The 57671-nt window shown below is 27.4% G+C and carries 52 protein-coding genes, 1 pseudogene and 1 riboswitch (1 of these 54 running past the window's edge); of the genes and pseudogenes, 10 read left to right on the top strand and 43 right to left on the bottom strand.

Annotation, left to right across the window (positions count from 1 at the left end):
• Nucleotides 1–11 precede the first annotated feature (11 nt).
• Complete coding sequence (locus NG901_RS09485; RefSeq protein ID WP_252213930.1) at nt 12–554, top strand: recombinase family protein; 543 nt, start codon at nt 12–14, stop codon at nt 552–554.
• 196 nt (nt 555–750) lie between these two features.
• Here the strand turns inward: NG901_RS09485 and NG901_RS09490 are convergent, their stop codons facing one another.
• From NG901_RS09490 to NG901_RS09515, 6 genes are all read right to left on the bottom strand, one after another.
• Nucleotides 751–948, bottom strand: a complete 198-nt coding sequence (locus tag NG901_RS09490; protein ID WP_252213931.1) for a DUF4177 domain-containing protein — start codon at nt 946–948, stop codon at nt 751–753.
• 164 nt (nt 949–1112) lie between these two features.
• On the bottom strand, nt 1113–2162 hold the full coding sequence (gene arsB, locus NG901_RS09495) for an ACR3 family arsenite efflux transporter (RefSeq protein WP_252213932.1): 1050 nt from the start codon (nt 2160–2162) through the stop codon (nt 1113–1115).
• A 12-nt stretch (nt 2163–2174) separates the two neighbouring features.
• Nucleotides 2175–3830, bottom strand: coding sequence for an FAD-dependent oxidoreductase (locus tag NG901_RS09500; protein ID WP_252213934.1), 1656 nt, complete (start codon nt 3828–3830; stop codon nt 2175–2177).
• Nucleotides 3831–3933: 103 nt separating this feature from the next.
• Nucleotides 3934–5682 (bottom strand): arsenical pump-driving ATPase, encoded by a 1749-nt coding sequence (gene arsA / locus NG901_RS09505; protein WP_252213935.1) that lies wholly within the window; start codon nt 5680–5682, stop codon nt 3934–3936.
• 64 nt (nt 5683–5746) lie between these two features.
• Nucleotides 5747–6115, bottom strand: coding sequence for an arsenite efflux transporter metallochaperone ArsD (gene arsD / locus NG901_RS09510; protein WP_252213937.1), 369 nt, complete (start codon nt 6113–6115; stop codon nt 5747–5749).
• A 14-nt stretch (nt 6116–6129) separates the two neighbouring features.
• Nucleotides 6130–6447 (bottom strand): ArsR/SmtB family transcription factor, encoded by a 318-nt coding sequence (locus NG901_RS09515; protein ID WP_252213938.1) that lies wholly within the window; start codon nt 6445–6447, stop codon nt 6130–6132.
• A gap of 652 nt (nt 6448–7099) precedes the next feature.
• Here NG901_RS09515 and NG901_RS09520 point away from each other — a divergent pair.
• Nucleotides 7100–7594 (top strand): flavodoxin family protein, encoded by a 495-nt coding sequence (locus NG901_RS09520; protein WP_252213939.1) that lies wholly within the window; start codon nt 7100–7102, stop codon nt 7592–7594.
• Between the two features lie 151 nt (nt 7595–7745).
• Here NG901_RS09520 and NG901_RS09525 read toward each other — a convergent pair whose 3' ends face one another.
• The 8 genes from NG901_RS09525 to NG901_RS09560 all read right to left on the bottom strand — a co-directional run bounded on the left by NG901_RS09525 (nt 7746) and on the right by NG901_RS09560 (nt 18260).
• Complete coding sequence (locus tag NG901_RS09525) at nt 7746–8213, bottom strand: chemotaxis protein CheX (RefSeq protein ID WP_252213941.1); 468 nt, start codon at nt 8211–8213, stop codon at nt 7746–7748.
• Nucleotides 8195–9070, bottom strand: a complete 876-nt coding sequence (locus NG901_RS09530; RefSeq protein ID WP_252213943.1) for a response regulator — start codon at nt 9068–9070, stop codon at nt 8195–8197. Before NG901_RS09530 ends, NG901_RS09525 begins: the two co-directional genes overlap by 19 nt.
• 374 nt (nt 9071–9444) lie before the next feature.
• Nucleotides 9445–10707: a uracil-xanthine permease family protein gene (locus NG901_RS09535; RefSeq protein ID WP_252213945.1), complete on the bottom strand. Its 1263-nt coding sequence runs from the start codon at nt 10705–10707 to the stop codon at nt 9445–9447.
• Between the two features lie 314 nt (nt 10708–11021).
• Nucleotides 11022–11804 carry a lysozyme gene (locus NG901_RS09540; protein ID WP_252213947.1) on the bottom strand — a complete coding sequence of 261 codons (783 nt, stop codon included), beginning with the start codon at nt 11802–11804 and terminating at the stop codon, nt 11022–11024.
• A gap of 286 nt (nt 11805–12090) precedes the next feature.
• Nucleotides 12091–12954 (bottom strand): MBL fold metallo-hydrolase, encoded by an 864-nt coding sequence (locus NG901_RS09545; protein WP_252213949.1) that lies wholly within the window; start codon nt 12952–12954, stop codon nt 12091–12093.
• Between the two features lie 15 nt (nt 12955–12969).
• Nucleotides 12970–13803: a methyl-accepting chemotaxis protein gene (locus tag NG901_RS09550; protein ID WP_252213951.1), complete on the bottom strand. Its 834-nt coding sequence runs from the start codon at nt 13801–13803 to the stop codon at nt 12970–12972.
• Nucleotides 13804–14200: 397 nt separating this feature from the next.
• Nucleotides 14201–16036, bottom strand: a complete 1836-nt coding sequence (locus tag NG901_RS09555; RefSeq protein WP_252213953.1) for an ABC transporter ATP-binding protein — start codon at nt 16034–16036, stop codon at nt 14201–14203.
• On the bottom strand, nt 16029–18260 hold the full coding sequence (locus tag NG901_RS09560) for an ABC transporter ATP-binding protein (RefSeq protein WP_252213955.1): 2232 nt from the start codon (nt 18258–18260) through the stop codon (nt 16029–16031). Before NG901_RS09560 ends, NG901_RS09555 begins: the two co-directional genes overlap by 8 nt.
• A 384-nt stretch (nt 18261–18644) precedes the next feature.
• Between NG901_RS09560 and NG901_RS09565 the strand changes: the two genes are divergently transcribed.
• Nucleotides 18645–19004: a MarR family winged helix-turn-helix transcriptional regulator gene (locus NG901_RS09565; RefSeq protein ID WP_252213957.1), complete on the top strand. Its 360-nt coding sequence runs from the start codon at nt 18645–18647 to the stop codon at nt 19002–19004.
• A gap of 159 nt (nt 19005–19163) precedes the next feature.
• Here the strand turns inward: NG901_RS09565 and hypE are convergent, their stop codons facing one another.
• From hypE to NG901_RS09605, 8 genes are all read right to left on the bottom strand, one after another.
• Entirely contained in the window at nt 19164–20171 is a 1008-nt protein-coding gene (gene hypE, locus NG901_RS09570; protein WP_252213959.1) for a hydrogenase expression/formation protein HypE, read from the bottom strand.
• Nucleotides 20172–20206: 35 nt separating this feature from the next.
• Nucleotides 20207–21298, bottom strand: a complete 1092-nt coding sequence (gene hypD, locus NG901_RS09575; RefSeq protein WP_252213961.1) for a hydrogenase formation protein HypD — start codon at nt 21296–21298, stop codon at nt 20207–20209.
• Between the two features lie 292 nt (nt 21299–21590).
• Nucleotides 21591–21803, bottom strand: a complete 213-nt coding sequence (locus NG901_RS09580; protein ID WP_252213963.1) for a HypC/HybG/HupF family hydrogenase formation chaperone — start codon at nt 21801–21803, stop codon at nt 21591–21593.
• Between the two features lie 4 nt (nt 21804–21807).
• On the bottom strand, nt 21808–24222 hold the full coding sequence (hypF, locus tag NG901_RS09585) for a carbamoyltransferase HypF (RefSeq protein ID WP_252213965.1): 2415 nt from the start codon (nt 24220–24222) through the stop codon (nt 21808–21810).
• A gap of 24 nt (nt 24223–24246) precedes the next feature.
• Nucleotides 24247–24588 (bottom strand): hydrogenase maturation nickel metallochaperone HypA, encoded by a 342-nt coding sequence (gene hypA, locus NG901_RS09590; RefSeq protein ID WP_252213967.1) that lies wholly within the window; start codon nt 24586–24588, stop codon nt 24247–24249.
• Nucleotides 24581–25054 (bottom strand): hydrogenase maturation protease, encoded by a 474-nt coding sequence (locus NG901_RS09595; protein ID WP_252213969.1) that lies wholly within the window; start codon nt 25052–25054, stop codon nt 24581–24583. The genes hypA and NG901_RS09595 overlap by 8 nt, the downstream gene beginning before the upstream one ends.
• Complete coding sequence (locus NG901_RS09600) at nt 25051–26466, bottom strand: nickel-dependent hydrogenase large subunit (protein ID WP_252213971.1); 1416 nt, start codon at nt 26464–26466, stop codon at nt 25051–25053. Before NG901_RS09600 ends, NG901_RS09595 begins: the two co-directional genes overlap by 4 nt.
• Nucleotides 26467–26470: 4 nt before the next feature.
• Entirely contained in the window at nt 26471–27346 is an 876-nt protein-coding gene (locus tag NG901_RS09605) for a hydrogenase small subunit (RefSeq protein WP_502800130.1), read from the bottom strand.
• A gap of 398 nt (nt 27347–27744) precedes the next feature.
• On the opposite strand from NG901_RS09605, the gene NG901_RS09610 reads away from it, so the two are divergent.
• Nucleotides 27745–28275, top strand: a complete 531-nt coding sequence (locus NG901_RS09610; RefSeq protein ID WP_252213975.1) for an ECF transporter S component — start codon at nt 27745–27747, stop codon at nt 28273–28275.
• Complete coding sequence (locus NG901_RS09615) at nt 28268–28837, top strand: class I SAM-dependent methyltransferase (protein ID WP_252213977.1); 570 nt, start codon at nt 28268–28270, stop codon at nt 28835–28837. Before NG901_RS09610 ends, NG901_RS09615 begins: the two co-directional genes overlap by 8 nt.
• A 59-nt stretch (nt 28838–28896) precedes the next feature.
• On the opposite strand, the gene NG901_RS09620 is transcribed toward NG901_RS09615, so the two are convergent.
• Nucleotides 28897–30567 (bottom strand): ribulokinase, encoded by a 1671-nt coding sequence (locus tag NG901_RS09620; protein ID WP_252213979.1) that lies wholly within the window; start codon nt 30565–30567, stop codon nt 28897–28899.
• A 192-nt stretch (nt 30568–30759) separates the two neighbouring features.
• Nucleotides 30760–32955 (bottom strand): iron-containing alcohol dehydrogenase, encoded by a 2196-nt coding sequence (locus NG901_RS09625; protein WP_252213981.1) that lies wholly within the window; start codon nt 32953–32955, stop codon nt 30760–30762.
• Between the two features lie 487 nt (nt 32956–33442).
• On the opposite strand from NG901_RS09625, the gene NG901_RS09630 reads away from it, so the two are divergent.
• Nucleotides 33443–34546 (top strand): LacI family DNA-binding transcriptional regulator, encoded by a 1104-nt coding sequence (locus NG901_RS09630; protein ID WP_350339624.1) that lies wholly within the window; start codon nt 33443–33445, stop codon nt 34544–34546.
• A gap of 118 nt (nt 34547–34664) precedes the next feature.
• On the opposite strand, the pseudogene NG901_RS09635 reads toward NG901_RS09630, so the two are convergent.
• The 6 genes and pseudogenes from NG901_RS09635 to NG901_RS09660 all read right to left on the bottom strand — a co-directional run.
• Nucleotides 34665–34949 (bottom strand): annotated as a pseudogene (locus NG901_RS09635) (MBL fold metallo-hydrolase); the annotation flags it as partial.
• Nucleotides 34950–35116: 167 nt separating this feature from the next.
• Nucleotides 35117–36985, bottom strand: coding sequence for a heavy metal translocating P-type ATPase (locus NG901_RS09640; protein WP_252213984.1), 1869 nt, complete (start codon nt 36983–36985; stop codon nt 35117–35119).
• Nucleotides 36986–36994: 9 nt separating this feature from the next.
• A complete protein-coding gene (locus NG901_RS09645) occupies nt 36995–37216 on the bottom strand; it encodes a cation transporter (protein WP_252213985.1) in 222 nt (73 codons plus the stop codon).
• 396 nt (nt 37217–37612) lie between these two features.
• A complete protein-coding gene (locus NG901_RS09650; protein WP_309556810.1) occupies nt 37613–38584 on the bottom strand; it encodes a helix-turn-helix domain-containing protein in 972 nt (323 codons plus the stop codon).
• Between the two features lie 200 nt (nt 38585–38784).
• Nucleotides 38785–40155, bottom strand: a complete 1371-nt coding sequence (locus tag NG901_RS09655) for an MATE family efflux transporter (protein WP_252213986.1) — start codon at nt 40153–40155, stop codon at nt 38785–38787.
• 286 nt (nt 40156–40441) lie between these two features.
• The gene (locus NG901_RS09660; protein WP_252213987.1) at nt 40442–40660 is read right to left on the bottom strand and encodes a FeoB-associated Cys-rich membrane protein; all 219 of its coding nucleotides are present in this window, start codon (nt 40658–40660) and stop codon (nt 40442–40444) included.
• A 933-nt stretch (nt 40661–41593) separates the two neighbouring features.
• On the opposite strand from NG901_RS09660, the gene zupT reads away from it, so the two are divergent.
• A complete protein-coding gene (gene zupT / locus NG901_RS09665; RefSeq protein WP_252213988.1) occupies nt 41594–42376 on the top strand; it encodes a zinc transporter ZupT in 783 nt (260 codons plus the stop codon).
• A 170-nt stretch (nt 42377–42546) separates the two neighbouring features.
• Here zupT and NG901_RS09670 read toward each other — a convergent pair whose 3' ends face one another.
• Nucleotides 42547–43323 carry a DUF4931 domain-containing protein gene (locus tag NG901_RS09670; protein WP_252213989.1) on the bottom strand — a complete coding sequence of 259 codons (777 nt, stop codon included), beginning with the start codon at nt 43321–43323 and terminating at the stop codon, nt 42547–42549.
• Between the two features lie 315 nt (nt 43324–43638).
• Between NG901_RS09670 and NG901_RS09675 the strand changes: the two genes are divergently transcribed.
• Nucleotides 43639–44646 (top strand): DUF1002 domain-containing protein, encoded by a 1008-nt coding sequence (locus tag NG901_RS09675; RefSeq protein ID WP_252213990.1) that lies wholly within the window; start codon nt 43639–43641, stop codon nt 44644–44646.
• A gap of 114 nt (nt 44647–44760) precedes the next feature.
• Nucleotides 44761–45231 carry a coiled-coil domain-containing protein gene (locus NG901_RS09680; protein ID WP_252213992.1) on the top strand — a complete coding sequence of 157 codons (471 nt, stop codon included), beginning with the start codon at nt 44761–44763 and terminating at the stop codon, nt 45229–45231.
• Between the two features lie 72 nt (nt 45232–45303).
• On the opposite strand, the gene NG901_RS09685 is transcribed toward NG901_RS09680, so the two are convergent.
• The 5 genes from NG901_RS09685 to NG901_RS09705 all read right to left on the bottom strand — a co-directional run bounded on the left by NG901_RS09685 (nt 45304) and on the right by NG901_RS09705 (nt 49746).
• Entirely contained in the window at nt 45304–45978 is a 675-nt protein-coding gene (locus NG901_RS09685) for a ferredoxin-like domain-containing protein (protein ID WP_252213994.1), read from the bottom strand.
• A 277-nt stretch (nt 45979–46255) separates the two neighbouring features.
• Nucleotides 46256–46801 carry a folate family ECF transporter S component gene (locus tag NG901_RS09690; protein WP_252213995.1) on the bottom strand — a complete coding sequence of 182 codons (546 nt, stop codon included), beginning with the start codon at nt 46799–46801 and terminating at the stop codon, nt 46256–46258.
• 59 nt (nt 46802–46860) lie between these two features.
• Nucleotides 46861–46959: riboswitch (THF riboswitch) on the bottom strand.
• Between the two features lie 69 nt (nt 46960–47028).
• Entirely contained in the window at nt 47029–48096 is a 1068-nt protein-coding gene (locus NG901_RS09695; protein ID WP_252213996.1) for an HD-GYP domain-containing protein, read from the bottom strand.
• A gap of 159 nt (nt 48097–48255) precedes the next feature.
• Entirely contained in the window at nt 48256–49146 is an 891-nt protein-coding gene (locus tag NG901_RS09700) for a DUF368 domain-containing protein (RefSeq protein ID WP_252213997.1), read from the bottom strand.
• A gap of 441 nt (nt 49147–49587) precedes the next feature.
• Nucleotides 49588–49746 carry a hypothetical protein gene (locus tag NG901_RS09705; RefSeq protein WP_192875381.1) on the bottom strand — a complete coding sequence of 53 codons (159 nt, stop codon included), beginning with the start codon at nt 49744–49746 and terminating at the stop codon, nt 49588–49590.
• Between the two features lie 298 nt (nt 49747–50044).
• On the opposite strand from NG901_RS09705, the gene NG901_RS09710 reads away from it, so the two are divergent.
• Complete coding sequence (locus NG901_RS09710; protein WP_252213998.1) at nt 50045–50890, top strand: DegV family protein; 846 nt, start codon at nt 50045–50047, stop codon at nt 50888–50890.
• Between the two features lie 165 nt (nt 50891–51055).
• Here NG901_RS09710 and deoD read toward each other — a convergent pair whose 3' ends face one another.
• From deoD to NG901_RS09745, 7 genes are all read right to left on the bottom strand, one after another.
• A complete protein-coding gene (gene deoD, locus NG901_RS09715) occupies nt 51056–51766 on the bottom strand; it encodes a purine-nucleoside phosphorylase (protein ID WP_252213999.1) in 711 nt (236 codons plus the stop codon).
• A gap of 83 nt (nt 51767–51849) precedes the next feature.
• Entirely contained in the window at nt 51850–52257 is a 408-nt protein-coding gene (locus tag NG901_RS09720; RefSeq protein ID WP_252214000.1) for a cytidine deaminase, read from the bottom strand.
• 198 nt (nt 52258–52455) lie between these two features.
• A complete protein-coding gene (locus NG901_RS09725; protein WP_252214002.1) occupies nt 52456–53409 on the bottom strand; it encodes an ABC transporter permease in 954 nt (317 codons plus the stop codon).
• Nucleotide 53410: 1 nt separating this feature from the next.
• Nucleotides 53411–54565, bottom strand: a complete 1155-nt coding sequence (locus tag NG901_RS09730) for an ABC transporter permease (protein ID WP_252214004.1) — start codon at nt 54563–54565, stop codon at nt 53411–53413.
• A complete protein-coding gene (locus NG901_RS09735; protein ID WP_252214006.1) occupies nt 54562–56085 on the bottom strand; it encodes an ABC transporter ATP-binding protein in 1524 nt (507 codons plus the stop codon). Before NG901_RS09735 ends, NG901_RS09730 begins: the two co-directional genes overlap by 4 nt.
• Nucleotides 56086–56335: 250 nt before the next feature.
• Nucleotides 56336–57442 carry a BMP family lipoprotein gene (locus NG901_RS09740; RefSeq protein ID WP_252214008.1) on the bottom strand — a complete coding sequence of 369 codons (1107 nt, stop codon included), beginning with the start codon at nt 57440–57442 and terminating at the stop codon, nt 56336–56338.
• Nucleotides 57443–57613: 171 nt separating this feature from the next.
• Nucleotides 57614–57671 carry the final stretch of a LacI family DNA-binding transcriptional regulator gene (locus NG901_RS09745; RefSeq protein ID WP_252214010.1) on the bottom strand. 962 nt of this gene lie beyond the right edge of the window, so the window shows 58 of its 1020 coding nt (coding positions 963–1020); its start codon lies beyond the right edge, outside the window; its stop codon occupies nt 57614–57616.

The raw sequence follows: 57671 nt of genomic DNA on the forward strand, positions 1-57671 counted from the left end.
GGAGAATAAATATGTTAATTGGATACATGAGACCCTATGAAGAAGATTCAAACTGTGAGATTCAGTTAAATAACTTAAAAAAAGCAGATTGTGAAATTATTATTGAGGAAGATCATTCCTCACCAAAGAAAAGATCAAAACTAAAAGATACAATAAATACTCTAAATAAAGGTGATAAAATAATAGTCACAAAACTTTTTAGCTTAGCTGATTCAACTCGTCATTTAGTTGAACTATTAGAGATAATAGATAAAAAAGAAGCGTTTTTTCAATCTATTAATGAAAAAATTGATACAAGTAATAAGAATGGATATAATTTTACTGAAATTATAAAACATCTTGTTAAATTTCAAAGTGATGTTATAAGTGAAAAAACAAAAAAAGGATTATATGAAGCAAAGCAAAAAGGAGTAACTCCAGGAAGACCAAAGAAACCTGATGAGAATGTAAAACGTGCTATTGTTATGTATGAAAGTAAAAAATATAGTTTAAGTGAAATAAAGAAAGAAACTGGAATTAGTAAATCTACATTATACAGATATTTAGAACATTAATTACCTAAAATTATACAATTAAAGAATAGCTATACTTATGAGGAAATATCGCCAATCACAAAATAATTGGCGATATCAAAACATTTTTATTTTTTTGAATGTGCCTTAATTATTTTTACATTAATACTAATTCTGTTATGTAATATATTCGTTTTATATTTACTCTATACTGCATACTCCATATCTAACCAGAATATTATTGTACTTTTCTTTTAAAAGTTATTACATCATCATATAATTTTGGCATCCATCCTTTCCCTTCTTGTTCTTTATGTAAAATACCTACAAGTTCCCACCCTTTTGATCCATAATTATCAAGTTCTTGCTTTAATTTTTCTGGATCCTCTAAACTTTTAAAATCTGTAATACTTATAACATTATATTCCCATTCCATCTTTAAAACCTCCTTTTATTATTTATAAAATATTTTTAATATTAGTATTTCATATTTTCCTTGTTATTATTCTTTTATTAATTACAATCCCTAATAAATTCATACTATTATCTTTCAGTAAAATACATTTAAGTTTATTAATTATTCTAAAAATTTTATACTATCTAATTATTTTTAAACCACCCCTTAGTATTGTTAGCTATTTTAACAAGAGCAAGCATTACTGGAACTTCAACAAGTACTCCAACTACAGTTGCAAGAGCTGCTCCACTTTGTAAACCAAATAATGATATCGCTACTGCTACTGAAAGTTCAAAGAAATTACTTGCACCTATCATTCCTGCTGGTGCTGCAATGTTATGAGGAAGTTTAAGTAATTTTGCTCCAACATAAGCAATAGTAAAAATAAAGAAAGTCTGAATTGTAAGTGGTACTGCTATTAATAAAATATGCAACGGATTATTTAAGATAATATCTCCTTGGAAGGAAAACAATATTATAAGTGTTAAAAGTAATCCTATTATTGTTACATTGTCAAACTTCTTTAAAAATATATTATTAAAATAATCTTCACCTTTTTTCTTTATTAATACAGTTCTTGTTGTATATCCTAAAGCTAGCGGAATAACAACAAATAGTACTGTTGAAAGAAGTAATGTTCCCATTGGTACAGTTACATTACCAACTCCAAGTAAAAATGCTACTATTGGTGCAAATGCAATTAAAATTATTAAATCATTAACTGCAACTTGAACTAAAGTATAGGCTGCATCACCTTTTGTTAAATGACTCCATACAAATACCATTGCTGTACATGGCGCTGCTCCAAGTAATACTGCTCCTGCTAAATATTCTTTAGCAAGATTTACTGGTATAAAACTTTTAAATACAATGTAAAAAAAGAACCATGAAATTGCATACATTGTAAATGGTTTTATAAGCCAATTTGTTACACAAGTTAATATAAGTCCCTTTGGTTTTTTACTAGCATTAACTATACTTGTAAAATCTATTTTTAACATCATTGGATATATCATAAGCCAAATTAATATTGCAACTGGAATTGATACGTTATAATATTCAAATTTATTTAATGTATCTGGTATTATAGGCAAAAATTTTCCTATAAAAATTCCAACAACAATACATGCTGCTACCCATAATGTTAAATATTTTTCAAATACACCTAACCCTTTTCCTTTATTTTCTGACATATATCTTTCCCCCTATTTATTATTTACTTTTTTTATTTTTGATTCCTTATAAAATTTGTTACCACCTGATAAATTATATACTTTTTTAAATCCATGATTAATTAAAATGTTCTGTGCTGCATTTCCTGTAACACCTTTATTGCAATAAGTTACAGTAGTAATTTCTTTATCTAACTTATCTAAATCATCTCTTAAAGTACTATGAGGCATATTTTCTGCCATATAAACATGAGCTTCATCATATTGCTTAGGTACTCTCGCATCTATTATTTGAAATTTTTCTGTATTTTCAGTTAAATTTTTAAGTTCATTACTAGTTATAATTGGTCTGCTATTGTTTATTGCGTTATCTAAAATCATTCCTGTATAATGAACTGGATCTTTTGTAGTAGAAAATGGTGGTGCATATGCTAAGTCAAGATGGAATAATTCATCTACCTTTGCACCATAAGTAATCAATGTTGCAAATACATCAATTCTCTTATCCACCCCTTCATAACCTATTATTTGCACACCTAAAATTTTCTCAGTTTTCTTATCTGCAATTGCTTTTATAACCATCTCTTTTCCATGAAAATATGATGGCTTATCTGGTTTTATATTGTGACATATTTGAATTTCATAGCCTTCTTCTAATGCTTCTTTTTCAGATAACCCAGTATTTGCAATAGTCATATCAAACAATTTAAATATTCCTGTGCCTAAGTTGCCTTTATATCTTAAATTTCCTTTAGTTAAAGCATCACCTGCAATTCTACCAGTTTTATTTGCAGTAGATCCTAGTGGTCTATATATTGATTTTCCTGTTATTAAAGAAAAAGTTTCTATACAATCCCCACACGCATAAATATCTTTAATATTTGTTTCCATTCTATTATCTACTTTTATTGCCCCTGTAATGCCTATTTCTATTTTGCATTCTCTAGCTAAGTCTACATTAGGTCTAACCCCTGTAGCCATAATAACCATATCACTATCTAAAACAGTTTTATCTGCAAGTATTACTTGCTTTTCTGAAATTTCACTAATATCAGTATTTTTAATAATTTTTACATCTTTCTTTTTTAATTCATTCTCTAAATACTGTGCCATATCTTCATCTAAATTTGGTGTTATTTTATTTGCTTTTTCAAGTATGGTCACATTTATCTTTTCTTCAATTAAATTTTCAAGCATTTCGAATCCAATAAACCCTGTACCAACTATTACTGCATTTTTAGGCTTATTATTAATAATAAAATTCTTAATATTTCTAGCACTTTGTACATTTCTTAAGAAAAACACATTTTTATTTTCTATACCTTTTATATTAGGCATAAATGGTGATGCACCAGTTGCTAATACTAATTTATCATAAGTATCCTTAAACACTTCATTAGTATGTAGATTCTTAACAGTAATATTTTTTTCTAAACTATTAATATTTAATACTTCATAACCTGTAAAAACATCAATATTGTATTTCTTTTTAAAAAATGAAGGATTCCTTGGAGTAAGTTCATCAAGTTCTTTAATTTCTCCACCAATATAATATGGCAAGCCACAACCTGAATAAGAAATATCTTTATCTCTTTCGTATATTACTATTTCAGCAAAATCATCATTTCTACGTGCTTTAGCAGCTGCAGATGTTCCTGCTGCTACTGCTCCTATAACTATTATTCTCATTTTTTCCTCCTTACTTTTAAAACAAACTTATTGCTTTATCATCTCTATTAATATTATTTATCCCACCACAAAATTTCATTCATTAATGTAGTGGGATAATACTTTAATCTAATAATTCTTTAAGTTTATCTCCTTTTACTTCTTCTGCTTTCCACTGAATTACTGCAAAATTTCCATTTGATATTTTATCTACTTTATTTATCCACTTTATCTCATTGCTAGCCTTACCTTTTAATATGTCATTACTAGTATTTGTAGCATAAAGACTTGAATTTATAACCCACCATTTACTATAAATTTCTGCTCTATTTAAATCTTTTTGAAGTCTCATAGCTTCATAAACTGGTGTTGTTTCTGCTAAGGTTACAATTATAACTTCAGTTTCTTTATCATTTTTTAATTTTGGTAAAAGTTTTATAACTGATTCTGGAATATCTCCTTCTGATCTAACAATTTCCCTATTATAACTTTCAGTTGATTCTAATAGTAATAAAGTATGCCCTGTTGGAGCTGTATCAATAACAACAACCTCATTTTCTGATCTTTCAACTATTTCAGCAAAAGCCCTAAACACAGCTATTTCTTGAGTACATGGTGATCTTAAATCCTCTTCAACATAAGCTATATCCTCTTCACTCATATTGTTTTCTCTTGCTTTAGCTAACACTTCTTCTTTATATTTTTCAAGTTCTTCCTTTTCATCAATATTACTTAATGAAATTCCATAACTTTCATCTAATACAAATTTTAAATGTCCAGCAGGATCAGTTGTTGTCAAATGTACTTTCTTACCCTTTTTTGATAATCCAAGTGCAATTGCAGCAGCTATAGTAGTTTTTCCTACTCCACCCTTTCCCATTGTAAATATTACCTTTTTATCATTTTTATATAGATCTTCAATTATACTATTTAGTTTTGGTATTTCAGTTACATTTAAAATTTCATTGTCTATTACAATAGAATTATCTTTTAACAATGATCTTACGTTTTCTAATCCTGTTATATTATAAGGCCTTAGAGGAATCTCAAAAGTTTTAATATCCTTTAATCCTTCTGGAATATCTTTTAGTGCATTTTGTTGTTTCTCATAAATGGATTTAGACAAATAATCATCACACTGTTGAAGTACTCCATTTACAATTAAAACTTGATTTTCAACTCCAATATCTTGAAGTTCCTTGGATGCTCTTTCTGCTTCCTTTAAAGGAGTTATCTCTGGTCTTGAAACAAGTATAAGTGTAGTTTTTTCTTTATCAGCTAAAGTATTAACTGCTTTTTTATACATCTCTTTTTTATCTTCTAATCCTGCAAGTTGACCAAGACATGATGCCCCATGAGTACTTTCGCTAATAAAATTACTCCACGCTGAAGGTAATTGAAGCATTCTTAATGTATGCCCTGTTGGAGCTGTATCAAAAATAATGTGATCATATTCATTACTTACACTCTTATCTGTTATCATTAATGAAAATTCATTAAAAGCTGCAATTTCAACTGTACATGAACCTGAAAGTTGTTCTTCCATATTATTTAAAACAGCTTCTGGTAACTTTCCTCTATAAGGAGCTATAACACTTTCTCTATATTCAGCAGCAGCATCTTCCGGACTAAAATTTGCAACTTTTAAATTAGGAACATCTTTTATTTTAACTCCCTTGTTATTTAATTCTGTATCAAATACATCCTGAAGATTTGAAGCTGGATCTGTACTAACAAGCATTATTTTCTTTCCTAAATCCGCTAAATTAACTGCTACTGCACAAGCAGTTGAAGTCTTTCCTACTCCACCTTTACCTGTAAAAAACAAATATTTTGTTAAGTTTAATTTTTCTAAATCAAATAATTTAAACATTTTTATCTTCCTTCCTTTATATATTGTAAAATATGATACATAAACTCATTATTTTTATTTATAATTAACAACATCCACCTTTACAGTTACATTTAGTAGGTCTCTTTATATTTGCTTTTAAATAATCCTCTGGTATATTTAATAATTGACAAAATTCTTTATTACTAGGATAACTGCCCATTTTAACAATCTTACCATTTACCATAATAATAGGAAGAGCCTCTAAGCCCTTTGTCATTAGCATCTCATTTATAATCTTATTAGTTACAAATATTTGAGGATTACTTGTAAGGTTATGCCTTTCAACTATTATCCCTTTGTTTTTTAAAGTGTTTAATACTGTTGCAACTCTTAATAATTCTGGATTAACAGATGGACCACAAACTCCTGTTGAGCAACACATAGCTGGATCAAAAATAATCATTTTTTTCATATTAATTCACTCCTTTATTTGCATTCATATTTTGTTTTATCATTGCAAATACAATCCTCTGTATTTGCAATGATGTTCATCAAGAATAAAATTAGATTATTGCATTTATTGATATTCAAACAGTAGTAATTCCAAGATCTTTCTTTTCTAACATTTACTATTTCGCAATCAATTAATACCTTCATATGATGAGATAATGTTGGTTGAGTAAATTCAAAATTTTTCAATATATCACATGCACATCTTTCTCCACAAGATAATATATCAATAATTTCTAATCTATTTGGATCAGAAAGTGCTTTAATAATTTTGGAATTATTCTCATAGTTCAATAAATTCACTCCCTTATATAGACATTCATCTATATATAATATAGATCACCATCTATATGAAGTCAATGATAATATTATATTTAGTATCTACCATTTGCATATTAATAAACATATATCTATGTATTATCTTTTTATGCAGTAACTTTAATAAATGTTCATAAAATTATTCTATTAAATTCAAATTTATTTTTATTTAAATAATACACATAAATTTAAAACTTATACATTTGATTTTTGCTCTAATTATAATTAATATTCCTCTCTTATCCCCATTAACTCAACTACTTTTTTCTTAAATATGCTATAATATCCTCATATTATAAAAATATAAAAATATGGCTATGTTTTAAGTGAATGTTGATATTTTAGTATAAGGGCGAACTGGCATTGGAATTTGCTTTTTAGAACTCTTAATGAAGATTTGTACAATTAATTGCTTGTCAGCAATCTTTGATTGGGAGCATGCATTAATTGGACTAAGCTTTATTTTAGTGTTCTTAAAGTAAATTCCTCTGTCCATGAGCTTTATACTACAATATCAACACTGTTTTAAAACATAGACAAAAATATAAATAATCTTTATATATATACTGCTTAGAAAGGATGTGACTTACTAGAAAGTTTATATAATTACACTTTCTAGTTGCAATTTATGAAAATATCTATAATTTATTTTAGTAAAACTGGAAAAACAAAAGAGATGGCAGATGTTATTGCTTCTAGCATGAAGCTAGAAAAAAACATTGAAGTAGGAATTTTTGATCTTGATAATATTGACTATAATTTTGTTGATAAAAGCAATGCTGTAATCTTTGGAACACCAACCTATCACGCCAATATGTGTTGGCAACTAAAAAAATGGTTTGATGAATCTTCAAATTGTAATCTTAGTGGTAAAATCGGAGCAGTCTTTGCAACTGCCAACTTTGCACAAGGTGGTGCTGATACAGCTATCTTAACTATAATTAATCATATCATGGTTAAAGGTATGCTAGTTTACTCTGGGGGTTCTTCTTTAGGACAACCTTATATACATTTAGGTGCTGTTGCATTAAAAGAAAATTTTGAAGAAAGCAAAGAAATGTTTAAGATATTTGGAACTCGTATAGCTCAAAAAGCAAATGAACTATTTTCAAATAATAATTAATTTTCATTTTAAGCTATATTTTAAATATGTGTTGGTATATACAAAGTAGCATTGTAATTGGACTATACTCATTTTAGCATTCCTAAGTTCAATTACTCCGCTCACTTTGCTTATGCATATATCAACACTCTGCTAAAACAGAGCCTAAAAATTAAATTGTATTCTTTATTAAAGAAATATTAACATCTATAACAGCTCCATTAATCTCCATAGATATGCATACTACTTTATCCGAACTAGAATTTGCAGTAAATTTTCCATGTATAAGAGTTGGTGTAGATATATCTACATTTACATTATTATTTGAAAAATTAGTTGAAGCATTCGCTGTAAGCATATTAACAAGTTCAGAAATAGCACTTTGTGCTAATTCATTAAATTCATCTACTGGCATTCCCATCATCATGGCTGATGCAATTTTTTTTGCATCTTCTTCATTCATAGTATATATAATATTTCCTTTAATATCTCCAATAAGTCCTATTATAATTATAACTCCTGGGCTTTCTATAAATCTGCCTTTTTCACTTACTCCATTTTTTTTAATATCACTTAAACCTAATTGAGGCATTACGTTTGTAAATGCATCTACTATAGGATTTATATTATTGACATCCATTCACTTTCACCTCTTTTGAATCCTATGTTTATTGATAAATCTCCAAATTTAGTTTTAATCTTTGCAGAATAATTGTTATCTATTTCTGCTTTTGATATATTTATTGATTCACCGTGAAATGTAGTTGGTGGTGCTACTCTTAATCCAAATACTTTATTCTTTTTATTTATCATTGAGCATGCATTTCCTGCAAACATATTGGCAATTTCCGCTACCACATTAAGTAATTCTTTCGTATCTTTAGCTTCTCTCTTTAATAATGTTGTTACAATATTTTGAGCTGTTTCAAATGACATATCTATAATCATTCTTCCTGAGTATTTTCCTATAATCCCCATAACTGCCACAATGCCTTCGCTGTGTATCTCTTTATCAGTATTATAATCATCAATAACTTCAGCATCTGTTTTTGTTAATTTGCTAAATAAATTTATTATAGATTCTTTAAATACATTTGGATATAAAAGTTCTAATTCTGAATGAAGTTCTTCATCCCCCATAACTCTATTTATTAACAACGTTAATTCTTCTGAATCAACTGGTTTTTGAATATAACCTGATATTTTTGTTTTCTTAGCTTTTTTTATAAGTTCATCATCCATCATTGCACTAACAATAATAACTTTAATACTATCATCAATTTTGTGTATTTCTCTTGTGCATTCAAAACCATCAGTACCTGGAATAGTCATATCCATTGTTATTAAATCAGGTTTTAATTTCTTAGTCTCTTCAATAGCTTCCTCTAGCGATTGAGCTTCTCCAACAACATTAAACCCATTTTCTGTTAATGCATCTCTAAGCAATGCTATTTGAAATGGTGAATCATCAACTATTAAAATTTTTATATCTTTCATATGTTATTCCACCCCTTTTATCATATAATATAGGATTTATTAATATTTAATAGAACTTTTTATACTTTAAATTGTAATCAATCTAACCTTATAATTTATATTTAATATTTCGAGTGTATTCAACATTTCTTAATAGTTAAAAGCTATCTCTCTTAATTTTTTAATTAATTTTATAATCATTTTAATATTTTATTTGATTTATATATATATGTCTTTTTTAAAGCATATGAAAAAACTAATATAAAAATAAAAAAGACTATATCATTTCTATAACTAAATACTTACAGAAATGATATAGTCTTATACTTATACTCCGCCCACTTTGCTTATACATATATCAATACTCCGCTAAAACAGAGCCTTTATTTATTATTTTATTTTTTGAAATTCACTCTGTTTAATATTAAGTTTAATGCTACTCCAACAATTGCTGCAAAGCTTAATCCTGATATAGATACTGTATCATTTATTCTTATTCCTACTAAAATTCCAAATTTTTTCTCTATGAAAGTTCCTAAAAGTCCTATTACTAGTATTGTAATAATTACAAGTAAATTTCTCCAATCTATTTTCACTTTTTGATATTTTATAGTATTAAATCCAACTAATGAAATCATAGAAAATAACATTATACTTATTCCACCCATAACAGCTTGTGGAATTGTGCTTATTGCAGATCCAAACTTACCTATAAAGCTTAGCATTATTGCAAATATAGCTGCTAATCTTAATATTGATGGATCATAATTTTTAGTAATTGCTAAAACTCCAGTATTCTCTCCATATGTAGTATTAGCTGGCCCCCCAAATGATGCTGCTATCATAGTAGCTAGTCCATCTCCTAGTAACGTCCTATTTAATCCTGGCTCTTCTATGAAATTTTTTCCAACAACTTGACCATTTGTTGTTATGTCACCAATATGTTCCATAAAAGTAGCTAGTACTACTGGTACAATAATCATTATCGCTCCTAAATCAAATTTAGGTAATGTAAAATGTGGAATAACTATAATGCTCGCTTCTGAAATTGCTTGAACATTAACATACCCTATAAAATAAGATACTATATATCCTACAATAACCCCACATAATATTGATATTTGAGATATAAATCCTTTTCCTAAATATTTTACTGATAAAGTTACTCCTAATGTTATAACTCCAATGATTAAATTGTCTTTAGCCATATTTATAGCTGTTGGAATTAAATTTAATCCTATTACCATAATCATAGGTCCAACAACTTGTGCTGGTAATATATATTTTATTTTATCAGTACCAATTTTTTTGATAATAAAAGACATTAAGACATAGATTAGACCTGCTATCATTATTCCACCTTGTGCATATCTTAAATCGCCATATGTTTGTCCAACAGCGCATATTACTGGAATGAATGCAAATGATGAGCCTAAAAAGACTGGAACTTTCATTTTTGTACAAATATGAAATACTAATGTTCCAATACCTGCACAAAATAATGCTACCGAAATATCAAGACCGGTTAAAATAGGAACTAAAACAGTTGCTCCAAACATTGCAATTAAGTGTTGTAATGCTAATACTAACTTGCCCCCTGTTTTTTTCCACGAAATTTCTCCGAATTGCTCTTTTGTAATACTTATAATTTCTGACATAAAAAAAATACCTCCTTAAATAAATAAGAGGAAAATACTATTATCTCCCCTTTTTAGCCTCTCTGGACTAAATTAAAAGTTCTTGTCAAAATTTTTAACAATATGAAATTGTATATAAAAATAATTATCTATTCTTATATTTTATTCTTTATCTTATTATAGCTTAAATTTTTTAAAAGTAAATAATTTTTTATAAATTCTCTTAAAATTAATAATTTACTCAAAAGAGTAATTATAGTATTTAAGGTTTAATATAACCCATAAAATTATAATTACCCTTAAATTTAATCTCTAGTCTTTAGTGTACATATTTATTATATATTACCTCTATAATCTGCACTTAAGAACATGGCAGCCTCTTTAGTTCTTCTTCTATAAAGCCCTTCTATTCTTTTTCCTCCACCATTACTCCAAGCTTGAAAATTAGAAGTAATTATATCTTTATCTCTTATTCCTGCAATTATATTTTTATATAGTGTAGAGCCTAGCAATCCTACTACCCCACAATTATATGCAAAGCTTACTAATGCATCTAGTTCATTTTGTTTTAAACTTATATTTTTATCATCTAAATCTTTTTTTATTATTTTAGCATATTTATTGTTAATTAAATTTTTTAACATTTCACTTGCTTTACTTTCAGTTATACTAGATAACCCCTTTATTTCATCTCCAGTCATTCCATAACCTAATGTTAAGACTCCAACCATATCATAATATGGTTTTGAAAAAAAACCCTCCCAAGATTTTATAAAATCAATACAAGCATCAGATACTAAAGTATTTTCTAACATACTACCATCTTTATCAAAAGTATACTGTTTCCCATTAATACTTGCAGTACAATCAATATAACATTTTCCTTTATAGCCATTACTAGATTCCTCAAGATAATACCAAATTTCCTTTAGCTTAATCCATCCAGTTTGCATTATTCCATTGGAATCCATATAATACCATAATCCATCTTTGTCTTTTACCCACCCAGTCTGCATTATTCCCTCATCATTTAAATAATACCATTTCCCATTTTCTTCATACCAGCCTTTTATAACCTTTCCATCTTGACCTTCTACACACCATTTCCATTGTGTCATATTTAATCCTCCTTGGTTAAAAATAGAATTATCTAATATCTATATTTTTATTTAAGGATTTTAATCTATTAAAATTTTAAAATTATATATTTTAACTTAAGAATTAACACATACTACATAATATGAAATTCATATTTAAGCGGTTACTATTTAATATATATTTTTTAATTATTGTAGCTATCTTTTAATTAATTTATAAATGAAAAGGAACCGTCATCAGCTAATGATTTAAAAAATCATTCTGAGACAGCTCCTTAAATTTATTAAGTAATTTATATCCTAAAAATTAATCTAATTCTACTATTGTACCTGTTCTATTAGTAAATGAAGTTTTACATTCCTCATTAAATATTTCTACTGCTTTTTCACCAGTACAATGAGATAATCCTAATAATTCAACACCTGATTTCTTTAAATAATCCACTGATTTTTTTATTCTATCATCATCCGCTTCTATAAGATGTGTACCACCTATTATTCCTACTATCTTTTCATTAGTTCTTTCTTCTATGGTTTTTACCATATTTAAAAATCCTGGATGTGCACATCCAAGTAATATAACTAAACCTTTTTTAGTTTTTATTCCTAAAGCGATTTCTTCATCAAATGTATCAACTATATATTCATCATTAACTTTACGTTGCATATTAGGGTTTACTTTTTCGAATTCATAGTACTTATTAAAATTAGAGAATACAAAAATATTATCGCATATTTCTAAAATATCTTTTTCTAAACTTTCTACAGAAACACCTTTACTCTCTATATAATTTTTATCAAAGTCTGTTCCTATATAAGCATATCCTGGTTCTTTTGAAAAATCTGATTTAAGACTTCCATCTGAATAATGATATTTATCTGTTCTTTCAAAAAAATGCTTGCTTACTATAAGTTTAGGTTTTATATTATAAGTTTCTAATAATTTTTTTACTCCTCCACAATGGTCATAGTGAGCATGACTTAAAACCATAATGTCTGTCTTTTTGAGATCAATATTTAAGTTTACTGCATTTTCAATAAAATCTCCTGTCTTTCCTGTATCAAACAAAACATTGCAACCACTTCCTTCAATAAACATAGAAAGTCCATGTTCATTCTTTAACTTTTCATCCTTATCTTGTGTATTTTCTATTAAAGTAGTTATTTTCATTTTGACCCCTCCATTTTATATTTCTGATGCAAATTCTTTTAGAAGTGTTGCAGTAGAATTAAGTTCTTGAACTGCAGCTGTAAGCTCTTCAATTCCCGATGCTTGTCCGTCTAATAATAAATTTGAAGCATTAAATCTATTATATATTTCATTTATTGAACTTTGTATATTACTCAATATTTCGTTAATCTCATTTATAGATTCGCTACTTGATTGAGATAATTTTCTAATTTCATTAGATACTACACTAAATCCTTTTCCATATTCCCCTGCCCTAGCTGATTCTATAGCCGCATTTAAGCCAAGCATGTTAGTTTGTTTAGCTATACTTTCTATAAACTTTAAAACATCATCTGTTTTTTTATAATTATCATTGGTAATTTCTATAAACTTCTCTATATCTGAATTAGTTGCAGATATTTTTTGAAGTCCAGAAGACATATCCAATAAATTACTTCCTATTTGTGCTAATGAATCTGATAAAGTATTTGACATATTAGATATTTTTTCTTTTCTCTCAACACTCATACCAATTACTATTGTTCCTGCTATTTTATTATCTTCAAAAACTGGAATTGCTATTGTCTTTAGTGTTACTCCAAATACACTTTCTGGTACCATAATAGATACTTGTTTTTTAGCTTTTAGACAAACATCAGCTGCACATCCTTCTGGAATTATATCGCCTGTTTTAGATTGCATTTTTAAGTTTGTACTGTCTTTAACTAATAAAAATCTTTCCGTATTAGATATTGTAAAAATTAATTCATCTTCAAAATAATATTTAAAACAAGGCATTAATGTGTAAAATGCCTGCATTAATTCATTATCTGCTATTTTATTTATCATAAAAATCACTCCTAATTATTTTATGTAATTATTATTATTACTAATACATAAATTTTCTATTTAAGTATTAATTATTACTTATTAGATTGTATTTTTTTCTAATGTTAGTTTTATTGTATGATATCATTTACACCAATTTCAATATTATATCACTTTTTGGTTATTTTTCATAATTTTTCATTATTAACGTATTTGTTTTAAAGTATAATGATATACTAAACTTACTAATTAAATATGTACTACATTTATATATTCGATATTTTTCAATATAAAAATAAGCCTAAATATTAAAATAATTAATATTTAGGCACTTTTTATACTATATATTTAAGTATTTCTCTACATTATCATTTGTTTTAAATTATATTTTTTAAATTTTAATCCATTTATAAGATTTTTACATTGCTTTTGCCTTTTCAAACTGTGAATTATAAAGGTTCGCATAAAATCCATTATTAGTTAACAGATTTTCATGATTTCCTTGTTCTATAATATCTCCATCCTTCATTACAAGAATTAGATCAGCATCTTTTATAGTTGATAATCTATGAGCTATAACAAAACTAGTTCTTCCCTTCATTAAATTATCCATTGCCTTTTGAATAAGTAATTCTGTTCTTGTATCAACTGAACTTGTTGCTTCATCAAGAATAAGAATCTTTGGATCAGCTAATATAGCTCTTGCTATTGTTAATAATTGTTTCTGTCCCGCTGAAACATTACTTGCTTCTTCATTTAATTCCATATCATATCCATCTGGTAAAGTTTTTACAAAGTTGTGAACATGAGCCGCTTTGGCTGCTTCAATCACTTCTTCATCAGTTGCATCTAATTTACCATATCTGATATTTTCCATTATGCTTCCGTTATATAACCATGTATCTTGTAATACCATACCAAATTCCTCACGAAGTTCACTACGATTAAAGTCTCTTAAATCATTACCATCAATTAAAATTTTCCCTTTATTTACATCATAGAAACGCATTAAAAGTTTAATTATTGTTGATTTACCAGCTCCTGTTGGTCCTACAATTGCAATCTTTTGTCCCTTTTTAATTTTAGCACTAAAATCATTTACTATAATTTTGTCTTTATTGTATCCAAATTGTACATTTTTAAACTCTACATTACCATGAACATCATTAATAGATACAGGATTTTTAGCAAATTGATCTTCTTCTTCCTCATCTAAAAATTCAAAAACTCTTTCAGCCGCAGCTGCTGTTGATTGTAGTAAATTTGAAACCTGAGCGATTTGACCAATTGGTTGAGTAAAGTTCCTACTATATTGAATAAATGATTGAATATTACCAACTGTAATTCTACCATTGATTACAAAATATCCACCTAAAATTGAAACTGCTACATATCCAAGATTACCCACAAAAGTCATTATTGGCATCATAAGTCCTGATAAAAATTGAGATTTCCATGCTGACTTATATAATACATAATTAGATTCTTCAAATTCATCAATTACCTTTTGTTCTTTATTAAACACCCTAACTATATTTTGGCCGCTGAAGACTTCTTCAACTTGACCATTTACATGACCTAAGTACTTCTGTTGTGCCTTAAAATGTTTTTGCGATTTTTTAACAACAAATCCTATAATAGCCATAGAAATTGGTAATATACATAAAACTACTAAAGTCATTATCCAGTCAATGCTAAACATCATTATCATAATACCTATAACTGTTGTAATTGATGTTATAAGTTGAGTAGCACTTTGATTTAAGCTTTGAGATAGTGTATCTATATCATTGGTGAAAATTGATAATACTTCACCATGTGTTCTGCTATCAAAAAATTTCATTGGCATACGATGTATTTTTTCTGATAATTCTTTTCTTAATGTATATGTCAACTTTTGAGAAACATTTGTCATTAATATTCCTTGTATAAAAGAGAATATTGCACTAATAACATATAAACAAATTAATGCTCCAAGTATTTTTGCAATTTTATCAAAGTCAATACCTGATCCTCCAGATACTTTTCTCATTAATCCTTCAAACAATTCTGTAGTTGCATTACCTAAGATTTTAGGTCCTACTATAGAAAATATTGTACTACCTATAGCAAAAACAAATACAAAAATTATAGGAATTTTATATGCACTTAAGTATTTCATCAATTTACTCATAGTACCTTTAAAATTCTTGGCTTTTTCTCCTGCAACCATTTTGCCGCCCATTGGACCTTTTCTTTGCGTACTCTTACTCATTTTCAAGTTCCTCCTTTGAAAGTTGTGATAAAGCAATTTGCTTATAAACCTCACAGGATTTTAATAATTCTTTATGAGTTCCTTTTCCTACTATTTTTCCTTCATCTAAAACAATAATTTGATCAGCATTTAATACTGTACTAATTCTTTGAGCTACAATTAAAATAGTACCATCTTTTATTTGTTCATTTAATGCCTTTCTAAGAACTATATCTGTCTTATAATCAAGAGCAGAAAAACTATCATCAAATATATATATTTCTGGTTGCTTTGCAATTGCCCTTGCTATTGATAATCTTTGTTTTTGTCCTCCTGATACATTGTTTCCACCTTGAGAAATTGGACTATTATATGTGTCATCCTTTGCTTCAATAAATTCAGTAGCTTGTGCAACTCTAGCTGCATTTATCATTACTTCTTTTGGAGCATTTTCAGCACCATATTTAATATTTGATTCTATTGTTCCTGAGAATAGCATTCCTTTTTGAGGAACATATCCAATTTTATCTCTTAAATCATGTTGTGTAACATTTCGTACATCTATGCCATCAACTATGATCTCTCCTTCAGTTGTATCAAAAAAACGAGGTATTAAATTAACCAATGTTGTTTTACCGCTACCTGTGCTTCCTATAATTGCTGTAGTTTGTCCTGGTTTTGCAGTAAAATTAATATTACTTAAAACATCTTCTTCTGCATTTGGATATCTAAAGTTAACATTCTTAAATTCTACATAACCTTTTTTATTATACTCAAATGATTTAGCCGATACAGGATCTTTTATAAGTCCTTCTGTATCTAAAACTTCTGCAATACGCTTTGCTGATACTGCAGCACGTGAAATCATAATTGATATCATTGAAAGCATTAAAAATGCCATTATAATTTGCATTGTATATTGAATAAATGCCATTAAGTCTCCAACTTGCATTGTTAAATTTTCTATTTTACTAGCACCAACCCATACAATTAAAACTGTGATTCCATTCATGATAAACATCATTGCAGGCATCATACAAGCCATTATCTTATTAACAAATAAATTAACGTCTGTTAACTCCTTATTTGCTTTATCAAAACGTTCTTCTTCATGTTTTTCTGTACTAAATGCACGTATTACAGGAATTCCTGTTAAGATTTCTCTAGCAACTAAGTTTATTTTATCAACTAATTTTTGTAATTTTTTAAATTTAGGCATAGCTATTGCAAATAACACACTTACAAGACTTAATATAGACAGTATTGCTACACCAATGACCCAAGACATTGTACTATTGGTGTTTAAAACTTTTATAAATCCACCTATCCCAAGAATTGGGGCATATAATACAAATCTAAGTACCATTACTGTAAGTATTTGAATTTGTTGAATATCATTAGTACAACGTGTAATTAATGATGCTGTTGAAAAATCATCAAATTCTTTATTTGTAAATCCAACAACTTTCTTAAATACACTGCTTCTTAAATCTCTGCTAAATGCAGCTGCAACTCTTGAAGCTATCAATGTTACAAGTATTGTTGCCATCATGCTAACTAATGCAAATCCAAGCATTTTTGCTCCAGATGAGAATATATAATTAGTTTGGTATTTATCCATATTAACACCAATTTTAGTATATTCATTTTTCACAAAAGAAACTGCCATTTGATCAATGCTACTATCATCTAACTTACTAAACATTTCATTCATGCTTGATGTTATTTCTTTAAATTGTTCTTTTGGCATAACTTTAAATATATCAAAGATATTTGCATCTTCCTTTAATACTCCAGGGGGGAATGAACTAATCATTTGGTTTTCCATAGCCTTAACTTTATCTGAATCACTTTCAAAATTAGAAACCATAACCATCGGTTTTCCAAGTATTGAATTTAATTCTTCAATTTTATCTTTATCAATATTTTTTAATACATAAAGATTTTCTTCTTCTAATAAAGGATATTCTTCATCGGAAGTAGATCCCTTGTTAACCAAGTCATAATTTTCTAGTACTTCTTTATAATCTTTGTCTTCCATAAACAAAGAAAGTCTCTCCATTTCACTTTCTCTAATTACATCTGGAGTTATCTTATCTACTCCTCCATGTTGAATACCTACATTAACAATATCAGAAGTATATTTAGGTAAAGTCAAATCACAAACTGCTTGCCCTACCAATAAAACTAATATAGCTAAAATAAGCCAAACTGATTTCTTTAAATGTTTTAATAATTTAAGCATATCCTTTTATTCCTCTCTTCTTATGTTGATATTAGATAATTTTTAAGTTAAAAAACTTTATAATACTTATCCAATTTCTAAAATCACTTGATAATTAACAGACATTACTAACTGATTATTATTTTAAAATTGTCAACATTTATTTACTATGAAAATTATCTTACAATGAAATTCCATCTATGTCAATAAGTATTTACTGTAAATATTTGTTGACCTTTTTGTAATTAGAATATAAACTTAATATAAATACAAATATGTAAAATCTGAATGAAATGTTAGGTGATTTTCTTGAAAAATGAAGATACTTTAGAAATTTTAAATGAATTAATGGATCTATCTGTTTTTATGAAAAAAATGATAATTAGACCCATCGAAACAAACCCAGTGATTAATATCAGTAGATTACAAATGCAAACATTATGTATCTTAGATAAATTTAATTCTATTAATATGACTAATTTAGCTAAGGAACTTATGATTACCAAGCAACAAGCTACTGGTATCGTAAACAACTTGGTTAATAAAGGACACGTAAACAGAGTTGTTAATCCTGAAAATCGTAAAGAAATTTTGCTTAATAATACGGAATCTGGTACAAGAACCATTAAAATTATTAAAGATCATATGACAGACAAGTTATATACATATTTCGATATACTAACATCTGAAGATAAGAAAAAAATTATTGAATCTTCAAAAACAATAAAACACATTATAGGAACAATTGACAAACATGATATGTAATTAAAATAAGTTTAAATTACCTTTAACAAAAAAAGTAGAAAATTACAAAAAAGACTTCAGCATCTAACTAAGGGGCTGTAGTCTTTTTAACTTTATTTTAGGCTATGTTTTAGCAAAGTGTTGATATATGCATAATCAAACTGGATAGAGTAATTGAACTTAACATATTCTTGGTAATAACTCTCCTTGTGCCATTTTTAATATTTTGGTTGAACCTAAATCTGTTTCAATGTAAAGATATTTTCTATCATCTTCTATAACCTCACCAATTATAGCTGAATCTTTCCCAAGTACATTTGACTTCATCACTCTTAATACTTTTTCTGCTTCATTTTTACTAACTATACAAATCAACTTTCCTTCATTAGCAACATATAAAGGATCAAAACCTAGAAGATCACAAAAACTCCTAACTTCTTCAGTTATAGGTATATCTCTTTTATAAATTTTCATACTTTTTCCACTTATGTTTACTAATTCATTTAGGGTATTAGCTAACCCACCCCTTGTTGGATCTCTCATAATTCTAATTTCCTTGGTACATTTAATAATTTCTTTAGTTAAAATATTTAAAGCGGCGCAATCACTTATAATGTTAGATTCTACCGACAATTTTTCCCTTTCGTTAATTATACACATACCATGTTCTCCTATGGTTCCACTTAAAATTATTTTATCTCCCACTTCTACATTACTACCTTTTAATATATATCCATAACTTTCTATTACTCCAATTCCAGTAGTATTTATATATATTTTATGTCCTCGTCCTTTTTCTACAACCTTTGTATCCCCAGCCACTATTTTAACTTTTGCTTCTTTTGCAGTAATAGTCATTGATTTTACTACCTTTTCTAAATTCTCTATTTCAAAACCTTCTTCAATAATAAATCCTGCTGTAATATATAATGGAGTTGATCCACTTACTGCCAAATCATTTACAGTACCACAAATACTTAACTTTCCTATATCTCCACCTTTAAAAAATATTGGATCCACTACAAAGCTATCTGTTGTTACTGCAATTTTACCATTAAGTTCATTTAATATCGCTGAATCATTTTGCTTTTTTAATTCCTCAGTATTAAAGTATTTTATAAATATATTTTCTATTAGTTTATTTGTTTCTTCTCCTCCACTACCATGTGCTAAAGTTATAATACCCATCTTTACCTCCTAAAAAACAAAGTGGCTACGCCACATTATAAATTTTCATATACTATCCCACAAGTACCCTCACTAGATACCATGCAAGGTCCTATGGGATTACTTGGAGTACACACTTTTCCAAACAATGTGCAATCTTTTGGTATTTTAATCCCTTTTAAAATTTCTCCACATATACAATTTTTATCTGATAAAATCTTCTTTTCTTTTAATGAGAATCTTATATTCGCATCAAAAAAAATATACTCTTCTTTTAATTTATAACCTGTATCTTTAATCTTTCCTAGTCCCCTCCAAATACTATCCTCATTTATAAAAACGTCTTCTAATAATGATTTACTTTTTTTATTTCCAAATTCTTTAACAAAGGTTTTATAAAAATTTATAAAATTATATTCACCTTTTTCCTTCATTATTATTATAGAAAGTATTCCACATAATATATCTATAGCTTTAAAACCACACACTAACATTGGTAATTTATATTTCTTAGATAATTCCTCAAAAACTTTACTTCCTATTATTGTTGCTACATGACCTGGACATATAAATCCATCAATCTTTATCTTTTCATCTAAAATTAATGTTTCCATTGCATTTGGCATAGTTTTTAAGGAATGTAAAATAGAAAAATTATTAATATTATTACTTTTTGCTTCCTTTAAAGCCAATGCTATTAAAGGTGCTGTTGTTTCAAATCCTACTGCTAAAAATATTACTTCTTTAGTTTTATTTCCTTGTGCTATTTTTAAAGCATCTAAAGGTGAATAAATAATTCTTATATCCCTCCCTCTTGCCTTTTCTTCTCTTAGGGAACTTTTTGTCCCTGGAATTTTGATCATATCTCCAAATGAAGTTATTATTATATTTTCTTTCTTGCTTAATTCTATAGCACTATCAATGTAATTTTGTGGTGTTACACATACAGGGCATCCAGGACCCGCTATCATTTTCACATTTTTAGGTAATAATTTATCTATTCCATTATCATAAATACTTTTTGTATGGGTACCACATACTTCCATTATTCTTATTTCTTCTATTTTCGTTGCTTTTTCTTTTATTTTCTTTATCAACTTAAGAGCTATTTCTATTTCTTCTGATTTCTTTAAATTATTAATATACATATCATTTTCCCTTTATTAAATTCGCTATGTTTTAAAATAGTGTTGATATTCTAGTATAAGGGCGAACTGGCATTGGAATTTACTTTTTAGAACTCTTAATGAAAATTTGTACAATTAATTGCTTGTCAGCAATCTTTGATTGGGAGCATGCATTAATTGGACTAAGCTTTATTTTAGAGTTCTTAAAGCAAATTCCCCTGTCCATGAGCTTTATACTACAATATCAACATTCACTTAAAACATAGCCATTAAATTATATTATGTTACTACAAAATCTTACCTAAGCAAAATATCACATTATTAATGTTTTAAATATTTCTAATATCTCTAAAGCCTCTTCTTCATTCTTTTTTTCTATTGCACATCCTGCATGTACTAATACATATTCTCCCTTTTTTAAATCCTCTATCAATTCTATGTTTATCACTTTATTTATTTTTCCAAACTGAATTAATGCATCTTTATTATATATTTCTAAAACCTTACCAGGAATTGCTACACACATATATTTACACCTTCTCCAATTCATTTGCTATAATAATCTGCCCTATAGATAATCCACTATCATTACAAGGTATAATTTTATGAGTTAAAATATTAAAATTATCATCTTTTAATTTAATATATAATCCTTCTAATAGTATTGGATTTTGAAACACTCCTCCGCTCAAAGCTACTGTATTTAATTTTTCCTCTTCTCTAATTTTAAGTAAAAGTTCATATGAAAAATCTATTATAGTATTATGAAACTTTAGCGCTATTTCACCTTTGCGTAAGTTATTTTGTATGTCCATTAAAATTTCTAATATAATTTTATTAGTATTTATTATATAAATTGAATTTTTTTTAATTATTTTATATCTATATTTATCTATATATAAAATCTTATTATTTAATGAATTTTTAAAGTCTTCTGCTAAATTTTGTAAATACAAAGCAGCTTCGCCTTCATAATTTACAATACCTGTAAAATCTAAAATACTAGCCACTCCATCAAATAGCCTTCCAATGCTAGATGTTAAAGGACAATTAATATTTTTTTCAATCATATTAATAATAAAGTTAACAGATTTATTATTAAAAATTTCTTTAACTTTCTGTATTTTATTTATTGAATTATCATATATACTATCAAATATACTATTAAAAAAATTTTCTTTAAATTTATCATTATTTATATAAGTAAAACCATTTTCTTTACACCATAATTTTTCTTCTTTAAAAGCTTTATATATTAATGAAATACCAATTTTCCATGGTTCTTTTACTGCTCCATCACCACTAGGTAGAGCCATATATCCAATATGACCAACTCTTCTAAATTTTTTATAATCACATATTAAAAATTCTCCTCCCCATAACTTCTTATCTTCTCCATATCCAACGCCATCAAAAGCAACACCAATAACTTTGTTTCTCTCATTATTCTCAAACATACAACTAACTATATGGGCATGGTGATGATATACCCCCACCATATTGCAATTATTATATAATTTTCTTGTTTTATATTGCTTTTCATCAATAAAATCATTTGACCAATAATTAGGATGATTATCGTAAGCAATTATATTAGGTTTAATATTATAGATATTCTGTATAAAATTTAAATGTTTTTCAAAATACTTAATAGATTCAATACTATCCATATCTCCAATATATGGACTAGTAAAAAAATACTCTCTGCAGCTTAAAGAAAATGTATTTTTGAATTGAGAACCTAAAGATAAAATATTATTTTCTAAGTTATATTTATAAGATAATGGTGCATAGCCTCTCCCTAACCTTATAACCCTTTCCTCATTTAAAATCACAGTTGTTACAGCATCATCTATTGGATTATTAATATCCCTGTCATGAATCAAAAAGTAATCACAAATATTTTTAAGATTCTTTACTGCTTGAAAATTATTATATATAATAGGTGCTCCACTTAAATTTCCACTAGTAAAAACTATAGTTTCTATCTCATTATCAAATAATAAATAATGAAGTGGACTATATGGCAATACTACTCCTAATCGTTTATTATTAAATGAAATATTATAAGGAAGTAAATTATTCTTTTTTTCTAAAAGTAGTATTGGTTTTTTATTCCCAATTAAAATCTTTTCTTCTATTGAATTTATATTGCAATATTTATAAACAACATCTATATCCCGCATCATCAAAGCTAACGGCTTACGTTTTCTATTCTTTCTAATTCTAAGCTTTTCTATTGAATCTCCATCCTTACCATTACATATAAGATTAAATCCTCCTATCCCCTTTACACATATAATTTTCCCCTCTTTTAAATACTTTTTAACTTCCTCTATTTCATTAACATTTTTAATTACTTGTCCTTCATTATTTAAAAGAGTTAATTGTGGACCACAACTTGTGCAGCATGTTGGTTCTGCATGAAATCTTCTATTTATAGGATTTCTATATTCTTTAGTACATTCAAAACACATTTCAAACCTACTCATTGAAGTATTCTTTCTATCATAAGGAAGATTATCTATAATAGAAAATCTTGGTCCACAATTAGTACAATTTATAAAAGCATAATTATATCTTCTAGAATTGTTTATATTTAACAATTCTTTTTCACATTCTTTACATGTTGCTATATCTGGAGATATTAAAGTAATCTCTTTATTATCTACACTACTTTCTAGAATTTTAAATTCTTTAAAACTTCCTAATTTTCCATCTTCTATTTTTATTTCATCTATATAGCTTAAATCTGGTGGTTTTTCCTTGATTTCTTCTAAAAAATTTTCTACATTTTTAGAATTACCTTGAACTTCTATAACTACACCCTTATTAGAATTCTTAACATATCCTTTTAAATTATTATTTAATGCTATCCTATAAACGAATGGTCTAAAGCCAACACCTTGTACTCTTCCTTTAATTACAATCTTTTTTCTTATCATATTCCCCACTTCTTTTTTATATGATTATTCCCCTTCTATTCTATAAAGTAACATCTCATAACCTGAAATTATTTCACTACTTAAACAATTACACTTAGGACATTTTTTATTTGTAAAACTTATTGAAAATTCTTGTTGACATTTTTTACAATATGCTTTTGCCTTAATTTCATTTATTTCTAATTTTGCACCCTCACAAATTCCATTTTTACTTAATGCTTCAAATGCAAAAATAAGATACGATTTTTCAATATAATAAAATTCTCCTATTTTTAAAATAATTTTAGTCACCTTATTGATATTATTTTTCTTGCAATTATCTTCAACCATATCTATTACCGAACTCATTAAAGATACTTCATGCATAATCCTCACCATAAATCCTTTTAAGTATATTTTTTATTTCATTAAATACTTTAATTGATATATTTAAGAATTCATTTTTTAAAGTTTTAGATAACTCTAAAGAGAAATCTATATTTTCTATCTCTATACCTATTAAATACCCTTTTACTTCTCTATATTCTTTTCTTAAAATCTTTAATAAACTTTCATTATGCTCATCTCTACTATTTGTAATAAACCTATCACATTCTTTAAAATCAAAAATAGAAATAACCCCCGGCTTTAATCCTAAATACGTACTATCAACTATAATAACAATATCTTCTTTGTTTATGCAGTCCAAACAATACATATAATCAGTTTCTCCAATTATAACCTCTATATCTTTACTGAGTTTCTCTATTTCATCTTTTATTTTTTCTACTATCTTTACTCCTATCCCATCATCACAAAGGAGTATGTTTCCCACACCAAAAATTTTTATCATACTATATTTATGTTAAAAGGTTCATATCTATCACTAACAATATGAGCAGCACAATTTAAGCATGGATCAAAACTTCTAACTATTCTTCCTATTTCAACTGGATATTTAATATCATTTATTTGTGTACCTATTAAAGCTTGTTCAGCGGTACCTTTTATTCCTTTACTATCTTCAGGTGATAAATTCCAAGCTGATGGAGGTATTAAAGTATAATTTGAAACAAGCTTTTTATCTATTGATAACCAATGCCCTAAAGCACCTCTTTCTGCTTCTATTAAACCAATTCCTTTTGCCTTTTCAGGCATCTCCCACTCTTTTTGATATGCTTTTCCTAATTTAAGCATTTCTATCAAAACTTTTATTGTTTCACAAATTCTTTTTGCTTCTAAAGACTTAGCTGCAATTCTATCCATTGTAGATATTCCCCCACTATATCCTCCATTTAACGTCATTCTTGCTAATGCCCCAACTTCCATAGCATGTCCATTATATCTTGGAGCATTTATCCAACTATATGCATTCTCTTTATATGCATTAGGTTTTGCCGGTTCATCTAATCCTGGAATAATTGTTTCTGAAGTTCCATTTGCCCATGTTTTAGCAACACTCTCAGTAATATTATTAATATCAAATGTTTCTTTTACCCCATTTATAATTACTCCTGGTGCACAATACTTTATTGGTGGTGAATAATCATTGTATAATTCATAGCACATTAGATTTCCATGACCTTTACCAATTTTAAAATAATCATTATATACTTCTGATATTCTATAAACATCTGGTATTAGTTTTTCTTCAACAAAACTACTTATTACATTAATACTATATTTAATGTTCTCTATCTGCTGAATATTAATGTTTGTAGTTGTTCCTCCTACAAATATTCCATGACAATGTGGTACTTTTCCTGCTAATTCAGCTACTCCTCTATGTGCTTCTCTGCTGTATTTTACTGCTTCTAAATAATCAGAATTTATCCTATCTGTATCAGCTTTAGATAATCTATAATCAGCCTGTTTAGCCGATTCAGTCTTATATAATGGATTCAAATGTACTATATCTACATAGTCAGGAAATACAAAGAAATAAACGTGTCTTAAATAATTTTGGAGCAATTCAAATCCATTAGCAATATCACGCACAATCTTTCCATTAAAATCTGGCGTAACCTTCATTGCATCTTCTAAAGCTAAAGTTGCAGCCATTGTATGATGAGTGGAGCAAATTCCACATATTCTTGGTGCTAAATATATAATATCTAAAGGTGATCTTCCTTGAAATATTTGCTCAAAACCTCTAAATTGACTGCCACTACTTTTAGCATCAACAATTTTATTATTTTCAATCTCTACCTCAATACTTAACAGTCCACTTACTCTTGTTATAGGATCAATTATTATTTTAGTCATATATCTAAACCCCTCCATATCTAACAAATGGCTCATTGCCGTCTGGAAATTTAGGTCCAGCACATCCTATGCAGTTTGTATTATCTCTAACTGGCCAATTTTCAGTTCCATTCCACTTGCTTATTGGACAATATGCATAAGTCACTGGTCCTTGACATCCTAACTTAAACATACATTCTTCATCCCCAAGCTTCTTTGCAAATATTCCCGCATCAAAGAATCTTCTTCTTAAACAATTATCATGAATTGTCTGTCCATAATATGCTGTAGGTCTTCCATCGCTATCTAGTTCTGGTGCTCCATAAGAAGTAAGATATCCCAAAATCCCCATAATCCAAACTGGATTTGCTGGACATCCTGGAATTGCAATAATATCATCTCTTTTTAAAAATTCTTTAACACTAACAGCGTCAGATAAATTAGGTCTAGCAGCAGTGGGTCCACCATAAGAAGAGCAAGTTCCAACTGTAACAATATATTTTGCATTTTGGGCTATAGTTTTAACTCCCTCCATAGCCGTTATTTTTCTGCCTTTATACGTAGCAATTGTTGTATACAATCCATTATCCTTTAATGGGACTGCTCCACATACAACAAACACATAATCAGTATTTAAAGTTTGTAATATTCTTTCATAAGCTGTTTCACCTGAATCTCCACATATACTACCAAAATAATTTAAATTAACAAATTCTTTAAGTAAATATAAAACATCTGGATCCTTTGCATCAAGTAAGGATATTATTTGCCCAAAACAACCCGAAATTTCAAGCCATATAGCATTTATTTTCTGTTTTTTTCCTAATTTAACATCTTCAATTGCTCTTTCAGTAAATTTCATTGCCAATTCTTCTTTATTTTTTTGTAAACTACAATTCATTTTACAGTTATTACAATTTCCATAACTTAAAACTTTATTTTCTTCCATATTTATCTTTTTGCAAGAACTGTTAGTATATTTTAAATCTGCATATTCTTCTACATCATTATCTTTTATTTGATTCATATAAAAATTTTTATTATCTAAGTAATCTATATTTTCAATTCCATACAAATCTTCTGCTTTTACATATTTTACTGGCACTATAAATCCATTTTCCATTTTTAAAATATACATGTATTTATCTCCTAAAAAATAATCATTATATATAATATTATTTTACTTTTAAAAAAATTCTTCTATGATAACTGTTCTAAAATAAATAATTCATAATAAAAATATTGTAAAGAAAACTTTTAGAGTACTAATAAATATTTGGTTATAAGGAGAAATTAAAAATGAATGAAAAGACAAAAAATCTAGTACGAGCTGGATTACTCCTAGCACTAGGAATAATAATTCCATATACCTTTCATATGACAGGATTACCAGGTAATATATTCTTACCTATGCACATACCTGTATTACTTTGTGGATTTATCCTTGGAGAAAAATATGGCTTACTTATAGGATTTATAACTCCAATAATTAATTCAATTATTTCAGGAATGCCTCCTATATATCCAATAGGAATATGTATGGCATTTGAACTTTCAAGCTATGGGCTAATAGCAGGATTAATGTACAAAAATAAAAAGTATAATATTTTTATATCTTTAATAACTGCTATGATTATAGGTAGATTAATTTCAGGTATAACAAATTATATTTTGTTAACTGTTTCAGGAAATGGCTTTGTACTTGCTTCATTCTTAACAGGTAGTTTTATAAAGGGAATATGGGGAATAATTATTCAACTTATATTAATACCAATAATAATTAAAATTATTGAAAATAAAATAGATAAGGATGTAATTATAAATGGATGATTTAGAATTTTTTAATAGTGTTGCATTTAAGTGGGATGAAATGTGTACACATGACGATAAAAAAATCAGAAGAATTATAGAATTATCAGATATAAAAAGTGGTTCTAAAATACTTGATGTTGGAACAGGAACGGGTATATTAATTAGTTATTTATTAGAAAAATCTCCTACTAAAATCGTTGCCGTTGATAATTCTGAGAATATGATTAAGGTATGTAAAAGTAAGTATAATGATAAACGAGTTGAATTTATTGTAAATGATATTATGAATCTTGAGAATTATACATTTGACTATGTTTTTATTTACTCAGCTTATCCACATTTTAAAGATAAGTATGCACTGTTTAACAAACTTTATAACCTTTTAAATAAAGATGGTAAAATAGTTATTGCTCATTCAGATAGTAAAGAAAAAATAAATAATGTACATTTAAAAAAACCTCAAATAAAATACAATGTACTTCCTCCAGTAGAAAATACCATAATCATAATGAACAATTATTTTTATATTGATAAAAGCATCGATAATGAAGAAATGTATTACGTGTCTGGAATAAAATAATAAAATAAACACCAACGTCCTATATAAAAACATTGGTGTTTATTTTAAAACATAGCCTATTATTTATGCTTTGCTGTCGCTTTAATATTTTTTAATCTTTTCATGACATCGTTTGCACCTTTGCCAAAATAATCATTAAGTAATAAATACTCTTTGTATAAGCTATCATATGTAACTGCATTTTCATGAATAGGTTTAAATGTACCTTCTTTTACTTTACCTAAATGTCTAGCTACATCATTAGCATTTTTATATCCTGTCACTTCTTCTTTAGCTGCTGCAATTCCTAAAATCGCACTTCCTAAAGCTCCTGATTGCTTAGTGTCTATTATTTTTATTTCTTTATTACATACATCTGCATATATCTGAACTAACATAGGATTCTTTAATGGTATTCCTCCAGCTACACATATTTCATTAACTGGAACACCATGCTTTTCAAATTGTTCAATAACAACTCTTGTCCCATAAGCAGTTGCTTCTATTAATGCTCTATAAATTTCTTCTGGTTTAGTCTTTAATGTCATTCCTAATATCATACCTGTTAAATCAAAATCCATTAAAGTTGATCTTACTCCATTAAACCAATCTAATGCTATAAGTCCACTCTGTCCAACTTTATAGTTTTCTAATTTTTTGTTTAATAAATCAAAATCACTAATACCTAATTTTTTTGCTTCTTCTTTATATTTGGCTGGTAAGGCATTTTCTTTAAACCAAGCAAAATGATTTCCCACACAACATTGTCCAGCTTCATATCCAAAATATCCTGGAAGAATACCATCCTTTACAATTCCACAAACTCCTGGAATTCCTTCTTCTGTTTCAGACAATAACATATGACAAGAAGATGTCCCCATAATTATAAGCATTTTTCCTGGTCCATCAATCTTACTTGCAGCTACAGAAGCATGAGCATCTATAATACTAACCCCTACTGGAGTACCTTCTTTTAATCCTGTTTTTTCAGCCATATCTTTAGTTAAATACCCTAAGCATTCACCTATAGATTTAATATTAGTAGATAATTTTTCATCTACCACATTTTCCATTTTAGAATTTAATGATTTAAAGAACTCTTTACTTGGATATCCCATTTCATGATGATAAAAAGCTTTATATCCTGCTGCACAAGCACTTCTTACCTCTTCACCTGTTAATAACCATGTAATCCAGTCACACGCTTCTAAAATTCTACCACTTGCTTCATATACCTTAGGAGATTCTTTTACAATTTGCATAATTTTAGGTATCATCCATTCACTTGAAATTTTCCCTCCATATAAAGACAACCATTTTTGATTTGTCTCACTTGCAATTTTGTAAATTTCATCAGCACAATATTGCGCTGAATGATGATTCCATAGCTTTGCATAAGCATGAGGATTATGTTTATATTCTGATAAATAACAAAGAGGAATACCCTCTTTTGTTGTTGGTAATATAGTGGAAGAGGTGAAATCCACACCTATTCCTACTATATCATCATTATTTACTAAATTTTCATCCATAATCCCTTTTAAGGTTTCAATTAACCCTGTTTCATAATCTTTAGGATGTTGTAAAGCCCAGTCAATTCCTAGTTCTTCTCCTGTTGGAATATTATCAACCATTACTCCATGTGGATATTCATAAATTTTAGTTAATAACTCTTCTCCTGTTTTTATATCAATTAATAATGTACGAACTGATAAAGTCCCAAAATCAATACCAATAGCATACTTACCCATAACTTTTATACCTCACAAATTCTACTTTTATTTTTCTCTATACTTTAGAGATATGGCTGTATCAAAAAACATATATATCTTTATTTGCTATATTTAAGCGAATGTTAATATTGAATATAAGGAAAAACTAGCATTCGAATTTGATTATACTCAATATTAACTTCTTAGATATATTTGAAACAGACTCTTCAATTAAGATACAGCTTTGTTTTTAATTAAGTTTGTAATGTCAGCTACCGAATCTACAATTATGTCTGGTTGAACACTACTCTTACCAATATCTTCTTTTGTGGTTTCTCCACTTAATACTAATATAGATAAAACATCACTATTTTTAGTTACTGCTATATCTGTATATAATCTATCTCCAACAACTGCAATTTCATCTTCTTTATATCCAGTTTCTTCAATTATATATTCCAATGTATGATGAGAAGGTTTACCAAAAAACTCAGGAAATCTATTTGTAGAACTTTCAATTAACCTTGCCATCGATCCACAGTCAGGAATAAATGTATTTCCTTCCATTGGACAATTTAAATCTGGATTAATTCCAAAATAAGTTTTTCCTTCTCTTATAAAACTACATGCCTTTTCAAGCTTTTTATAAGTAAGGCTTGTATCAAACCCTATGATTACAATATCAGGATCACAATCGTTTAACTCTATATTAAACTTTCTAAATTCGTCCAATAAAGATTGTGTTCCTACAACATAAACACTTTTTCCAGGGTAGTTTTTCTTTAAATATTTTATCATTACATGAGTTGAGATCATCATTTGTTTTGGTTCAATAAGTATATTCATATTCTTTAATTTTTCAATATAACTTTCTTGGCTTTTTGATGAATTATTTGTGAAGAAATAATATTCTCTATCTGTTTGTTTTACTGTATCTAAAAATTCATTAGTAAAATCAAACAAATTTTTACCTAAATAAATAGTTCCATCCATATCTAAAATAAAACATTTAATTTTTTCTATTTTATCTTCCATATACTTGTTATTTAACTCTATATATTGACTTTGTCCACTTTCAAAATAGTCAGCAATTTTTTCTGACATCTTATCTGCAATACCTAAATCCCATAGCAATTGTAAAAGTGTATAACGATCTCTAACTTCTTTTGCCACTAATATACTATCTTTAATCATTTCATAATCAACGCCAACTTGTTTAGGATTAATTGGTGCATTTAAAGATAATAGAATATCTTCTATTACTTTCACATTAGGTAATGAGTCATTTATTACTTTTGTTATCTCATCCCAATGTTCTTCTATTCGTTTTATTCTCTTTTCATGAAGATTCTTTGAATTTTTATTTGTTTTCGCTTCTAAAGCTATTACTCCGTTTGCTGCACAGCCATAGCTTTGTATCATCTTTTCTTCCCATGCTTTTTGATCGTAATTTTCTACATATTTTCTGGCATTTTTAAAATCTATTTTTTCTTTTAATAACATTTCATATGTCTTTATAACAGCTACTGTTCCAATCCCTACTTTAGTTCCATGTAACACAGGTTTTCTTCCCTCAAATAAGAATTTCATTTCCCAATAATGAGAAATATGATGTTCGCTTCCGGATGCTGGTCTTGAATTACCAACAAAACTCATTGCAATTCCTGTTCCTATTAAAGCTTCTGTAATATTGCTTATTGCTTCTTTTGAACGTAGCATTACTTGATCTGCACTTTCCACTACTTTTTTTATAGATTTTTCAACCATTTCAACTATTTCTTTACAATAATACTCTTTATTTACAATATTGGCAATTTTCCAATCACATAAGCAAGTATACTTTCCTAGTATATCTCCAAGTCCCGCTGTTATCATATTCATAGGAGCATTTGCTAAAACGTCTACATCAGCTATAATAGCTGTTGGAACATGAGCATCATATGTTGTTTTTAAATTGTTAGTTATAAGTGCTGCTCCTACTGAAGCAAACCCATCCATTGATGGTGCTGTAGCTACAATAATATAATCTATTTTTAGCTTATAGCTTATATATTTACACATATCATTGATAGTTCCAGTGCCTACCCCTAATATAAGATCATAATTACTTTCCATTGCAAGTTGTATTTTCATTATAGTCTCTTCATTTGGAACAACTTCATCTTCATCCAATACAATCTTACTTATTTCAATATTTGCTGTTTTAAATTCATCTTCTACTTGTTTTCCAGCTGCTACATATGTATTTTTATCTGCAACCATAAATATTTTTTTATAAGACTTTCTTTTAATAAATTCAGGTATTTTTTTTATTGCACCTTCTGATATCTCTACATAATCTAAATCAGTTTTATGATTTTTCCCACAAGAACAAAAAAAATCGTGATGTAAATAATCTGATATTGAATTTATCTTTATATTAATCATGCATAACCACCCTTTTAATATATTTATTTTTGCTAGCAAATATATTGTATATTGCCATTATAAATATGACTTAAACAAGCTGTCAATCAAGTCAAATACTCAGTTATTAATAACTCTAACATTATAAAATTAATATTTTTTTCTTTTTAATAAACTTAATTGTTTTAGTGAAAAGCTCTCTTTGTTATTTATTAATATTCTTAAGTTCAATTACTCAGTCCACTTTGCTTATGCATATATCAACACGCTGCTAAAACATAGCCTTTTGTATAAAAAGATCTATGTTTTAAAAATAGTTTTTTGATTAAATATATGAAACTAATTTTCATATATCTTTTTTACTATTAATAAATTTAACATTTTATTAATAAATATTAATACTAATTATTAATAAAACCCCTTAAATCCATTAATAATAAATTTATTTATTAATTAACTATTTGTCTTTTTTATTCCTATTTTGTATACTAAGTTTAAAAGAAAAGGAGTGGTTTACTTGACGTCTTATCGTAAGATAACAACAAAAGATATTGCTGACTATGCTGGGGTTTCTCAATCAACTGTTTCAATGGTGTTGAATAATAGACCCGATGTTTCTTTTTCTTATGAAACAAGAGAAAAAGTTCTTAACGCTACAAAAGTTCTAGGATATGAAAAAAATAAAAATAAAAAGACATGTAGTGATACAGTTTTATCAAAGCTTATTATAATAATGTGTCCATCTCTTTCTAATTTGTATTATACTATGCTGATACATTCTATTACTGAGCAAGCAAATAAACATGGATATTCTATATTTATAGCACCTACAATGAGAAATCCTAAGCTTGAAAAACATTATTTAAATATGTATTCAAATCTTAAAGTAGCTGGGATTATATATTTATATCAATCTACTTTAGTTTCACAAATAAAAGACTTAGTTTCTTCTGCTCCTGTTGTCTTGATTAGTGATAAAAATGAAGATTTAGACTTAGATTCTGTAGAATTAAATAGCCATAAAACAGGTTATATTATAGGTGAACATCTATTATCTCTTGGACATAAAAAAGTAGCTTATATTTCTACTCCACTACTTGCACATGAAATCCCAAGAATTCAAAGACTTAATGGATTGAAAAAAAGCTTTTATGATCACAATGTTGATATCGATAACATTATAATAAAAAATGAAGACATTCAAAATACTACTAAGTATCCTTTAGATAAAACTGAATATTTAACAGGATATAACTTAACAAAAAAATTATTAGCAGAAAAAACTGATGTAACAGCCTTTATTGGAACTAATGATATGGTAGCTATTGGAATTATGGATGCGTTAACAGAAATGAAATATAAAATACCAAATGATTTTTCAGTCTGTGGTTTTGATAATACCCTATTATCATCTTTGCAAAAAATATCTTTAACAACAGTTGATCATGCTATAGAAAATAAAGGTACTGAAGGTGTTAATATTATATTGAAAAAAATAAATAGTAAATCTTCAAATTCACAAAACAGATCTTGCATTATGAGACTAGAATATGAACCTTTTATCGTTAAAAGAAACAGTACAGGAATTGCACGAACTACAAAACTATATTAAAAAATTATTTTAGCCCTATAATTTTATATTTAATATTTCTGATAAATTCAACATTTATTAATAGTTTTTAAATATATGGCATTATTTTTAAAATTTATGTAACTACGAATAACATTAAATCAAAAAAATTATTGCTTACCACAAGCTTAGGTTTTATGTTATAAGTTTCTAGCAATGTTTTAACCCCACCACAATGATCATAATGAGCATGACTTAAAACTAAAATATCAGTATTTGTAAGATCAATATTTAATTTTTTAGCATTTTCAATAAAATCTCCTGTTTTTCCAGTATCGAACAATACATTACAATTACTTCCTTCAATAAACATAGAAAGTCCATGTTCATTTTTCAGCTTCTCATATTTGTCCTGAGTATTTTCTATTAATGTGGTTATTCTAATAAAGTTATTTTAATGTTAATAGACCTAAATATTAAATGAGGATTTTTCATAATTGAAATATCCTCATTTAAATATAAAATCCAATTTTTATAAGAGAAGCAAGGTTTATAATCTACTAAATTTATCATGTCACATTACAAAATATAATATATAATCCTAAAAATATACTATTTTATTTTTAAAGCTCTAATAGCATTTAGAATTGCAATTACGGATACCCCAACATCTGCAAATACTGCTTCCCACATATTAGCTAGTCCAAATGCACCTAGCATTAAAACAACAGCTTTTACAACTAGTGCAAATGCAATATTCTCACCTACAATTTTTAATGTCTTACGTGCTATTTTAACTACAGTAGCTATTTTTTGAGGATTATCATCCATTAATACAATGTCAGCAGCTTCTATAGCAGCGTCTGAACCCATGCTTCCCATTGCTATCCCAATATCTGCACGTGATAAAACAGGTGCATCATTTATTCCATCTCCAGTGAAAGCTAATTTTTGTTTAGATGGTAACTGATTTAAAAGCATCTCAACCTTTTCAACTTTGTCTGCTGGCATTAATTCTGCATAAACTACATCGATTCCTAATTTTTCAGTTACTGCCATACCAACTTCTTCTTTGTCACCAGTTAGCATAACAGTTTTCTTTACACCAAGTTTTTTCAATTCCTTAATTGCTAAATGTGATTCTTCCTTAATAGTATCAGAAATTACAATACTTCCAATATACTCTTCATCTATTGCAACATATACTATCGTTCCCATACTATTGCATTGTAAATAAAATACGTTCATATCTTTCATTAATTTATTATTACCTACAAGAATAGTGTGATTAGCAATATTTGCTTTTATACCACGTCCTGATATCTCCTCTACATCTTTCACTAATTCAAGATCTAATTCCTCACCATAAGCCTCTTTAATTGATTTTGAAATTGGATGATCTGAATAACATTCTGCTAATGCAGCATATTTTAATAACATTTCTTTACTTACACCAGCTGCATTAATCTCTGAAACTTTGAAATCTCCTTTAGTTAAAGTTCCAGTTTTATCAAACACGATAGTGTCCATTTTAGCAAGTACTTGTAAATAGTTGCTTCCTTTTACCAATATTCCAGATTTAGAAGCTGCCCCTATGCCACCAAAAAAGCTAAGTGGTACAGAAATTACTAAAGCACATGGACATGATATTACAAGAAATATACAAGCACGTCCAATCCACTCTGACCAATTATAACCTAATATTAAAGGTGGAAATAATGCAAGAATTAAAGCTGAATAAACAACTATAGGAGTATAATATCTTGCAAATTTAGTAATGAAATTTTCAACTTCTGCCTTTTTACTGCTTGCATTTTCAACTAAATCTAATATTTTAGATACAGTAGAATCATCGAACTCTTTAGTAACTTTAACTTTTATTAATCCATTAGTATTTACACAACCACTAATAATTTCATCACCAGCATTAACTTTCCTTGGAACTGATTCTCCAGTTAATGCAGCAGTGTCAATCATTGAACTTCCTGAAACTACAATTCCATCTAATGGAATTCTCTCTCCAGCTTTAATAACAATTATATCTCCTATAGAAACATCATCTGGATCAACTTGTTCAAGCTGTCCACCTTTTTCAACATTAGCATACTCAGGACATATATTCATCAATTCTGTGATGGATTGTCTTGAACGATTAACTGCATATGTTTGAAAAAACTCTCCTATTTGATAAAACAACATAACTGCAACTGCTTCTGAATACTCTCCAATTCCAAATGCACCAAATGTAGCTACACACATCAAAAAGTTTTCATCAAAAACTTGTCCATGTGTAATATTTAAAACAGCTTTATATATAATGTCCCATCCAATTAAAGCATATGGAATTAAAAATAAAATAGACATATAAATTTTAGGTAGATTATATGGTAGTACACTAAAATGATGAATGCATATCAATAAAATATATATGATTGCAGTTAATACAATTCGTGTAACCATTACCTTTTGCTTCTTACTCATCTCTATCCCCTACTCTAACACAATAGTACAATCTGATTCTACTTTTTTACATACAGAAACCACATTCTTCATGATTTCATCGAATCTCTCATCATCTGCATTAATTGTAAGCTTTTGTGCCATAAAACTTATACTTGCTTCATTAACACCTTCAATTTTATTAATAGCATTCTCCATCTTTGCAGCACAATTTGCACAGTCTAAATCCTTTAATTTAAATTTTTTCTTCATTCTAATCTCTCCTTCATTTTTTATTCTACTATGTTTTAAAACATAGTCTTTTATTTCCATTGTAAATTTAAATTTGCATTAATATATAGTCATTTTATTATGTTATCACATGAACATTTATTCATATGATAGGCAGAAAAATTAACCATTAAATTATTAAAATACTTCCCCTTTCTGTGACATAAATTATTATCTAGTATACTAATATTATATATTTTTTCTCTTTATTGTCTGCTCCAAAAAAACAAATTTTAGCTCCATTTGGACATTTTGGTAAATAAAAAAAATAGCTTGTTCGTATATAAGACATATAGGGACAAGCTATTTAAAATAAGAGTAAAGTTAATACATAACGTCTAATTAATCCTTTAAATACTAATGCTGTCATTATATCTTCTAAACATTTTTTCGATACTCTAAAGGACTTATACCCATAATCTTTTTAAAAACAGCTGCAAATTTACTTTGACTTTCATATCCAACACTTAAAGCCACGTCTGCTATACTATTTTTAGTCTGTCGTAAACTTATAGCTGCATTTTTAATTCGGTATTCCTTGATATATGATGCAATTGAAGTTCCATATACTCCTTTAAAATATGTTTTTAACGTTGTAGGACTTATACAATACATTTTGGCTAATTCTTCAATTGTATATCTACATTGCATATTTTCTGTAATAAATCTCTTTATTTGCTTAATTATTTCTACTTGATCCTTTGAATAATATTCTTTTTCTTCTTCTTCTTCTGAAGGATCTATAATACTTAAAAATACTAAAAGCTCTAAAACTTTTAACTTAAAATAAGCCTTTTGTACTGATTCTGGCACCGAATATAACTCAGAAAATATATGTTCAATCTTATCTTTAGCTCTCATAATAAAACATTTATTATTATTACAAAATTTCTCTTTCAAACTATATATATCAATATTAACATCCTTCAAAATTTCAGGTACTTTATTAATAATTTCATTCATATATATAATAACTGAAATCCCTTTATAATGCTTAAGTGGAAAACCAATTGTATCTGCATGATTACTCATCATATTAATAGAAAGGTCACCTTCCCCCATATATAAAGAACTACCATCGAGCAATATACATTCTCCTCTTCCTTCTTTGCAATGATTTATTTCAATTATATTATCGTATACTGGTACATCGCATAAACAAGTTGTTGCTTCAAATTCATTATATACCAATTCAATACCTGTAAATACTTTGTATACTGTCATTAATCCAAGACCTTCATTACAATTCATTTTATATATAGTTCTATAATCATCCTTATCAAGTTTTTCAACAGAAGAGACTCTGTTTAAAAATTCATGATCTTGAACAATATCTATTCCCTGCATCATAAACTCTGCTACTCAAAACTTGTTATTTATTTTTGAATATTTTAATGAGTAGCTTCTCCTTCCTCTTTTTAATTTCTTAATTTTATATTTTAAAGTTTTCTTTTATTACATATTAATTTCTTCTATAATTAATTACTTTTATTTGTCGCTATATTTTAATACAATATCAACATTCACTTAAAGCATGTCCTTATTTATATTTAAACTGCATCAAGATTTGCTTTAACATTTGTTTTTGATGATAAAGATTTAAATTCAAATATCATCATATAAATAGTAATTAAAACAAGTATTCCGTCATTTAAACCAATTGCCATCCAAATGCCTTTAAATCCAAGCCATTTTGGTAAAATCATAATAAGAGGAATAAAAAGTATTACTTGACGTAATAGTACTATAATACTTGCTTTTTTAGCTTTTCCTAATGATTGGAATAATGTAACAACCATTATGAAAACTCCAAGGAAAATATAAGTACTAAACATAATTCTAAAATTAGATAGTCCTTGTTGGATTATATCAGGCTCTTTAATAAATAATGCTAGAACTGTTCCTGGTGCAATTTCAACTGGTAAATAGAAAACTAAAGATAATACAAGTGCACTTGCAATAAACACTAATGTCATAGTTTTTACTCTATCATATTTTCCAGCACCGTAATTAGTACCTGCAACAGGTTGGAAACCTTGACTAATTCCCCATAATGGAATAAATGAAAATGTTTGAACTCTTAAGGCAGCTCCTAATAAAATTTGAGAAGTTCCTCCACCATACTTTGAAGCACTATGAAAAATAAATGTTTGATATAATAATGTCATTACTTGCATAAGCATTGCTGAAAGTCCAACTGCAAATATTTCAGGTAAAATATTCATAGCCAATTTAATTTTATTAATTTTTAAATTTTCGCTTTTTCTTACAAAATACATTAAGGTAACAATAGCTTGTATAAATTGTGAAATTATAGTAGCATAAGCTGCGCCTTCAATTCCCATATTAAATTTATTAAATATACTTATTAAGATTGGATCAAGAATTATATTTAAAACAGCTCCACTACCTACAATCAGCATTGATTGTTTTAATGCTCCTTCTCCTCTCATTACCATATTAGCACTTTGAAAGAAATTTACAAATAATGAACCAATAAATATAATTTTAAGATAGCGAACAGCGCCATTTAAAATCTCACCTTCAGCACCCGTAACTGATAATATTTGTTTTGTAAAAATAATGCCAACTACAGTAATTATAAGTGATAATATAAATACAATCATTATAAGATTTCCCATAATGGAATCAATTGTTTTTTGATCTTTTTTACCAATAGCTCTTGATAATACTGATGCAGAACCAACTCCTATAAGTGTTGCAACTCCACTATTAATTAATGTGAATGGATATGAAATTGAGATAGCTCCCATTGCAGTTGAACCAATCATCTGTCCTGCAAATACTGCATCCATCAAATTATAAAGACCTACTACAAGCATACCTAAAACAGCTGGTATACTTAATGAAAGCATAAGTTTAAATGGTGATTCTGTAAGTAATTTTGTTCTATTATTCATTTTAATCTCCTTTTTATTTAACTTTTTAACTATGTTTTAAGTGAATGTTGATATTATAGTATAAGGGCGAACTGGCATTGGAATTTGCTTTTTTAGAACCCTTAATGAAGATTTGTCAAATTAATTGCTTGTCAACAATCTTTGATTGGGAGCATGCATTAATTGGACTAAGCTTTATTTTAGTGTTCTTAAAGTAAATTCCCCTGTCCATGAGCTTTATACTATAATATCAACACTATTTTAAAACATAGCGAACTTTTTATAGTTTTTAATTAATAACTAATCTTTATTTGCAATTTTTAGATGCACAATTTGAGCAATTGCAATTACAAAACTTCCCTCTTTTAATATCTTTAATTTTTCTTTGTATAATCCAAATAGTGTATGACAATATTGAAAGTGTAGAAATCATTCCTAAAGATTCCAAATGTTTTTCTACATTCAATGGCAAATTTAACTGTTCGATAGCATACGTATTATCTATTTTTCCTTCTGCTAAATTCATAATATTACCGCCTATACTTTCATTTATAAATTTTAAATTATATAAATAAAATAATTAATTGTCCTTAATAAAATAAATCTTTTTCAAATTCGATAATGATAATTATTATCTTCATAATATTAGTTTAGACCATAATAATTAATTTGTACGCTCTACATTGACATTGTTTAGTCCCGTTTAGACATATATTTTTTAAATGAAAAAATGATAAATTAAACAATCTTAGTTTTTCTCTAACCAAGATTGTTTAATTTTCTCTTTATTTTCTAAATATCATTAACTGTCAAACCATTTCTATTGTTTGATTCTACTAATTGAGGTTTTCCAAGAATATCTGAAATTTCTATCCATAATTGACAAGCTGTCAATTGATATTGCATTTGCATAGTTTGAGATTTTTTATCTTTTATTACTTTTTCAAAATTTGATAAAGCTCTTTCAATCCCTAATGGTCATATATATTCATAAACATTTTTGTATGTCATATCACATGCATTACTTATTAATTCAGTAGAACACACTTAGTTTATTACTACATAAAATGAAAGCAACTCAATGTAATATTTTACCTCAAAAGTGAAATTATTTAAAAATAAATAATTATTTAAATTTTCAAAATATTTTCCGAATTGTGAAAACATACTTGTTTTTTAATTTAAATCTGCTACAATATAAGTAGAGTTAGTAATGAACTTAAATGCAAATATATTCTCATTGGAATATATAAAAATTTCATTTGAAACTATTTGGAAACAATAAATTACGACTCCTTTTTAATATTATTTAAAAAAAGCAATGCTCACTATGTTAAAAGATATCTTTAATGTAGTGAGCATTGTTTTTTTATTCTTAAACATATCTATTTTTTTGTAATTTTCTTATAACTTTAAGAATATATAAAAATATAGCAATAATTAAAGAGGTGTAAAATAAATGACTAATAATGCATATATTGCCTTATTACTTTCTTTTTTTGCTGGAATTTCAACAGTATTAGGTGCTGTTGTTGTATTATTTATAAAGAAAAAAAGTGATAAAATAATTACTTTTGCTCTTGGATTTTCTTCAGGAGTAATGATTTGCGTTTCTTTTACTGACTTGTTTCCTCATGCTGAAGAAACATTAGTAAAATATTATGGAAATGTCTATGGTGTATTGCTAACAATCTTTTATATGCTAAGTGGTGTAATATTTGCTATGCTTGTTGATAAATTTGTTCCACATGAATCTAAAAATATAAATGAGCATGATAGTAATAAGCATTTAAATCTTTTTCGAGTAGGATTTGTATCAATGATTGCAATTACACTACATAATTTTCCTGAAGGTATTGCTACCTTTATGTCAAGTTATCAAAATATCACATTAGGAATGTCTATTTCTTTAGCCATAGCTATGCATAATATACCTGAAGGTATTGCTGTTGCTATGCCAATTTACTACTCTACTGGTAGTAAGGGAAAAGCATTTAAATACACATTGTATTCTGGTTTATCAGAACCTTTAGGGGCTCTTGTTTCTTTTTTTATTTTAAAACCATTTATTAATGATTTTATTTTAGGTTTAATTTTTGCATTTGTAATGGGAATAATGCTATATATATCTTTTGAAGAGTTAATTCCATCTTCTCGTCAATATGGATATAACAATTTATCTTTATACTCAATTTTTTTAGGAATATGTATAATGCCGATAACCCATATTTTCTTAAATTGATGTAATGAATTTCTTATTTCATTGTTTAGAATTTACAATTAAAAATTAAAAAGATTCTATAAATTTTCTAAAAATATATAGCAAATCACATAAATTTCCATATATGTAAAAAAGGAACTACTTTAATTTTAAGTAGTTCCTTTTTAATATAATACTATTTTAATATAATACTATTTTCTAAAATATAGTTCTTTTAAATTTCCTGCCATCTCTTCTAGACTATTAGAAACTTGTTTCAATGAATATCCAAGTAATAGTGGTGATGTAACAAATCTTGGTGTAACTTTACATATAATTTTATTATTCCAATGATAAAAAAACAAATTAAAACTGTCACATTTAGCAAAATAATTATTTAATATATAATAAACTATTCTTCTTATGCCTTCCGATAAACTAAATGTATTTTTTAAATCATCATTTATAATAACATTAAATTCATTAAATCCATTTATAGGTTTTGTAGATAGGTTTACTTCACAACATTCACTTTTGAAAATTTCTATACCTTCAAAATACTTTTCATTTATATTTTCTCTATAATCTATATTATTTAATCCTACAATTTGCATATGAGCATGCTTTATGCTTCCCCCTGAATGAGGTCCATGATTCTTATAAAATATTACTGACTTGTACTTATTGCTTTTTTCTATATCAAGCCAATTCTTTAGCCCAAAACTAATTAATTGCTCCATATATTCAGAATCATAATTTCCCATATTTAATTCACAATCATAGGTTTCTATAATAACTAATTGAAGAGTATCTCTTAATGTTGGAAATTTATTTTTTAACAATACAAATGGTCCCTTTTCTTGAATAATATCAGTAAGTTTATTCCTATTACAAAACGGACATTCTGTATTCTTATTATTAAAACTATTAGGCTTATTTTTTCCAATATTATTTATGAATATTATATATTCATCATTATGACTAATCATAAATTCACCTACAATTCAACAAAAATTATAATTATTAATCTATACTAAAATATTTTAAATATTACTGTTAATTATATTATATTTCTTTAAAAGTTACAATTTTATAAAACTTTATTTTTTAATTTTTAATTTCTAATATATTAAACTTATTTAAAATATTCTTTCCAAAATTCTTAAAAATATTAAATTAAAATCTTAATATTAAATTAATACAATTGAAATTAACCCTATTATATTGTATGTTATAATATAACTGTAATTATTCTTTTTAGTTTAATTGTATTTAATATGTAATAATAAAAGGAGTTTAAAATTATGAAAATCATCAAAAAAATTTCAAGTAAATTATTAATTATGTTTATGACATTATGTTTAATTATTTCTTTTTCTCCAAATATAACAGCTTTTGCAGATTCATTTAAGGTTGTTACATTAGGTGGAAATTTAACACAAGATCAAAAGAATCAAATGCTTGATTACTTTAAAGTCACTAAAAATGATGCAAATATTTTAGAAATAACAACAGCTGAAGAACAAAAATACCTTGGAAATGTTGCATCTCCAGCTCAATTAGGTAATAAATCTATTTCTTGCTCTTATGTTGAACCAACAAGTAAAGGTGGACTAACTATTTCTACATATAACCTTACATGGGTTACAGAAGGAATGATAAGAAATGCTTTAATTACAGCTGGGGTAGAAAATGCCAATGTAGTAGCTGCTGCACCATTTAAAGTTTCTGGTACTGCTGCACTTACTGGTATTCTAAAAGGATTTGAGAATAGTTCTGGTGGTTCTAAAATTGATGAAGAAAAAAAAGAAGTTGCTAACGAAGAAATTGTCGTTACAGGTGGTCTTGGAGATAAAATCGGACAAGATGAAGCAGCCAAATTGATAAATGATGTAAAAAAAGATGTCGTTAAAGAAAAACCTAAAACTGATAAAGAAATTGAAAAAATAGTTGAAAAAGCAGTTAAAGAATATAAAGTTGAACTTAATGATGAAGATAGACAAACTATTAATTCTTTAATGACTAAAATAAATGGATTAGATCTTAATTATAATAAAATTAAAAATCAATTAAATGATGCTGCAAGTAAATTAAAAGAAAAATTAAATAGTGAAGAAGCTCAAGGATTTTTTGCTAAGGTTAAGGAATTCTTTTCTAATTTCTTTCAAGCAATATCAGATTGGTTATCAAGTGATTCAAACAATGATACTGAATCTACCAAAAACAATACTGAATCAGTAACTTCAGTAAATAATGAAAATTCTACTAAAAATAACAATTCAGAAAATACATTAAACAAAGTAACTCAATAATAAAAAACTTTAGTTTAAAAAAATATAATAAATTTCTTTAATATTTCACATACTAGTGATGACGTTTAGTTTAATGAAATATTAACAAATTACATTAAAAAGGAGATTTATTATATGAAAAAAGCATTAATAAAATCTATAGCTTGTTCTCTTTGTATTATTAGTGTGACAACAGTTATTCCTCAAAAAGTTAATGCTACAACTTTAACTTCAAGCATAAGCTATTTTAATAACAATGATTCTTCAACTGATAAACACAATGGTAGTTGGATCTTTGATAAAGATAATTTAAACTATCTTTCAAAAAAGGAAAAGAAACAATTAGAAGAAATTAAAAAGCTTAAAGATAAAGGTGAGGAAATTTCAGAGGAACAACAAAAGCAATTAGCTGATATAAAAGAAACTGTTTTAAAGAAAAAATTAGGTGACGAAAAATATAAAGATTTTAAAGCACTAATAGAAAAGAAACACTGTAAAAAAGAACTTACTGAGGAAGAACAAGCTAAATTAAAAGAATACAAAAATATTATAAGATCATCAAAAAAAGAATCTAATCGTGCAACATTTAAAGACTTTTTAAGATAATCATTAAAGCAGAGAAATAGTTATTTTAGGCTAATTCTCTGCTTAATTTTTTTATTTTAGCTCTATTTTAAATTATAAATAAGTTTCAATATCTATTTGTTTTTTAACTTCTTCTAATCCAACTCTATCTATATAGTCGCCTAATCTTTCTCTAGACGTAGCATTTCCTGCATAAATTTGAATTATTTTTTCAACTAATGGAAATAACTTTTCTTCTGACACATTCATTGCAATTTTATCTGCAAGTCTTGGTTTTAATCCACCTTTTCCACCAATTTGAACTACCCAGCCTTTAGGCATTCCATATATACCAATATCTTTTATATGATTATCTGCACAACTTTGTGGACATCCACTAACTCCTATTTTAAGCTTATTAGGTAAATCTTTACCATGGTATAATCCATCAAGCTTACTTCCAATTGCTACTGAATCTTGTAGTCCTTTTTTACAAAAAGTTGTTCCCGGACATACTTTAACGCTTCTTACACATAATCCAACAGCTGCTCCTGGTTTCATACCTAAGTCTTTCCATGCATTATCTATTTCTTCTTCTTTTATTCCAACAAGTGCAATACGTTGAGCTCCTGTTACTTTTACAGCTTTAACCTCATATTTTTCTGCGACATCAGCTAATGTTCTTAATTGTTCTGGTGTTATAAGACCTGCTGTTAAATGAGGTGCTATAGCATATGTTTCCTTATCTCTTTGTAAAACTGCTCCCTTGTCTAATAAATCTTTTTTCATGTTTAATGCCTCCCTAATAATACTACAAGTAATTACAATAGTATTTTATCATACTAATTTTTTCCGGTAAACCATTATTTTTTACTATAATTTCTTCATTAATAATTATTTCCTCTTGTTTTGCAATTTCTTTATTTATATTTTTCACATTTAAAAGATTTTATATTCTCTTTAATTTTTGGCTATATCAACACTCTACTAAAACATAACATAAATAAAAAATGTACTCTGTATATTTCAGAGTACATCTATAATAAAAGTATTTATTTTCATTTGCCTAATTAAAATTTTCTTTTTTAATCTTATTTACTAAATTCAATACAAAACATATCATCATTACATTTATAGGAATCATTATTAAATTCTTAAAGGCTCTTATTGGTAAAAGTACATAAAATGCCTTACCTCCCAAGATAGATAACCAAAAAGTATTCATAACTATATCTACAAGAATCACTGAAATAATATTAGCAAATGCACATCTTGTTAAAGTAATTTTTTTCTTGTACAAAATGCTTCCATATATTAATCCAGACATCATTGCCGATAAAGTAAATCCTACAAAAAATGCACCTTTAGGATTTATTAAATAATTAAGAACATCGGATAATCCTCCACACATTGCACCTACAACAGGACCAAATAGCATACTTATAGTTACAGATGCTAAAAATTCAAAACTAAGATGTAGAAACGGTGTGATTTGAATTGTAAACAAATCTAAAATAAGCTTTATTGTTATTAATAACGAAGCCGTAACTAGATTTCTTACATTTTTTAGTTCTTTTGATGAATTTAAAATTAAAGTATAAAAATTTCTCATACAGAATCCCCCCTTTAATTATATTTGCTGAATAAAAAAGAGGGTTCCTCTTTAATATTAACAGCGGAATGCAATATTTACACCGCAAACAAAAGTTTTTCGTTTAAGAGGCAACTTCCCGTCCTCTTAACACTTAACGCGCAAATATCTACTCTGTCAATTAAGAAATTATGTGCTAATTTTATCAAAGCTATTAATTTTTGTCAACACTTTATCGTGATAAAGTGTTATAAAATAAATTGTTCTATTATTAAATCTTTATTTTCTTTTAAATCTAAAAATTCATTTTCCAAAAATACAAAAGGTCGATCTAATTCATTAATATTCATTTGTACTATCTTAGCTATTTTATTGTTATTTAACTTAACTTCTCTTCCAATATAATAATTTACTATATGTTCTAAAAATATATTACAATAATTATAATCTAACTTACCAAAGCTTTCTTCCTTAATTATTTGTATTGCTTCAAAAGGAGACTTTTTATTTCTATAGCATCTATTAGAGTTTATCGCCTCAAAAACATCTGCTATTGCAATAACTTTTGCAAAATCAGGTATTTTATCACCTGTAATTCCTAATGGATAACCACTTCCATCTTCTCTTTCATGATGTAATAATATCGATTGAGAGACTGATTTATCTAAAAAGTTAATTTTTTTAATTATCTTATATCCTAAAACAGGATGTTCTTTAATCTTTTTTAAATCCTTTGAATTTAATCTGCCACTCTTATTGATTATTTTATCGTCTATTTTACATTTTCCAATGTCATGTAAAAGTGCTGAATATATTAATAATTTTATCTTATTTTCTTCAAAACCAATCCATTTTCCAAGTAAACTACTTATAGATGCTACATTTAAACTATGTCTATATATAGAATCGTTTTCACTGCCATAAAAAAGTAGATTATCTATCAATATCTCTGGTATTTTAATAACATTCTGTAGTTCAGATATTAATTTTCTAATTTCTTTAAGAGAATCTTTTTGTAACTCAACAGTATTATCTAGAACATCATGTAAATCTTCACATATTTCATTTAATTTATGCTCTACTTTTTTAAATTCTCGTTCTGAATTTTTCTTACTATTTTCTGCTTTTTCTAATGAGTCCTCTCCATAAACCCATACTTCATCTATATTATATAAAGTTTGTAATTTATTAAGAATTTTATCACTTATAACAACATTTTTTGATAATAATACATTGTTATTTTCCTGTACGTCTTCCCCTATTACCATTCCAGTTTTTAAATCACTTATTTTTAAAAGCATTAATTTTTTTTCCACCCTAATCACCCATACTTAAATTATTCATCTAATATTAATAGTTTATTATAAAATTTATCTTATATAATGATATTCTACAATTATTAATAATTACCCTTTTTATACTTTAAAAGTAAAAAAAATCATTTCGAACAATCAAAATGATTTTTTATCTAAATACTAATTTTTATTTTCAAGATAGTCTTTTAATTTTTGAAGTAATAATATTATTCCGCCACCTATTACAAAGAACATTATATTAAACGTATGTAAATCCATAGGTGGTTTAGGAACTTCTAATGATGTTGGTCCCATAAATACTGCATATATTGATCCAATCATAAGTCCTAAAATTAAGTATATTGTTTGTGATCTATAATTACTTAATAAATACTTTACACCCTTTATAGTAATCATTATCCCAAAAAGAACTCCAAAACCAAATACAATGCATACAAGTAAATAATCAAAGTTAAGTTTTAATACCTCTTTTACCGCATTCATTATTGGTGCATACAATCCGAAAATCAAAAGTAAAGTTGAACCAGATATTCCTGGAAGAACCATAGCTGAAATAGCCACCATAGCTACTATAAATATGTATGCTCCTAATCCTAAAGTTAATTTATCTAATGACATGCCAACTGCATTTTCTGCATTTGAAACTGGATTAAAATACGTTAGTAATACTACTATGAATATACCTACTAAAGCAAAAAATATATTTTTATATCTATTTATAATAGAATTTTTCTCTTCCTTGATAATTATTGGTATTGAAAATATTATGAACCCAATGAATAATGAACTTATTTTATAAATTTCTTTATCAAAAATTGATGTTAAAAATAATACAGAAGATACAAATCCCACAATCCATCCTATCCCTAATTTGAATAGAAATTTAGCTGCTTCTATTTTCTCTTCTTTTTTTCCTGAAATAACATTACTTAATGAGTTAATGAATTTATCATAAAATCCTAAAATAAATGCTATAGTCCCTCCAGATACTCCAGGAACACTATCTGCAAGTGCCATGCAGAACCCTCTTATAAAGTTTATTATATACATTTTTCAATCTCCTTGCTTTTTATTTGATTGTTTTACAATTATACTATACTATAATCTCAGCTTATTTTTAATGTTTTTAACTTATTTTTAATAATTATGTCTTAAAATAAGGCTCTGTTTTAAATATGTGTTAATATATGCAATAGGTGAAGTGGCATTGTAATTGGACTTTGAGAATCGTTAAGTGAGAATCTAAATTTTATATTTAGCTTTTCGAACTTACTCAGCGAAGTCGAGTTTCCTTTTTATATTCACATTTACTGCTTGTCTCAATTTTATATTGGGAGCAAGCTAAAATGGGACTATACTCATTTTAGTATTCCTAAGTTCAATTACTCAGTCCACTTTGCTTATGCATATATAAACACACTACTAAAACAGAGCCTAAAATAAAAACAACTGTCTAAAATAGAATTCTTTCTATTTTAGACAGTTAAATTTTTAGTATTTTATAGGATTAGTTTTTTTATTGCCTGTTTTTGCTTTACCTTGAATTTCTGGTACTGGCTCAACATCATTTTTTTTATAATGTTGTTTATGATTACTTTCAGTTCCATGAGCATCATTTGGATCAGGTCTTCTCATTCCTGCTTTTGCCATAAATTTAACCCTCCTAAATATATATATAATGTTTCTCTATTTTAGTATTGTTTAAAAAATATAGACTATACATTTAATCTTAAATTAAGTCTTAATATATAAAATTTATCTATCATCTAAAATGTAAATTAAATAAATATAAGTAATATTTTTCATTGGAATATATTTGCCAAAATATTAACATTAAAAATCATTGTAGTACGTTAAAAGCTATGATATAGTTTAATTACATAAAAAATTTAATTCATATAAATTAAGGAAAAATTTTGTATATTTATATACTAAGGAGGAAAAATTTTTGCAAAAAATTGCCTTAATAACAGATAGTAGTTGTGACTTAAATCAAAGTACTTTAGATAAGTTCAATATTAAGTTACTTCCATTTAGAATAATTTTCAATGATAACGAATACTTAGATAGAATAACAATATCCTCAAAAGAATTATTTACCCTTTTAAAAACAGAAATTCCTACTACATCTCTACCAGACATAGAATATAGTAGTCAAGTATTTGAAAACTTAATTGCTGAGAACTATACTCATGTAATTATTATTACAGTTTCAGCTAATTCTTCGGGATGTTTTAATAGTATAAGATTATTAAGTGAGCATTATCCTAAAATTAAATCTTACATATTTGACTCAAAAACAATAGGTTATCCAGTTGGAGCTATTGCAACACAAGTTGGAAAATTAATTAATGATAATTGTACCTTTGAAGATATTCTTTCTAATCTTGAAGATATTAGGAATAAAACTCATGGTTTTGTAACATTTCCTTCTTTAAAATATTTAAGGGCAGGTGGAAGAATAGGACGAGTATCTGGTACTATTGCTGAAACTTTAAATTTAAAACCAATAATTTCTTCTGATGAAGATGGATTTTTATACCCTTATGCAAAAGCTAGAGGCAGAAAACAATCTTTAACTAAATTAAAGCAAATACTTATGTCATATCTTGATAATGGTAAATGTAGAGTTTGGATTTTGAATGGAGATGCTGATGAAGAAGCTAATGAATTTTTAAACAATGTACAAGCTCATGAAAATATAACAGAAATATCTTTAGAGACTATCGGAGCTTGTACAGGTGTACATACTGGACCTGGTTCTATAGGCGTTTGTGTTTACGAGGAATATTAATATAAACTTTTGAGGTTTATAAAATTCTATATTTATTTATAAAGTAAAAGAGAGCTTTTGGAATTCCAAAAGCTCTCTTTTATAAATTTATTTATTTTATTTAACTATTTTTATTTTTATCAAATAAAATTATAATTCAATTGCTTCTTATTTATAATTTAAGTATTATTCTAATCCAACTATAGTATCTAATGCAACTTCAATCATATTTGTAAATGTTGTTTGTCTCTCTTCTGCAGTAGTTACTTCACCTGTTATAAAGTGATCACTTACTGTAAGTAATGCTAATGCATTAACATTATATTTAGCTGCAATAGTATATAATGCTGCTGCTTCCATTTCAACTCCTAAACAACCAAAGTCAGCCCATTTCTTCCAATCTTCATTATCATCACCATAGAATATATCAGAACTATATATAGGCCCTACCTTAGGTTCAAATCCTTTTTGCACAGCTAAATCATAAGCTGGTTTTAATAAGTCAAAACTTGCAGTTGGTGCATATGTTCTGCCTTGGAATCTTACTAAATTAAGATTTGAGTCTGTACATGCTGACATTGCAATTACAAGATCTCTAACCTTAACCTTTTCATGATATCCACCACAAGTTCCAACTCTTATAAGATTTTTAACTCCATAACTTTGAATTAATTCATTAACATAGATTGATATTGATGGTATTCCCATACCTGTTCCTTGAACTGAAACTCTTTTTCCTTTATAAGTCCCTGTAAATCCGTACATTCCTCTAACTTCATTATAGCAAACTACATCTTCTAAAAAATTTTCAGCTATAAACTTAGCTCTTAAAGGATCTCCTGGTAATAATATGCTTTCTGCTATTGCACCTTCTGGTGCATTTATATGAATACTCATTTTGTTACCTCCACATAATCTAATTTTTGAAATTCATTCTAAATATATGCAATTTTTTATATCCTAAAATATCTTTTAAGTTATTATTTGTTATTTTTATCTAAATCTGCTTTTGTAAATGCACCTGGTAAAATTTCAGCCATATCTGTTACAATATAATCTTCTTCACTTTTAGCAAGTATTACTTTTACTTCAGGGCCTCCAAATTCACTTATAACTTGACGGCAAATTCCACATGGATAAGTATTTTCTTGTAAACTTCCTACTATTGCAATTGCAGTAACCTTAGTTTCACCTTCTGCTACACCAGTGAAAATTGCTGTTCTTTCTGCACAGTTAGTTGCACCAAAGGAAGCGTTTTCAATATTACAACCACCATATACTTTTCCACTATCAAATAATACAGCCGCACCAACTTTAAAATTAGAATATGGTGAATATGCCTTTTCTCTATATTTTAATGCTATTTTTATAAGTTCTTTATTTTCCATTCTTCATGTCCCCTTTATTCTAAATTTATATAACTATAGGATTCCAAACATTTGACTTTATTATGTTTTTTATAATACCATATATCAAAGTAAATCTGGTACTGATTCCCTAGCATCTAATAATATATTTTTTGATTAGATAAGCTAATATATTATTTTTAATAATATATTAGCTTATCCTTTAAAAATTATTTTTTATTATCTTTTACCAGAATCAAATGGTTCCCCAGATGCTTTTGGTGCTTGTGAAGATTTTGAGAATAATACTAATGCAATTAATGTAACTACATATGGGAATACTTTTAGTATCACTGATGGTATAGATGCTAATGCTGGAATTACTTGTGATACATTAGCAACTGTAGTTGCAAATCCAAAGAATAATGTAGCTCCAAGAATACCTAATGGCTTCCATTGACCAAATATCAATGCTGCCAATGCTAAGAATCCAAGTCCTGCAACACTTCCATTAAATTCACCTGAGTATGTTACAAGTATTATTGCTCCTCCAAGAGATGATAATGCTCCTGAAACTAATACTCCAATATAACGCATACGATAAACGTTAATTCCCGCTGCATCTGCTGCTTGAGGATGTTCTCCACATGCTCTTAATCTTAAACCAAAGCTAGTTTTATATATTAAGAATATGCTTACTATAAGTATTAATAAAACTAACCATGTAGTAATATATGTTTTCTTAAAAAACAAATCTCCGATTATTGGTATTGATGAAAGAACTGGAACATCCATTGGATAAAATCCTGTTTGAATTCTTATACGTCCACTACCTGCAATAGTTCTTGCTAAGAATATAGTTAATGCTCCTGCTATCATATTAATTGCAGTACCACTAATTACTTGGTCTGCATTTAAATTTATACTAGCAAATGCATGTAATAGTGAAAATAACATCCCAACTACCACTGCTACAAGTAAACCGATCCAAAGAGGGAGAGTACTATTTGGCATTGATTCTTGTAACTTAAATATTGTTAATGCTCCTGAAAATGAACCTATAATCATAAATCCATCAAGTCCAATATTTACAACTCCACTTCTTTCACAATATAATGCACCTAGTGAAGTGATTAATAGAGGAATTGTATACGCAATAGCATAAGGAAAAACTTGTTGTATTATTCCCCACATATTACTTCTCCTCCTTGTTATTTATTTCTTCAGTATCATCTGAAGATTTATTATTTTCATCATTAGGCAATATTCCTGTTCCTGTATTGCCTGCCTTTTGTTCATTTTTTAATTCCTTTTTACGTTTAAATTTATTGTATACCATAGGTACAACTGCACTTGTAGCTGCAAAATATATAATAGTTGCTATTATAGTATCTGCAATTTCAGGTGGAATACTTGTATTGGCATTCATAAATCCTTTACCTGAATATAATAATCCAAAGAATATTGCTGATATAAATACACCTATAGGATTGTTGGCACCTAGTAATGATACTGCGATACCATCAAAACCTTGAGTTGGCATTACACCAATTTGTATATTAGATGCATTTCCTACATATTGAGCTACACCTGCAAGACCTGAAAGTGCACCTGCTATCATCATAGAATAAATTACATTTTTATTTACTGACATACCTGCATATTCTGCAGCATCTCTATTAAAACCTACAGCCTTTAATTCATAACCTAAAACTGTCTTTGTTAATATAAATCCAACTATAATAACTGCTAAAATTGCAATAAATATACCTAGATTAATGTAAGAGCCTTCAAATAATTTAGTAAGTACTGGTGTCTTTAATGATGCTACTTCTGGAAGTAGCCTTGATTCTGTTTCTAAAGTTTCACCTTTAAAGTAAGCTGGAATTGTATAGTAAACTATCCAATAACAAGCCCAGTTCATCATAATAGTAGATACAACTTCATTTACATTAAATTTAGCTTTTAATAATCCTGGTATGAATGCCCAAAGTGCACCTGCAACCGCTCCCACAATTATCATAACTAATAGTAATATCGATCTTGGCATGCTGTTATAGCATGTTAATCCTATTGCTGTAGCAGCAAATCCACCAAATAACATTTGTCCAGGAGTTCCAATATTGAAAAGACCTGTTTTAAATGCAAATGCAACTGAAAGTCCTGTAAGTACTAATGGTGTAGCTGTCGCTAGAGTATTACCAATTCTCTCTATGTTCATTAATCCGCCTCTAAATAGATATGAATATCCATCTACAGGATTATCTCCAATAAGAGCCATTAATATTGCACCTGCAATCAATCCTAAAACAACTGCAAGTATAGAATTTAAACTCTCTTTTTTACTCACGCTTCACTCCCCCTTTGAATACCAGCCATCATTAAGCCAACTTCATTTTCATTTGTTTCTGAAGCATTAACAGTACCTATTAATTCACCGCTATTAATGATTGCAATTCTGTCTGATAGATTCAAGACTTCACTTAATTCTAAAGATATAAGTAAAACAGCTTTTCCTTCATCTCTTTGTTCTACAAGTCTTTTGTGAATATATTCTATAGAACCTACATCTAGACCTCTAGTAGGTTGAACTGCTATTAATAAATCTGGATCCAATTCAATTTCACGACCAATTATAGCTTTTTGTTGATTACCACCTGACATTGTTCTAGCAAAAGATGCTCCACCTTCTCCTGATCTAACATCAAATTCTTCAATAATTTTTTCAGCATAATTGTGTATAGCTTCTCTGTTTAATAATCCATGTTTAGAAAATGGTTCTCTACCATATATCTCAAGTACAATATTATCTTCAATAGTGTAATCTAAAACTAGTCCTCTTTTTTGTCTATCTTCTGGAATATGTGCTATTCCGCTATCAATACGTTTACGTATTGACATATCAGTAATATCCTTACCTTCAAAATATATTTTTCCAGATTGTACATGTCTCATTCCAGTAATGGCTTCAATTAATTCAGATTGTCCATTACCCTCTACACCAGCAACTCCAAGAATTTCTCCCGCTTTAACTTCAATTGAAAAGTTTTTAAGACCAAGTACCTTTTTATTATTCATTACAGAAAGGTTATCAACTTTTAAAATTACATCTCCTGGTTCTTTATCTTCTTTTTCAACCTTAAAGCTTACTGGTCTTCCAACCATCATTTCTGCCATCTTTGATTGAGATGTTTCTTTTACATTAACTGTTCCTATATATTTTCCACGTCTAATAACAGTACAATTATCTGCAACTGCTTTAATTTCTTTAAGCTTATGAGTTATGATAATGATAGATTTTCCTTCTTTTATAAGGTTTTTCATAATCTTCATAAGTTCATCTATTTCTTGTGGTGTAAGTACAGCTGTTGGTTCATCTAGAATTAATACTTCAGCATTTCTGTAAAGCATTTTTAAGATTTCAACTCTTTGTTGCATACCTACTGTTATATCCTCTATTTTGGCATATGGATCAACATTTAATGAGTACTTTTCAGATAGTTCTTTAATCTTTTTAGCAGCACTTTTAACATCAACTGTTAAACCTTTTTTAGGTTCGCATCCTAAAATTATATTCTCAGTTACTGTAAAATTGTGTACTAATTTAAAATGTTGATGCACCATTCCTATTCCTAAATCATTTGCAACATTTGGATTAGATATTTTAACTTCTTTTCCTCTTACCTTTATAACTCCTCTTTCTGGTTGATACATACCAAAAAGAACTGACATTAATGTAGATTTACCCGCACCGTTTTCACCAAGTAATGCATGAATTTCACCTTTTTTTAGTCTTACGGTAATATTATCATTTGCAACTATACCTGGGAATTCCTTACGGATATTTAGCATTTCAACTACATATTCCATAGTAGAGTCCTCCTTTTTTAGATTAGCAATTTCTAATTGCCAATTGATAATATACAATACTTCAGGTCTATCTATTGTACATTGTCAATTATCAATATATAGAAATCAAAATTTATTATTGTTCTAGAAAATTAGTTTATTATTATTTCTTATATAGTATTTAACAATGAAGAAAACTTATTATATTATTTAATAAAAGTTTTCTTCAATTGTTATTACTTGAAATAATATTTATTTAATAAAACAGATATTATTTTACTAAGTTTCCTTGTTCACCTGCAACTGTTATTGTTCCATCTTTAACTTTTTCATTTACTTCAGCAACTGTTTTCATTGTTGCTTCTGATAAATTAGGATTCTTTGCTGGAATACCTACTGCATCTTTTGTAACATCAAATGTTAAAGTTTGACCACCTGGGAAAGTACCTTCTTTAACTGCTTTTACCATATCAAAACTTGCAGCTTCTACTTTTTTAACTGCTGAAGTAAGAATTACTGATTTACCATCTGCATATACACCATCATCAAATTGATCTCTGTCAACACCAACTACCCATACTTGACTACCTGATCCGATTCTAGTCTTAGCTTCTGTTATAACTCCATTACCAACTCCACCAGCTGCACAGAATATAGCTTTAACGCCTCTGTCATACATTTGAGCTGCTAATTGTTGTCCTGCTGCTGTATCATTGAAAGTACCTTGATATATTATATTGTCTGCTTTTAATGACATTTTAGTTCCTAACTTTTCATTAGCATAAGCAACACCTTGTTGGAATCCCCAGTTGAATTTTTGTACTGCTGGTATTTCCATACCACCTATAAATCCTAGGTCTCCTTCTTTTAATTCAACAGATGTAGCAACACCTGCTAAAAATCCGGCTTGGTGTTCAGCAAATAAAATAGAAACACTGTTTTCATCTACTTTATATTCTGGAGTTTTTCCACCACTATTTGGAGTACCGTCAATTAAAACAAATTTTGCATCTTTATATTTTTCTTGTGATTTATATATAGCAGTTTCAAATTTAAATCCTGGTGTAGCTATTAATCTAAATCCAGCATCATAAAGGTTTCCAATTTCCTTCATATAATCTGCTTCAGTTTCTCCATTTGGTTTTAAGTATTTAGGTTGTGCAATTCCAAGGTCTTTTTCAGCCTTTAGTATTCCTTCCCAAGTACCTTGGTTAAATGACTTATCATCTATTGTTCCTGAGTCTGTAACCATACCTACTTTAATTTGCTCTCCACCCTTTTTTGAATCACTAGTTCCTGTGCTAGATCCTCCACAACCAGCAAACATTGATACTGTTATTGCAGAAATAGCTAATAATGATAATAATTTCTTTTTCATTGCTTTTCCTCCTACTATTTTTAATAATATATTTCAAGTTACAAACTATAATGAAATTTATAACTTAAATTCAAATTAATTTAGTATATTATGTAGAATTAACTTTATATAATATTTATTCTAATTTATTCTCTATACTAATTTTCACAATTAACATATATACTATTCATTTCAATATATCTTTTTTTCTGAACCATTACATATTATTTTAGGAGCCATTATTGTTCTC

The organism is Clostridium sp. CMCC3677, from assembly GCF_023845585.1.
Lineage (GTDB): Bacteria > Bacillota > Clostridia > Clostridiales > Clostridiaceae > Clostridium > Clostridium aquiflavi.

What these genes read in the sequence shown, in the direction of transcription:
- NG901_RS09595 (WP_252213969.1), bottom strand. Translation starts at nt 25,054, where the DNA reads ATGATAAAAATTTTTGGTGTGGGAAACATACTCCTTTGTGATGATGGG.
- NG901_RS09600 (WP_252213971.1), bottom strand. Translation starts at nt 26,466, where the DNA reads ATGACTAAAATAATAATTGATCCTATAACAAGAGTAAGTGGACTGTTA.
- NG901_RS09670 (WP_252213989.1), bottom strand. Translation starts at nt 43,323, where the DNA reads ATGATTAGTCATAATGATGAATATATAATATTCATAAATAATATTGGA.
- hypF (WP_252213965.1), bottom strand. Translation starts at nt 24,222, where the DNA reads ATGATAAGAAAAAAGATTGTAATTAAAGGAAGAGTACAAGGTGTTGGC.
- NG901_RS09560 (WP_252213955.1), bottom strand. Translation starts at nt 18,260, where the DNA reads ATGCTTAAATTATTAAAACATTTAAAGAAATCAGTTTGGCTTATTTTA.
- NG901_RS09615 (WP_252213977.1), top strand. Translation starts at nt 28,268, where the DNA reads ATGGATGATTTAGAATTTTTTAATAGTGTTGCATTTAAGTGGGATGAA.
- NG901_RS09685 (WP_252213994.1), bottom strand. Translation starts at nt 45,978, where the DNA reads ATGAAAAAAGATTTATTAGACAAGGGAGCAGTTTTACAAAGAGATAAG.
- NG901_RS09545 (WP_252213949.1), bottom strand. Translation starts at nt 12,954, where the DNA reads ATGAAAATAACTACTTTAATAGAAAATACACAAGATAAGGATGAAAAG.
- NG901_RS09530 (WP_252213943.1), bottom strand. Translation starts at nt 9,070, where the DNA reads ATGAAAGATATAAAAATTTTAATAGTTGATGATTCACCATTTCAAATA.
- NG901_RS09740 (WP_252214008.1), bottom strand. Translation starts at nt 57,442, where the DNA reads ATGAAAAAGAAATTATTATCATTATTAGCTATTTCTGCAATAACAGTA.
- arsB (WP_252213932.1), bottom strand. Translation starts at nt 2,162, where the DNA reads ATGTCAGAAAATAAAGGAAAAGGGTTAGGTGTATTTGAAAAATATTTA.
- NG901_RS09525 (WP_252213941.1), bottom strand. Translation starts at nt 8,213, where the DNA reads ATGGATGTCAATAATATAAATCCTATAGTAGATGCATTTACAAACGTA.
- NG901_RS09500 (WP_252213934.1), bottom strand. Translation starts at nt 3,830, where the DNA reads ATGAGAATAATAGTTATAGGAGCAGTAGCAGCAGGAACATCTGCAGCT.
- NG901_RS09520 (WP_252213939.1), top strand. Translation starts at nt 7,100, where the DNA reads ATGAAAATATCTATAATTTATTTTAGTAAAACTGGAAAAACAAAAGAG.
- NG901_RS09550 (WP_252213951.1), bottom strand. Translation starts at nt 13,803, where the DNA reads ATGATAAATAAAATAGCAGATAATGAATTAATGCAGGCATTTTACACA.
- NG901_RS09625 (WP_252213981.1), bottom strand. Translation starts at nt 32,955, where the DNA reads ATGATTAATATAAAGATAAATTCAATATCAGATTATTTACATCACGAT.
- NG901_RS09485 (WP_252213930.1), top strand. Translation starts at nt 12, where the DNA reads ATGTTAATTGGATACATGAGACCCTATGAAGAAGATTCAAACTGTGAG.
- NG901_RS09690 (WP_252213995.1), bottom strand. Translation starts at nt 46,801, where the DNA reads ATGAGAAATTTTTATACTTTAATTTTAAATTCATCAAAAGAACTAAAA.
- arsD (WP_252213937.1), bottom strand. Translation starts at nt 6,115, where the DNA reads ATGAAAAAAATGATTATTTTTGATCCAGCTATGTGTTGCTCAACAGGA.
- NG901_RS09660 (WP_252213987.1), bottom strand. Translation starts at nt 40,660, where the DNA reads ATGAATTTAGCAGAAGGAAAAATAGATAATACGTATGCTATCGAACAG.
- zupT (WP_252213988.1), top strand. Translation starts at nt 41,594, where the DNA reads ATGACTAATAATGCATATATTGCCTTATTACTTTCTTTTTTTGCTGGA.
- NG901_RS09705 (WP_192875381.1), bottom strand. Translation starts at nt 49,746, where the DNA reads ATGGCAAAAGCAGGAATGAGAAGACCTGATCCAAATGATGCTCATGGA.
- NG901_RS09540 (WP_252213947.1), bottom strand. Translation starts at nt 11,804, where the DNA reads ATGACACAATGGAAATGGTGTGTAGAAGGTCAAGATGGAAAGGTTATA.
- NG901_RS09650 (WP_309556810.1), bottom strand. Translation starts at nt 38,584, where the DNA reads ATGATGCAGGGAATAGATATTGTTCAAGATCATGAATTTTTAAACAGA.
- hypE (WP_252213959.1), bottom strand. Translation starts at nt 20,171, where the DNA reads ATGGGTATTATAACTTTAGCACATGGTAGTGGAGGAGAAGAAACAAAT.
- deoD (WP_252213999.1), bottom strand. Translation starts at nt 51,766, where the DNA reads ATGAGTATTCATATAAATGCACCAGAAGGTGCAATAGCAGAAAGCATA.
- NG901_RS09680 (WP_252213992.1), top strand. Translation starts at nt 44,761, where the DNA reads ATGAAAAAAGCATTAATAAAATCTATAGCTTGTTCTCTTTGTATTATT.
- NG901_RS09735 (WP_252214006.1), bottom strand. Translation starts at nt 56,085, where the DNA reads ATGGAATATGTAGTTGAAATGCTAAATATCCGTAAGGAATTCCCAGGT.
- arsA (WP_252213935.1), bottom strand. Translation starts at nt 5,682, where the DNA reads ATGTTTAAATTATTTGATTTAGAAAAATTAAACTTAACAAAATATTTG.
- NG901_RS09605 (WP_502800130.1), bottom strand. Translation starts at nt 27,346, where the DNA reads ATGAATTGTAGTTTACAAAAAAATAAAGAAGAATTGGCAATGAAATTT.
- NG901_RS09490 (WP_252213931.1), bottom strand. Translation starts at nt 948, where the DNA reads ATGGAATGGGAATATAATGTTATAAGTATTACAGATTTTAAAAGTTTA.
- NG901_RS09580 (WP_252213963.1), bottom strand. Translation starts at nt 21,803, where the DNA reads ATGTGTGTAGCAATTCCTGGTAAGGTTTTAGAAATATATAATAAAGAT.
- NG901_RS09555 (WP_252213953.1), bottom strand. Translation starts at nt 16,036, where the DNA reads ATGAGTAAGAGTACGCAAAGAAAAGGTCCAATGGGCGGCAAAATGGTT.
- NG901_RS09610 (WP_252213975.1), top strand. Translation starts at nt 27,745, where the DNA reads ATGAATGAAAAGACAAAAAATCTAGTACGAGCTGGATTACTCCTAGCA.
- NG901_RS09720 (WP_252214000.1), bottom strand. Translation starts at nt 52,257, where the DNA reads ATGGAAAATAAAGAACTTATAAAAATAGCATTAAAATATAGAGAAAAG.
- NG901_RS09645 (WP_252213985.1), bottom strand. Translation starts at nt 37,216, where the DNA reads ATGAAGAAAAAATTTAAATTAAAGGATTTAGACTGTGCAAATTGTGCT.
- hypA (WP_252213967.1), bottom strand. Translation starts at nt 24,588, where the DNA reads ATGCATGAAGTATCTTTAATGAGTTCGGTAATAGATATGGTTGAAGAT.
- NG901_RS09675 (WP_252213990.1), top strand. Translation starts at nt 43,639, where the DNA reads ATGAAAATCATCAAAAAAATTTCAAGTAAATTATTAATTATGTTTATG.
- hypD (WP_252213961.1), bottom strand. Translation starts at nt 21,298, where the DNA reads ATGTATATTAATAATTTAAAGAAATCAGAAGAAATAGAAATAGCTCTT.
- NG901_RS09725 (WP_252214002.1), bottom strand. Translation starts at nt 53,409, where the DNA reads ATGTGGGGAATAATACAACAAGTTTTTCCTTATGCTATTGCGTATACA.
- NG901_RS09535 (WP_252213945.1), bottom strand. Translation starts at nt 10,707, where the DNA reads ATGTCAGAAATTATAAGTATTACAAAAGAGCAATTCGGAGAAATTTCG.
- NG901_RS09655 (WP_252213986.1), bottom strand. Translation starts at nt 40,155, where the DNA reads ATGAATAATAGAACAAAATTACTTACAGAATCACCATTTAAACTTATG.
- NG901_RS09620 (WP_252213979.1), bottom strand. Translation starts at nt 30,567, where the DNA reads ATGGGTAAGTATGCTATTGGTATTGATTTTGGGACTTTATCAGTTCGT.
- NG901_RS09640 (WP_252213984.1), bottom strand. Translation starts at nt 36,985, where the DNA reads ATGAGTAAGAAGCAAAAGGTAATGGTTACACGAATTGTATTAACTGCA.
- NG901_RS09700 (WP_252213997.1), bottom strand. Translation starts at nt 49,146, where the DNA reads ATGTATATAATAAACTTTATAAGAGGGTTCTGCATGGCACTTGCAGAT.